Here is a 54965-nt window from a genome sequence, read left to right as displayed (position 1 = left end):
ACCGTGCTGCACACGATCGGGGTGGAGCGCATCGACCATGGCACCAACATCCTCGAGGACCCGGCGCTGGTCGCCGAGGCGAAGCAGCGCGGCATCGGTTTCACCTGCTGCCCCGTCTCGAACTCCTTCGTGACCGACCAGATGAAGGGTGCGGAGATCGCGGCCCTGCTGCGTGAGGGGCTGAAGGTCTCGATCGCTTCCGACGATCCCGCGTACTTCGGTGGCTACGTGAGCGAGAACATCGCGGTGCTCGCCGAGGCGCAGCAGCTCACCCGCGCCGAGGTGGTGCTGCTGGCACGCAACTCGCTCGAGATCAGCTGGGCGAGCGCCGAGAAGAAGGCGCAGTGGCTGCGCCAGCTCGAGGAGATCGCCGGCTGAGGACGCGCTGGGCTGAGCGGGGATGCTCTACCCCGTGGAAAGACGCTCCGCGCGGAGGTCAGGCGTGGTGCTCGTGGCCCTTGAGGACGTCGAGCGCGAGGGTGGAGTGGGCGTAGGCGCCACCGGCCCGCATCTCTGCGGCCACCCAGATCGACTCCATGATCTCCTCGTCCGTGGCACCTGCCCGGGAGGCGAGCTTGGTGTGCCCCTTGATGCAGTACGGGCACTGGGTCACGTGGGCGACGGCCACGGCGATCAGCTGCTTGGTCTTTCCGGGCAGGGCGCCGTCCTCGAAGACGGCCTTGCTGAACTCCGCGAAGGCGCTGTCGATCTTCGGGGCCAGCTCCTTGCGGCGCGCGCTGACGGCAGGGGTGGCCTGGGGATAGAGCGGATCGGTCATGTCGACTCTCCTTCGCAGGGTGCATCTTCGCGGGGCACATCGGGTCCTTCCCTGCTCACGATAGACCTGCTTCCAGGCGGTGGCGCTGGCTCGGAGATCACAGCGATGACGGGGGCCTGAGCGCATACAGTGCGGTCAGGAGCCTGCGTCGGTCAGGAGCCTGCGTCGGTCACGACCGGGCTGGCGCGCTCCGCAGGTTCGGAGAAGGTCGAGGAAGGGACGGTGCCGTGGAGGATCCCGCCGCTGCCGTCCGCGCGGTCGCCCTCACGATCCCGTCGGGCAGCGTGATGACCTACGGGGAGATCGCCTTCGCGACCGGCCTGCACCCGCGCCAGGTGGGCCGGATCGTCGGCCTCATCTCCGAGTCCATCCCCTGGTGGCGGATCCTCCGCGCTGACGGGACTCCCGCGACCTGCCACGGCGGGACCGCCCCGGCCCTGCTCGCGAAGGAGCATGTTCCCTTCCGCGGGAACCGGGTGGATCTGCGCGCGCTGCGCCAGCACCACGCCGCTCCCCCGCAGCCCCCGCAGCCCCCGCAGCACCCATCCTGAGCTTCGCCCGCCCTACAGGAGTCGCCCATGACCTCGATCCAGTCGCTCTGGCCCACCCCCGGCGCGGACCTGACCGACGAGCAGCTGCTCGAGCTCTACGCGCCGCCCGCCGGCCCCTGGCTGCGGATGAACTTCATCTCCAGCCTCGACGGGGCGGTCACCCGCGACGGGCTCTCCGGCGGGCTCGGCGACGAGGCCGATCATCGCGTCTTCGAGCTGCTGCGCCGGTGGGCGGATGTGGTCCTGCTCGGGGCCGGCACGGCGCGCGCGGAGGGCTACGGCGGGATGCGGCTGCCCGAGGAGGCGGAGCGCTGGCGGGTGGAGCAGGGCCTCGCGCCACAGCCCGTCTTCGCGCTGGTGACCCGGCGTCTGGATCTCGATTCGGCCTCACCGATCTTCACCGACGCCCCGGTCACGCCATTGATCTTCACCGTCTCCGAGGCGCCGGCGGAACGGCGGGCGGCCCTGTCCGAGGTGGCGGAGATCGTCGATGTGGGCGAGACGGTGGTGGATCCGGCCGTGGTCCGCGCGCAGCTCGAGGCGCGGGGCCACCGGCGGATCCATTCCGAGGGCGGGCCCACCCTGTTCGGGGCATTCCTCGAGGCAGGCGTCGTGGACGAGCTCTGCCTCACCCTCGCCCCGACCCTCGAGGCGGGCTCTGCCATGCGCATCACGCAGGCGCCGCAGTCGGCGCCCACGGCGATGGAACTGGCCGGCGTGCTGCGCGGCGGCGACGAGCTGCTGCTGCGATACACGAAGAGCGGCGGCGGAGATCCCGGCGCGGGTGGCGTGACGGGCTGACGTTCCTACTCGGGCAGCGGGATCTCGGGCAGGATCTGCTCGGGCTCGGGCAGCTCGAGGCTGACATCGACCGTCCAGCGTTCCTGGCGCCGGTCGTAGCGGCCGGCGATCGTGGCGTGGAGGGTCAGGTGGTGGCCGCGCTCGGCCATGCCGGCCAGCAGCGGCGCGTAACGGCTCGCGTTCTGGCGGGCGAGGAAGCCGACGTGCCGCCCCTCGATCCACACCGAGACCGCGAGGCCCGGATCGTGGGGATCGTGCGGCTCGAGGCTGAGCGCGGCGATGCGCTCGACCTTGGAGTAGGAGCCGTTCTGCGGCACGCCGTCCAGCAGGTGCGCAAAGGCGCCGGACCGAAGATGCTCACCGACCACCTCCGTCATCATCGAAGTGCGGGCCGGCGGCTCGACGCCCGTCCCGGCAGGCGCCAGCGGCACCCGCTCCCCCTCTGCCGTGCCGGCGCTCGGCACGGAGGCCGGTTGCGCGGGTGCGGTCCGGGCTGCGCGGCCGGCGCGTCGCACGTCGACTGCACGCAGCACGATGTCCACCAGCCACCAGATCCCCAGCCCGCCGAGCGTGAGGAGCTTCAGCAGGCCGCGGATCGGGTGCCCGATGTAGAACCGGTCGATGCCGAGAAAGCCGAGCAGGAGGGAGAGCACCAGCGCGGAGGTCGGGTCGTACGGCTCCGGGCGGGGCATCGGGCTCCTGAGTGCGTGGGATCGGCGGCCGACGGGGCGCCGCTGCGCGGGCGCAGCGGGAGGTCGGACAGTACCGAGCTTCCCACAGCGGCGTGGACGGGTGGAGCGCTCGACCTTGCCTCAGATCGTGATGTCGCGGCCGTCCTCGGTGCGCAGCTGGAGCACGAACCGGGAGCCCTGCGCCTCACGGATCTCGGCGACACCGTCGCCGAGGCCGAGGGCGTCGGTGGACTTCTGCTGCGGGCCGGGGTTGACCTCGATGCGCTCGAAGGAGACCAGCTCGATCGAGGGAAGGCCGCTGAGGCCCGGGTGGTCGGTGGTGCCCCAGTCGATCAGGAACGGCACACCGTAGTTGCGCGGGGCTGCGGCCTGGGTGAGCCGCCACTGGAGCTCGGTGCCGTCGGCGGTGGTGCGGGAGAGCTCCTCCACGTCGCCGGGGTCGAAGCCCGCGGCGCGGGCGCGCTCGACGACCTGGTCGATGCCCTCGGGGTGCACGGCGTAGGTGATCAGGGTGGGCTTCTTCAGCCGGTTGATGCTGAAGGTCTTCGGCAGCTCCTCGCCCTCCCGCTCGGGATCGGGGCCGATCAGCTCGATGTAGTGCGGGCGCGGCTCGCCGTTGACGGTGAGGGCCACGAGCGCGTTGGCGGTGCCGGTGGGGTGGGTGCCGCCGGGGGCGGCGGTGATGCCGGTGAGTTCGTGGAACCAGTTCACGATCTCGGCCAGGTCGGGGCCGGCGATGACGATGTGGTCGAGCAGGCGGGGAACGCTCATGAGCTCTCCTTGGGGAGGGTCGGTAGGAAGGGCCAGGATCTCGGGGTCGCCGAGGAGTGCAGGAGGCGGCGGGCTCCGCAGGAGAGGGCGCCACCATTGTTGGTACCGACGTTACCTGTTCCGTACTGCCGATCGCTCTCGCTCAGCACCCTCAAGCCCAGTGGTTGGATCGATCTCATGGTTTCTGGTGCTCGCGGCCTCCCTGCACAGTCCTTCGCAGGCTGACGAGCACTGAGATGCTCGTGCGGCCGCCGGCCGACGTGCGCGCTCACTCGCCGGAGCCGGCGCCTCCGCTCCCACTGTCCCCACCGCTCGAGCCCGCACCGTCGCCCTGCCCCGAGGGTGAGGTCGGCGGGTCGATCGGAGCCTCGTCCAGGCCGCCCGAGGTGCCGCCCTGGTCCGTCGTGGTCCCGTCGTCCTGCTCCCCGCCGGGGCCTTGGCCGGAGTCCTCCGGCACCTCGGTGGCCGGGGCCTGATCGTCGCCCTGCTCGGAGATGTCCTGTTCAGAGTCGTCCTGCTGTTCATGACCGTCGTCCGTCGAGGAGGAGTCCCCTCGCGGTGAGACCGCGTCGGAACCGGTGACCGACCGCTGGATCTGTCCCGTGCCCGGGGACAGCTCGGTGCCGGTGATCCTCTGGATGCCGAAGATCGCGCCGATGCCGATCAGTGCGATCACGGCGGCCAGCAGGGCGATCTTCACGATCCGGCGCCTGGTGGTGGAGGCATCGGAGGGTGCCTCGTCCATGCCGGCGAGCGCGCCGGGAGCGCTCTCCGCATCGTCGGGGCGGTCGCGTCGAGCGCCCGTGCGGGAGGAGTGAACACCGTTCTTCGGCGCGGAATGGGGGCGCTCGCGACCCCGGGCGGCGACTTCCTTGAGCTTTCGCGTGCTCCTGGTGACCGAGTCGGTGTAGAAGGCGAGTGCCGTGGCGGAGACCACCGAGGTGAGCGCGGCGCCGATGACGGTGCCCGCGATGCCCAGCTGGCCGCCGACGACCGTCGCGGTGGCCGCGGCCGCTCCACTGGCGATCAGACCTATCGGGGAGAGCTTCTTGATCTGCAGATCCGGTTCACCGCCCGGGCTCTGCGAGGGAGGATCCTGCGCGTCGGGCCCAGCAGCGGAAGAACGAGCGGAGTGACGCACGGGGGAAGCCATGGGTCTCATCCTGCTCGGCAGTGTCAACGTTCGCCACGGCGGTCCTCACAGTTGCCTGGGAGCAGCACAGATCCGGCCGTGGCCTGCAACGATGCCGCTGATGAAGAGCATCACAGTCGCGATGACGTCACACCTGGCCAGGGTGCGGTCCTGAGACACAATGAGCCGATGACCCACTTCTATCGGCCCTCCGAGGGGCACCGCCTGCCCCACGACCCGTTCAATGCGATCGTCGGGCCGCGTCCGATCGGCTGGATCGGCACGCTGGACGCCGAGGGTCGCCGCAATCTCGCGCCGTATTCGTTCTTCAATGCGCTGAACTACCTCCCGCCGCTCGTCGGGTTCTCCAGCAACGCCTGGAAGGACACGGTCGCCAACTGCCAGGCCACCGGCGAGTTCACCTGGAACCTGGTCACGCGCACCCTGGCCGAGCAGATGAACGCCTCCGCGACGACCGCCGGGATCGACGAGTTCGACGCCGCGGGGCTGGAGGCCGCCGCATCGAGCGAGATCGCCGCGCCACGGGTGGCGGCGTCTCCGGTGAACTTCGAATGCCGCGTCACCCAGATCATCGACCTCCAGACAGCCTCCGGGGAAGCCTCCGGCTCCTGGTTCGTGGTCGGCGAGGTTGTGGGCGTCCATCTCGAGGAGTCGCTGCTGGTCGAGGGCATCTATGACACCGCCGCGGCGCAGCCGGTGCTGCGCGCCGGCGGGCCCAGCGCGTACTTCGGGATCGACGTGGCCCAGAAGTTCGACATGCACCGGCCGGACTGAGGCTTCTTGTCAGCAGGCCTGCTCCGCGATGTTCGACCACCTCGCGCGGCAGCTGACCCTGCGAAATGTCCAGCTCTGTGGCGGAGCTGGCACCGCTCAGAATCCGCGGGCGTTCACCGGCTCGATCTTCGGAGGCGACCGGTCCGTCGGCACCATTCCAGGTAGTGCTCGAGGAGCGGCACAGCGTCCGGATGCGGGAGCCACCTGCCCACGTGATCCTGCCTCGGGGAGAGGGAGAGCCGCGCGATCTGCACCTGCCTGCGGTTCCGGAGGAGCACGAAGAACGCCGAGGACCGTCCGGGGCGCTTGGGCGGCTGCAGCGCCGCCGCCTCCTCCCACGGGATCACCTCCAGGTCGCCGGAGGCGCGATGCGCCACGATCCCCTCCTCGTGGATCACCAGCTCGGACTGCAGCATCGTGACGATCTCGTGCCTCCGCACGGCGAGAGCCATGCCGCCGCACCCCATGCCTGCGGTGCCGAGGAGCGGGAAATACACGCTGTCGATCTGGGAGCCCAGGTACACCGCCAGCACGATCAGGACGGGGGTGCATCGTGACCGCGAAGACGGCATCGGGTCCCTTCAGGGCGGCACCTGCACTCCTGCTCACTGGCGGAGCGGGGACACGGCCACCGGGTCACCGCGCTCACGGCAGCAGCGGTCGCAGGGCCTCCACGAGCGGGCCGACGCCCTGCGCGACGTGCTCCTCGAGAGGGACCGTGGGCCGTTCCTGACTCGCCCACTCCCGGAGGCAGCGCGAGGCAGCGGCGGACAAGGCGGCGCTGACCAGTCCGATCATGGCCGGATCAGCCTCGGGCACCCGCCGGATCACCCCCCGGAGGACGCGCTCGGAGGTGTCCTGGGCGATCAAGGTGGCGTAGGCGCGCAGCTCGTCCTCCCGCTCGGTCAGCCGCATCCGGGCGGCGAGCGCCGCATGCTCCTCGACCCCGTAGTGCGCGTTGACCAGCAGGCCGCGCTGGATCAGTTCCACCACCGGATGGGTGGGCCCGGAGTCCAGGGCGTGGTCGATGTCCGCCGCGCGCAGGTCGTGGTCCGCCCAGATGATGTCGCGCTTGGTGCGGAAGTAGGCGAACAGGGTGGTGCGGCTGACCCCGGCCTCGCGCGCGATGCTCACCAGCGATGTCGCCGCGTAGCCCTGCTCGAGGAAGAGCTCGAGTGCGATGTCGCGGATCTCGGCATGGCTGGTCCCGCGCGGCCGCCCCGGCCCTCGTCCGTTCATGGGGCCATTATCCGTCATCGCAGATCCGTGAACACATTTCCGAACACTGTTAGACTATTCGTGCACGGCGAGGATGCCGTCACGCTCCCGACCTCTCACCGCCGGGACCCACCATCGAAGGGAACGCCATGAAGGCTTGGCAGTACATGGGCGACCGCGCCCCCATCCAGCTCAACGAGGTGCCGGAGCCGACCCCGGGGCCCACGCAGGTGATCATCGACGTGCGCGCGGCCGGGCTGTGCCACTCGGACATCATGTACATGGAGGTGGGCGACGGCGTGATGCCCTTCCTGCCGATGACGCAGGGTCACGAGAACGCGGGCGTGATCACCGCGCTCGGTGCGGAGGTCACTGACTTCGCCGTGGGCGACGTGGTGGGCGTGTGCAGCTCCGGCGTCCAGCTGCCGACGGGCATGTTCACCCCTGGCGGCTTCGCCGATCAGCTCGCCGCCGACCACCGGGATCTGGCGCGGGTCCCGGAGGGCCTGGACCTCTCCCTCGCCGCTCTCGGCACCGACGCGGGGATGACCAGCTATCACGCCATGATCAAGGTGGGCCGGGCAAGCGCCGGCATGAAGGTCGGCGTGATCGGGTACGGGGGTCTGGGCCAGATCGGTGCCCGCGCTGCCGTGCTGGCGGGCGCCGAGGTCCACGTCGCCGAGACGAAGGAGGAGGTCTGGCCGCTCGCTCTCGAGGCCGGTGTCACCGCCTGCGTCGCGGACGCGCAGGAGTGGGTGCCCACCGGCCAGGCGATGGCGGCGGGCGACTTCGACCTGATCGTCGACTACGCCGGTTTCGAGACCACGCAGACGGCGCTGAACGCGGTCAGGCGCGGCGGAAAGGTGGTGCAGGTGGGCCTCGGCAGGCCGACCTTCACGATTGCCACCAACTCCATCCTGGGCAAGACCCTCGAGGGCTCCCTCGGCGGCACGGTCGAGGACATCGAGGAGGTCTATGACCTGATGGTCCGCGGCGAGATCACCCCGCGCTTCGAGGAGATCCCCTTCTCGGGCATCGGCGAGGGCCTCGAGAGGCTGAGGAACAACCAGGTCACCGGACGACTGGTGGCGCGCTTCGGGGACTGAGCACTCCCGCTCCGGCGTCGGCGCGGCACCACCGCGTCGGCCGCCGGAGCGTGAGCGAGGGGGCCCGCAGCCCCTGCCCCGCAGGACTGGGGTCAGGACTGGGGAAGAGTGATCCTGCCGCTGCGCACCCCGGCCACCACGCCGCCGTCGACCAGCAGATCGGTGCCGGTGACGAAGGTGGAGTCCGGGCCCAGCAGGAAGGCGGCCGCGGCGGCGATGTCGGCGGGGGTGCCCACGCGCCCGCTGCCGGAGCCGGCGATCATGGCGCGCATGCCCTCGCCGCTCTCCCCCGCCAGCTCCTCCTGGCCCATCGGAGTGGAGATCACGCCGGGGCTGATGGTGTTCACCCGCGCTCCGCGCTCACCCCAGGTGGTCGCGGCCGCATGCACCCGCAGCTGGTTCGCGCGCTTGGAGATGCTGTAGGCGACGCCGGGGTTCGCCACGGCCCCCTCCTGCAGGAACGGCAGGGACAGCAGCTCCTCCGTAGGGGTGCCCAGCAGGGCCTGCTCCATCTCCGCGGGGAAGCGGCCCACAGTGAAGGTGCCGGCCATCGAGGCGATGACGATCCCGGACCCGCCGGGGGCGACCACCTTCGCGAACTCCTCCAGGCTGACGGCCACGCCGTACAGATCCACCCGCAGGATCGCGGCGGTCGGCGCCTGCATCGGGGAGAGCCCGGCGGTGTGCACCACGCCGGTGACCGGGCCGAGCTCGGCAGCCGCGGCGGCGAGCGCGGCGACCGACTCGCGGGAGGTGACGTCGACCTTCCGGGTGGTCACTGCGAAGCCCTCGCCGCGGAGGGTCTCGGCCACGCGCTCCAGGGTGGTCTCGTCGAAGTCCGCAAGCAGCAGCTGCCTGCCCGTTCCGGACCGCCGGGCGATCGCCTCGCCCATTCCGCCGACACCTATCACTGCCAGGACATCACTCATGATCCAGCTCCTTCGCCGAGTCCGCCACCGGGCGGGAGCCACGGTGCTGGTGCATTATTGAACACTGTTCGGTCGGGAGGATGCTGGGAGGGGGTGTGGGCCTCGGGATCAAGGCGCCGGGGGCGCGCACCCGCACCGCCCGGTCGGGCGCGATGAGGAGTCTCCACACCCAGGACCGTGGCGCTCGCGGGGACATTCCGGCAGCTGTCACGACCGCGGTCGGCCCGGGGTCAGCGATGGATCGCGAGGCCGTGGCGCTGCGCCGCGAGGGCGAGCTCGCGGTCGTAGGTGGCGATCGCGGAGACGTCCGTCCCGTACAGCAGCGCGGTCGACAGGTGCAGCGCGTCCAGTGCGCACAGTCCCGCCTGCAGGGACAGGGCGTGGTCGATGATCTCATCGTCGACCGCGTCGAGCTCGACGCGGCGCAGGATCGCCGCGACGTCCTCCAGCGATCCCCCTCGGCGGTTCACTGTCGCCTGCAGCTCGACCTCTAGCAACCGTGAGGACAGCAGCTCGGCTCCATCGGCGAACAGCGCCTCGACCTCGCTGACCTCGGGCTCCCGGCTGAGCAGCTTGTACGCCGCGGAGGTGTCGAGGTAGATCACGCCCGGTCTCCGCGCATGTCCTCGAGCATCTGTTCGGTGCTCCAACCGTGCAGCGGGGTGCGGATCTCCGGAATGCCTCGCTCCGTGGCGGGGCGCAGCGCTCCGGTGGCGAGTCGGCGCGCCCGGCGATTCGAGGGCACTGGGGTCAGCTGCGCGATCGGCCGGCCGCGATCGGTCACGGTGATCTGCTCGCCGGCTTCGACGCGGGCGAGGACACGTGCGGTCTGCTGATTCAGCTCGGTCCGGGTCACGTCGGCCATGAGATCACCGTACACCCACGTACTAGTTCTAGTACACGGTGGTTGTGGATCGTCTGGTGGGAGCGCAGCCACCGCGCACTAGCCTGGTCGTCGGCCCTGTCCGGGGCCCTGGCACACAGAAGGAGTACGACGAGGCATGCAGACCACCGGAGACATGACCAGTTCCCCTCAGATCGAGGCATGGGCAGCGGCGCTGTCCCGCAGGGAGGAGGTCGCGCTCCACCGGTCGCGGCTCAAGAGCGTCCTCCTGGCACTGGTGATGCTGGTGGTCGGCCTGATCGGGCTCGCCCTCGGCCTCGCCGCCGATCTGGTGCTCGCCCTCACCGGCTGGCTGCTGGTCCTCGTCTCCATCGTCTCCGTGGTGGTGCTCGTGCGCCGGGCACTCTCGCGGCGGCCCGCCGCGGTCGTCACCGCCGAGGGCATCACGGTGGGGCGCGGCACGGCCGGTCCGATCCCGTGGTTGCAGATCACCGACGTCTCCGTGATGCGCTCGGGCGCGAGCTCCTTCGTCATCCTCGCCGTCACCGAGCAGGAGCGCCGCCGCCAGAGCGGAGACTCAGCGGGCGTCGAGCTCGATCTCGCACGAACCGAGGAGGAGTCACAGCCCGTCATGTGGCTCCCCAACGGGCTCGCGGCCGACGAGAACGAGCTGGCCATCTGGCTGACACGGGAGCTCACGGCGCGCCGGGCCTGAGATGGGCGGCCGAGCCGCCGCAGCAGCCACTCAGAGATGCGGCCACCTACAGTGGACGGCGTGATGGCGACGACCTCGACGACGGCTGAGGCTGCTGCCCGCCGCCGCACGGCGCGCCTGGCTGCGGGCGTGATCGTCGTATTCGCGCTCGGGCTGCTCCTCTGGGCCGGTCCGGATGCCGCCGCTTTCGCCGCGGAACTCGGTCTGGGCACCGACATCCCCGCCTCCGGGTGGATCGTCGCCGCTCTCGCAGCAGCCTGCTATGCGGGATACACGCTATGGGCCGTCCCGGAGATCCGTCCGGTGGCTCTCGAGGTGTCCTGGTTCCGGGCTCTCGCCGTCCCGCTGGCGCTCGGCTCCGGCCTGATCGAGGAGATGTTCTTCCGGCATCTCCTCATGTCGTGGTTCGCGGCGGTGGGCCTGGGAACGGTGCTGCAGATCATCGTCTCCGCGCTGCTCTTCGCGGCGACGCACACGATCTGGGTGGTGTTCGGGCGCAGCTGGAAGGCGGTGCTGCCGATCCTGCTGTCGACGTTCGGGCTCGGCGTGCTGATGGCGCTGGTATACCTCGCCTCCGGGAGGATCGTATTGCCCGCCGTCGCCGCTCATATCGCGATCAACCTGCTCATCGAGCCCGGTCTGCTGCTGAGTTCCGCACGCCACGCGGTTCGGCGGTGACATACCTTCGCCACCGGGACCGCGTCCACCGGGTGCTGCATACCGCGCGTGACATCCCCTCGGGGTTCCTCGACGACTGACAGTGACGCGACGTGGCGGTCCGGTCGCCGCAGCACATTGCGTCCGCCGGCGCACTGCAGCGTTCACCCATCGCCGGCGAGCAGCTCCCGCACGTCGTCGGCGGTGAGGGTGCCGTTGAAGGCCTGGTTCCCGTCGGTCAGCGCGTTGAACAGCGCGGCCTTGCGCTCCTGCAGGGCCAGCACCTTCTCCTCGATGGTGTTCTCGGCGACCATGCGGTACACCATGACGCTGCGCGTCTGCCCGATGCGGTGGGCACGGTCGACCGCCTGCGCCTCCGCGGCGGGGTTCCACCAGGGATCCAGCAGGAACACGTAGTCGGCCTCGGTGAGGGTGAGGCCGAACCCGCCGGCCTTCAGACTGATCAGGAACGCGGGCTGGTCGCCGCTGCGGAAGGAGTCGATCACGCCGGCGCGATCGCGGGTGGAGCCGTCGAGGTAGGCGTAGCGCACGCCCCGGTCCTCGAGTGCCTGGCCCACTCGCGCCAGGTGCGAGGTGAACTGGCTGAAGATGATCACCCGGTGCTGCTCGGCCAGGATCTCGTCGAGGTGCTCCAGCAGCGCGTCCAGCTTCGAGGAAGGGACCTTCGCGTGCTCCTCGGCGACGATCGCCGGGTCCAGCGCCAGCATCCGCAGCAGTGTGAGGGAGCGGAACACGACGAACCGGTTCCGGTCCATGTCCTCCAGCAGGCGCAGCATCTTCTGCCGTTCGCGCTGCAGCACGCGATCGTACAGCCGCCGATGGGCGGGCTGCAGGGGGACCCTCACCACCTGCTCCTGCTTCGGGGGCAGGTCCGACGCCACCGCGTCCTTGCCGCGGCGCAGCATGAACGGGCGGATCCGTCGCCGGAGCCGGCCCATGCGTTCCTCGGAAAGCCGGCGTTCCTCCTCATCGGACTCGGCACGCTCGATGGGCGTGAGGTATTCCTGCCGGAAGCGCTGCCAGGATGGGAACAGGCCCTGCGCGGTGAGGGACAGGATCGCCCAGACGTCCGACAGCGAGTTCTCCATCGGGGTGCCGGTGATCGCCAGGCGGAATGGGGCGCGGATGCGGCGGGCAGCCCGGTGCGCCTTGGTCGCGCGGTTCTTGACGAACTGCGCCTCGTCCAGGATCAGGCCGTCCCAGTCCGGAGCGGTGTAGTCCTCCTCGTTGATCCGCAGCAGGGTGTAGCTGGTGACGACGACGTCCGCGCCGGCTGCGGCCTCGGCGACCGTGCTGCCGCGTCGAGCGGTGGTCGAGTCCAGGATGCGCACGTCCAGCTGCGGGGCGAACCGTTCGGCCTCGGACTTCCACACCGACAGCACCGAGGAGGGCGCGATGACCAGGAACGGTGGCGCGTCAGGGCGGAGGGTGCGGGCGCGCATGATCAGGGCGAGGGTCTGCAGGGTCTTGCCCAGTCCCATGTCGTCGGCGAGGATTCCGCCCAGATGGTGGTCGTAGAGGAAGGACAGCCACGCGAAACCCTCGTGCTGGTAGGGGCGCAGCGTCGCCTGCAGTCCTGCCGGCACTTCCGGCACCGGGATCTGCTCGAGGGCTCTGAGGGCGCCGACGCTCTCGCGCCACGCCGTGGTGTCGAGTGTTTCGTCGGCAAGATCCTCGAGCTCGTCCCACAGGCTCACCTGGTACCGGCTGATGCGCTGGGAGTCGGGCTCCCAGTCGTCCATCGTCCCGGCCTCCTGGATCAGCGTCCGGAGCCGGTCGAAGGTGGGATGGTCCAGCTGGAAGTAGGTGCCGTCGGGAAGCAGCACGGAGGGCTCCTCCCGGGTCAGGGCGGTGAAGACAGCGGTGAAGGGCACCGGGTGGCCGCCGATGGTGACCTCGAACCCGAGGTCGAACCAGTCGTTGTCCTGCGGGTCCGTGGATTCGGTCTGGGAGATGCGCAGCGACGGATCTCCCCGCAGCTCGGCGTAGCGCGGTCGGGTTCCGATTTCGCGGACGTCGACGTGCTCGAGCGTCTGCAGCGCGGGCAGCACCTGGTCGACGAAGGCAGCGGCATCGACACCGGCGAGCTGCTGCTGGGCCCGGGTGGCCGCGTCCTCCCAGTGCTCGCGCACGGACTCCAGCACCGCGCCCTCATGGACGGCGTCGCGCGGCCCGCTCAGCTCGCGGCTGAGGGGGGCTCTTCGGCGGGGAGCATCGTAGGCCCATGCCCAGTGCAGCTCGGCCCGGTCCTCGGACAGGTGCCGCACCTCCAGCTCGAGACGCGCCGGGGCCGGCTCTGGGAACTCGACCGAGGCGTCCGTGCTGGTCACCTCGATGACGGAGCGGAGCTGCGGGGCGACGTCGCGAAGGAATTCCTCGGCATCGGGTGCCGGGATCCGCAGCGTGTCCTCGTGCTCCAGCAGCCGGCGCACGGTCTCGGGTATGGGCTTCGCGGCGGGATGGAGCACCACCTGCACGCTGGTGGCGCGGGGAGCCGTCCTGACGTCGATGAACCCGCCGGGGCCGGCGGGGCGCAGATCGGTGCGGGGCACGCCGTCGATCTCGGCCATCGCGGAGACGAGGAGATCACCGCCGTCGGCCTGGACCTCGAGGTGCACGTGGGCCGGGTCCTGCCAGGTGACGTCCGCGATGATTCCCATGCCGACCAGCGGAACCCCTGCGCGGACTGCCTGACCGAGCAGCTCCCAGCCGTCGCGGGAGCGCAGATCGTCCAGGAGCAGCCGCTCGTCGGAGTAGCCGCCGTACGGCTGGTCGAGGGCTGCTGCCCGCGCGAGCCGGCCCAGCAGCTCGGCGTGTTCCGCGGGGTACTCGGAGTGGGCGGTCGGGTACTGGGAGGTCGAGTACTGGAAGGCGCTCCAGGACAGGCCGCCTTTGATCCATGGCTTCGCGGTCCCCGCGCGCAGGGGCAGCAGCCCGACGCTGAGCAGTGCCCCCTTCTCCACACTCGCGGTCGTCGCGGGGACCGAGGAGTACCGCGAGACGGCGTGCCCGCGCGCGCCGGCCCGGAGCTCGACCCCGAGCGCCAACGCCGTGGTCTCACGGCTCGTGGCGACATCGATCAGCGGTGCCAGGGTGCGGCGCCACGGTGCAGGGGATGGTGGCGGCGAGATCTCGCGGGATCGCGGTGCGCGCGGTGCGTGATCGAGAGCGTCGTCGAGAGCGTCGCCGAGACCGTCGTCGGAAGCGCGCAGCAGCCCACTGCGCATCGCCTCGGTGGTCACGGTGTACATGAGAGCCGCGGCGTGCTTGCAGGCCGTGCCCACCGGGCAGTTGCACCACGAGTCGACCGGCTCTCGGGCCGTCAGCCCCAGCGACATCGAGGGGCCCGCCGTTGCGGTCCGAGCGCGGTTCTCCCGCAGGGTGACCTGGGTGCGGTACGGCTGAGCGCGGGTCCCGCGCACCTCGCCCTCCAGGGTGAGCGTGCCTGCCCGGGTGGAGGTGGCGGACTCCTCCCAGGCCACCCTCCCGACGGCGCCCGAGCGGCTGTAGCGCTTGCCCCGCTGGGCGGCGGTCGTTCCGGTGAAGCGGATGATGTCCTGCTCGCTCACATACGGCAGGGAGGAATCAGCGCTCATAGCAGCATGGTGGCACGGAGGGCGGGCATCGGGGCAGCCAGTCGGATCGGACTGTCACCTGATCGTGCGGCAGTCCCGATCGTGCTGGACAAGCTGGAGAAGACTCGGGTGAAGTATCCCGCCTCACCGGGCTGACACGAGATTCTGCGAGTCAGGGCGGCCCACGCGCCATCCCGAGACGCACCCCGTGCACGCCGAAGCGGGGGCACCCATCGGTCAGTGGATGCCCCCGCTTTCACGCTGCCGATCTAGCAGTGATACCTCCAGGTCAGAACGGCACCCCGCACCGCACGATCACGTTCGCGTACGGGGTGGTCTCCCCCGTGCGCACCACGAACCGTGCCTGACCGGTCAGCTGCTTGAACTCCTCATGCGGCACCGTCTCGGCGCCCGGGAGGCGGGCATCGAACAGCGCACCGGCCGGCGAGCCCGCTGCCTCGGTGGCGATGACCGCGCCTTCCACCTCGATCTCGGCGAGGATCGCATCCAGCACCTCGGCGAAGCCGGGCACGCCGAGGGTCACCGCGAGGTCCACGCGCGCCACCCCGGGCGGCACGGGCAGGCCCGCGTCACCGATCACGAAGGTGTCGGTATGGCCCAGGCGGGCCAGGTGCGCGGACAGCTCGGGGTGGAGGATCCCGCCGCGCTTCATGCGTTCACCTCCGCGAGCGGGGGCAGCTCGTCGCCGGTGCTGGGGTAGCTGGGCTGGGCGCCGTTGCCGGTCGCCGCGTACGCCCCCACCTGGGAGGCGAGGCGGGCAGCGGCCAGGAGGGACTCGCCCCGGGCGAGGCCCACGGCGAGCGCACCGATGAACGCGTCGCCGGCGCCGGTGGTATCCACCGCGGTGACCGGGGCAGCGGGGATGCGGTGGAGTCCGTCGGCGTCAGCCACCAGGGAGCCCTGTGCCCCCAGGGTGAGGACCATCGAGGCGATCCCTGCGTCGCGGAGTGCGGCGACGATCTGCTCCGGGTCCCCCGTCCCGTCGGCACCAGGAGTGAGCTGCGCGAGGACCAGGGCGGCCTCGTGCTCGTTGACCACCAGTGGGTTCGAGGCGCGAAGCACCGCGGGGTCGAGCTCCATGACCGGGGCGGGGTTGTGCAGGAACCGTCCGGTGACCAGGGCCGGCAGGGCCTCGATCCCGTCGCGCGGGATCTCGCCCTGGCACACCACGATCGCGGAGGCCTCGAGCACCTTCTTCGCCGACGCCACCTGGGCGGCGTCCACCGACGCATTGGCGCCGGCGATCACCACGATGGAGTTCTCACCGTCTTCCGCCACGGTGACGATGGCCAGGCCCGTCGGCCCCTCGACCTTGCGCACGCCGGTCAGGTCCACCCCGGCGGCGCGCAGACCGGTCAGACCCACCTGGGCCTGGGCGTCGGTGCCGACCGCGCCGATCATCCGCACGTCCCCGCCCAGCTTGGCGGCGGCGACGGCCTGGTTCGCGCCCTTGCCGCCGGGCAGCATCTGCCCGCCGGTGCCGTGGAGGGTCTCCCCCGGCAGCGGGTGCCTGCGCACCTGGGCGATGAGGTCGACGTTGATCGAGCCGACCACCGTGATCACGCCGGCCGGGCTCACTCGTCGTCGTGAGGGCGACCGTGCGGGTCGGGCTCGGACCGCAGCTGGTCCGCGACCTCCTCCTCCGGGCGGGGCGCCATCGACTGGTCCTCCTCGAGGGTGGGGATCGGCGGCTCGCCGGTCTCAGGGACGGGCTCTTCGGCGGGCTGCTGGGTTCGATCGGTCATGACGAGGCCTTTCATGCTGTGGTCGAGCCAGGATACGCATGGCCGTTCATCGGTCGGCCCCGTCTGGGATGATCAGGGGGACGTCCGATGGACTGCACGGAAGGGGTGGCTGTGGGGCTGCGTGATCGTCTTCGCCAGCGCTCGTCGTCGCAGCTCGGTGCCGACTCCCCGTCCCTTGCCTCCGCGGCGCGTTTCGCCGTGCTCGATGTGGAGACCACCGGGCTGGACCCCTCGCGGGAGAGGATCCTCGAGATCGCGATCGTGCACACCGATGTGCACGGACGGGAGCTTCACCGCTGGAGCACGCGGATCAACCCCGGCATTCCCGTGCGTGCCACCCACATCCATGGGATCACCGACGCGGATGTCGCCGGCGCACCCCGCTTCGCGGATCTCGCGGTCACGATCGGGATCGCTCTGCAGGGCTTCGTGGTCGTCGCGCACAATGCCGAGTTCGACGTGGAGTTCCTGCGCGCGGAGTTCGCCCGTGCCGGGATGCCGATGCCGCGCTTCTCCACCTACTGCACCCTGCAGGGCAGCACGCTGTACCTGCCTCAGCTGCGGCGACGCACTCTCGCCGAGTGCTGCGCGGCGCTGGGCGTGCCCCATCAGCAGGCGCATTCGGCGCTCGGGGATGCGGCGGCGACGGCAGGGCTGCTCGAGCGATTTCTGGCGCTGGATGCGCAGACCGGCTACGACGCCCCGCTCACGGCGACGCGGGCACTGCGTGCGGCAGCCCCCGCAGAGCAGCGCGACAGCCGGCTGACGAACCAGAATCCGCCCGGAACGGGTCGTCAGCTGGCTGTCGACGTGCCAGCGTCCGCGGCAAGTGGTGCGCCGTCCCCCGCTGCGGCGGTGGCACCCGTTCCGGTGCCGGCGGGCGACGCTCGCCCCGTTGACCTCTCCCCCACCGCGATCAGGGCCTGGGCCCGCTCACAGGGCATCGCCGTCGGTGATCGCGGGCGGATCAAGGCCGAGCTGGCCGCGCAGTACCGTGCCGCGATGGGCGTGAGCGGCGCCGCCCCCGCGGCGGTGGGCCCGGCGGCGGCTTCGGCGGCTGCGGCTCCGGCGGCGGCCCCGGCGGAGCAGCGCAACAGCCCGCTGGCGAACCAAGAATCGCAGAAATTGGGTCGTCAGCTGGCTGTTGACGTGCCGGCGTCCGCGGCAGTTGACACGCCGGGCCCCGCTGCGGCGCCGGCACCGCCCGCTGCCGCCGCGCCGCTCACCATCACCGAGGACTTCCGGGCGGCGCTGGACCACCTGCACGCCGGCCATCACCTGTTCCTCACCGGCAAGGCGGGCACGGGCAAGTCCACGCTGATCCGCCACTATCTCGAGCACACCGAGCGGTCCACGATCACGGTCGCCCCCACGGGGATCGCGGCGCTGAACGTGGACGGGTACACGATCCATCGCCTGTTCTCGTTCCCGCTCGGCGTCACCGAGGAGACGGTGCGCGGTCCCGGCTACTACCCGGGCCGCTTCGCGAAGGCGCTGAAGAACCTGGACACGCTGATCATCGATGAGGCGTCGATGGTGAGGGCGGATCTGTTCGACGCGCTCACCGCCGCGCTGGAGCTCTACGGGCCCCGGCCCGGCACACCCTTCGGCGGGGTGCAGCTGGTGCTGGTGGGGGACCTGTACCAGCTGCCGCCGGTGGTCACCGATCAGGAGGCGGGCTGGATCGAGGAGCGCTTCGGCACCCCGTTCTTCTTCTCCGCCCGCTCCTTCGACACCGAGACGTTCCCGGTGGTGGAGCTGTCCACGGTGTTCCGTCAGCAGGGCGATGACGCGCTCGTGCACCTGCTGAACGCGGTGCGGGAGGGGACGCTGCTGGAGGATGCGCGGGCGGAGCTGAACCTGCGCACCGACGCCGAGTTCGAGCCTGCGCTGGATGAGTTCTGGCTGACACTCGCGACCACCAACCGGATCGTCGGCGCGCGGAACAGGCAGATGCTGGAGCGGCTGCCGGATCCGGCACTCACGTTCACCGCCCGCCTCACCGGCAGCACCGACGGGTTCGAGCATCCCACCGAGGAGACGCTGCGGATCGCGGTGGGCGCGCAGGTCATGCTGCTGAACAATGACCCGTCGGACCGCTGGGTCAACGGCACCCTGGGCCGCATCACGGCGATCGGTGCTGATGAGGACGGGCCCGTGGTCACGGTGCTGCTGCGCGACGGCCGCACCGAGCACGTGCGCGAGCACACCTGGGAGATCACCCGGCCGAGCGTCGAGGGCGGCTCGCTGGTGCACGAGATCGTGGGCACGTTCACGCAGCTGCCGATGAAGCTGGCGTGGGCGATCACGATCCACAAGTCCCAGGGGCAGACCCTGGACCGGGTGGTCGTGGACCTCACCGGAGGCACCTTCGCGAACGGTCAGCTGTATGTGGCGCTGTCGCGCTGCACGAGCCTCGAGGGGCTGGTGCTGAAGCGCGAGGTGCTTCCGCGGGATCTGAAGACGGATCAGCGGGTTCGCCGCTATCTCGCCACCGGCGCCGCGGCGACGGACACGCTCGGCGAGGCGTACCTGTCGGTGCTGACGGTGGGCACCGTCGGAGATCGGTGGCGGCCCCGGCCGGTGGAGATCGCGGTGGTCACCGACGACGGCGACGAGATCTCCACCGTCATCAACCCCACCTCGGATCTGTTCTCCGCGCGGGACGAGTTCGGGCTCACCACGCGGGACGTGCAGCTTGCGCCGCTGCTGGCCGAGGCGTGGCCGGCGCTGTCGGCGCTGCTGGCCGGCCGGGTGCCCGTGGGTGTCGGGGTGGATCGTCAGCTCGCGCACGTCGATTTCGAGCTGAAGCGCAACGGGATCGTGGAGCCGGTGCCGCTGGGGATCGAGGTGCCGGAGCGTCTGCTGACTGCCGAGGAGCGTCGGCGGCTCGCGGCGCCGACGGCGCTCGAACGGGCCCGCGCGATCCGGGATGCGGCCCGCCGGGTGCGGGCCGACGGCGGCGAGCTGCCGGGCACCGGGATGGCATTCCGACAGGTCGCGAGCGGGCACGGGTACCTGCTCGCCCGCACGTCCGGGACCTCCGGCACGACGGCGCCGACGGCCTTCGTGGTGGGCGGCAACCTGGGCGCGGAGGACGATTCCGCCGCGATGCTCGCGCGTCTTCTCGAGCTGACCTGGCAGCGGGTGCTCTCCCCCGACGCCGAGGTGGTGGAGCGTCTGCGCGCGGTCGAGCAGCACTTCGGGGTGAGTGTGCTGCCGGAGGGCTTCGAGGCCGACGGGCCCGTGCTCGCGGCCGACGTGCTGGTGCCGGGCGCGAAGGTGTGCTTCTCCGGCACCGTCCACTCCCCGCGGCACGGCTGGCTCGAGAAGGAGGAGCTGCACGCCATGGCCGAGGCGCGCGGGCTCGTGGCCGTCCCGAACCTGACGAAGGTGCGCACCGATGTGCTGGTGGTGGCCGAGGCAGGGTCGCAGTCCACGAAAGCGAAGAACGCGGCGCGGTGGGGCAAGCCGATGCTGACGGCGGAGGAGTTCCTGGAGTGGGTGGGGTAGGTGCGATCAGCACAAAGAAGTACGCCCTGAGGCACCGCCTGCGCTTCGGGGCGACTACTCGAGCTCTGCGGCGATGAGGGCTTCGTAGTCGCTCCCGCCGTAGTAGACGCCAAGCACCTCGACGGCTTCCTCTGTCACCGCGAAGGCGATCACGACTCGACGACGGAATCCGATTGTGCGCAGACCGGGCCGGAGATCATCGCGCGCAACGCCGATGTACGGGAAGACGACCAATCCGTCGCAGTAATCGAGAATCGCGGCCAGATAGCCAGCAGCGCGTTCCGGATATCCGGACTCATCTGCAATCCATGTATAGAGGTCGGTCAGTTGCTCTCGTGCTCGCGGAGCGTAGACGACACGACGGTTCATGCCCCGCTCGACGCAGTGCGCTCCTCGTGGACCATCGCAAGATGCGCGCGCATGTCGTCGGCGCTGATCGCCTGCGACGGATCGGCGCGCAGCTCGTCGTACGCTGCGACGACGTCAGAGCGCAGCCAAGCTTCCACAGCCTCATCGCGCGCGAACAGGGCGCGCAGTCCATCGCGGAGCACTTCGCTCTCACTCGCATACGCGCCCGATGCAACGCGCTCCTTCACCGCATCAGCCATGCCCGTAGGAAGGGTGATGCTGAGCTGTTTCGTAGTGCGCATGGCGCCTCCTGCCACATGAGTAGGATTCAATCCTACTCCTGGGCGTCCGCTGTGCACAGTGGTCATCTCACGCCCGACGCGGCGGATCCGCGCACGAGCCGCAGCTCCCGCCAGCGGTTCACGGCCGCGTGCAGCTCGAGCGATCGCGGCCGGGCGAGGTGTCCGGGGACTTCTCCCCATGGGCAACCCCCTCATCTCTCACTACATTCGTGGACCATCAGGAACGGTGACGAGGGGGCAGCGGTGTTTCACGGGGCGGATGTGGAGGCGCTGCGGGGGTGCGCGGCGCGGGTCGGGTCTGGGGCGGAACGGCTCGGCGCGATGGTCGGGACGCTGCAGACCGCAGCCAGGAGCATGCAGTGGCAGGGAGAGGACGCCCACGAGTTCCGCGAGCGTCTGGAGCAGGCGGTCACCGACGCCGAGCAGGTGTCCGACCAGCTGCGTGGGCGCGGTGACGAGCTGCGCAGTCATGCCGACGAGCAGGAGCAGGCCTCGAGCACCGAGGCGGCGGGCGGCGGGCAGGCCGGGGCCGCCGAGTACGACGACACCGGCGAGGCGTTCATCTGGTGGTGGGAGGACGGCGGCAAGTGGCCCCTTCAGGATCGCACCGACATCCGCGATGACATCCCGATCGATGACCCGTCCGAGTTCGGCATTGCGGCGATGAATCAGCGCGGCATCCCGAACTGCGTCACGATCGCCCTGCTCGGCGGGCTGTCCGAGCAGGATGCCGAGTTCTTCATGAACAACCTCGAGCAGGTCTCACCGGGGGTGTACGAGGTGACGCTCTTCGAGAACGGTCGTCCCGTGGTCCACACCGTCGAGGGCGACGTGCTGCCCGAGGGGGCGAGGGGTTCCGATGGCCGCCAGAACTGGATGACGCTGTTCGAGGCGGCGCTCATCCGGCACGGGGTCCTCCAGGAGGACGGCACGTACTCGGGCTACTCGGAAGCGATGATCGAGGCGATCACCGGAGTCCCGGCACCGACCATGATGGTGCCGCTCAGTGCCGAGACCGACGTCGAGAACGGCATCGGCGGCTTCTACGATTACTCCGACGGGGTCGAGCTGAACCAGTTCGCCGCGCAATACCTCCACGATCAGGGCTACACCGTGATCTTCGGGACCGAAGGCAGGACGGCGACCGATCCGCCTCTGGTCGAGAACCACGCATATGTGATGACCGGAGTCGACGCCGAGGGGAACGTGGTGCTCGAGAACCCGTGGGGCGCCGGGGATCACTATGGAGGCAAAAACGGCGACCGCCGCCTGCATCTGAGCGATGAGCAGCTCGGCCAGAACATGGACGCGACGCACGTCGTGCCACCCTCCTCCGAGTGGGCCCGCGGGCCCTGGAAGGCACTGCGATGACCAGCACCATGACCACGGATGACGGCACCACGCGCGCCAGGATCCTCCAATCCACCCGGGCGATGCTCGCAGCGGTGGAGGTGGGAGTCCTTTCCGCACGCGTCGGGGAACTCCCCGATGGTGGCGAAGGGCTGCGGGCGCAGCTGGAGATCACGGTCCCGGAAGGCCGCGAGATCGTGCTGCTGGAGATCGGGGATGAGGTCGCTCTGGGCGTTCACGGCGTGCTGCAGCTCGCGCACATCGACCCGGCGACACCGGGAGCTGGCGGGGCGGAGATCGCTGCCGCGGACCGCGCTGTCGTGTATCTGGAGCTGCGTCCGGCAGGGACGTCGACGACGCGCTGATCGGCATGGCCGCCGGGCTCGTCAGATGAGCCGCAGCCCCCGCCAGCGGTTCACGGCCGCGTGCAGCTCGAGCGGGCGGGGCCGGGCGAGGTGGCCGGGGTGGCCGCGGTGGGGTGAGAGCACGTCGAGTCCCTCGGCGTCGATCCGCTCGCACAGCGTCGTGATCGCCTGTTCGAGCGTGAGCGGAGCAGCGCCTGGTCCGGGCTGGTCGAGCAGCTCGGCGAGGCGGTCCAGGGCGTGGGCGATGGCCTGGGTCTGGGCGGCGTCGACCAGCTGGGAGACGGCGGCGAGGTCGAGGTGCTCGTGGCCGATCCGGATCGTGTCCCGGCCCCGTGCGGTGGCGGGTTTCTTCGTGCCCGGCGGGCGCAGCGTGCCCGGCGCCGGGATGCGGGGGCGCGCAGCAGCGAACACGTCGGCCGTCGGCGCCGGTGCACGCTCCTCGGCGAGCGCGCGGGCCTGGGCGGTGACGTCGCGGGGGATGTACTCGTCGAGCACGATGACGTGATCGGCCACGTCGAGGAAGGCGGCCGAGCCGCCGGCCACCAGCACGGTGGAGACGCCGCGCTCGCTCAGCAGCGGGCGCACCCGGTCCACGAGCGGGGTGATGGGTTCGCGCTCGGCCGGGACCAGGGCGCGCATCCGCTCGTCGCGGAACATCATGTTGGTGGCGGCGGTGTCCTCGTCGATCAGCAGCGCGGAGGCGCCAGCGTCGACCGCTTCGACGAGGGAGGCGGCCTGGGAGGTGGAGCCCGAGGCGTTGGTGGTGGAGAAGGCGCGGGTGTCGGTGCCGGACGGCAGGCCGGTGAGGAAGGGCGAGATGTCCACGCCGGTCACGGCGCGGCCGTCCTCGGCGCGGATCGCGGCGGCATCGTTCCGGGTGATCACCCATTCGCGGCCATCACCCGACCGGTGCGGGTAGACGCCCTTGGCGAGCGCGCGCAGCAGCGTGGACTTGCCGTGGTAGCCGCCGCCCACGATCACCGTGACGCCGTCCGGCACGCCCATCCCGCTCACGCTCCGGCCGCTGGGCAGGTCGAAGGAGACTCGCAGCGAGTCGGGGCTCTGGAAGGGGACGGCGCCGCCGGTGAGCGGCAGGTCCGAGTCACCGGCGCGGCGGGGCAGGATCGCGCCGTCGCCGACGAAGGCCACCAGGCCCCGCGCGGCGAGCTGGTCGCGCAGCGCCTCCTGGTCGCGGTGGAGGGCGACGTGGTCCCGGAGCGCTTCGGCATCCAGGCTCGTGTGGAGCAGGGCCGCACGGGCGAGGTGCGGCAGGTGCTCGGTGAGCAGACGGGCGGCCTGGCGGCCGCGGATCCGTCGCCCGGCTGCGGGCAGCGGGACCGCGAGCCGCGCCTCAACACCCTCCAAGGCAAGTGCGACGCTGGTGCGCTCGAGCACCTCCTGCCCCGGGGCGCCCGTGCTCACCCCCTCCCCCAGTGTCGCGGCGGCGTCGGCGATCGCGCGGGCCAGGAAGTCAGTGACCGCGACACGGCCGCGGTGATCGGAGAGCAGGTCCTCCGGCAGGTCCGCGTCGGCGCGATCGACGATCAGGCGCATCAGGGACGGCGGGGCGTAGGGGTCGACCTGCACGTGGTCGACCACGAGTCGGCACACGCCCAGGTCGTAGCTGCCCTTCAGCTGCTTGTAGGTGCCGTAGCCGCGGGAGTCGATCGTGGTGAGGGTGCGGGTGAGCGCAGTGGCGTCGGCGGTCATGGGTCCATCACACACGACGTCGCTGCCCCTTGCATACGCGCCGGGCGCGTCCGTGTGCAGTTCACCCCTGCGCGAGCGCCTCCCGTGCGAGCGCCCTGGCCACATCGGACCAGCTGCCGCGTACGGCGCGCCTTCCCTGCTCCGGGGTGATGTTCCGCAGCACGATCGCGGCGGGCAGGTCGCGCACCATCCACTGGTCGACGGCTCCGCCCTCGCGGGTGCGCCAGCCGAGCCGGTCAAGAGCAGCCGGTGTCGCGCGCGGATCCACGGCGGCCCCGCTCGGGGTGGAGCCGATGTGGGCGAGCAGCAGCACCGTGGCATCGTGGGCGAAGGAGCCCGGCGCCGGGATCAGGGACTCGGCGAGCAGGGACCACAGGGTGTCGGGGTCATCCACCGCCGGACGCGCCCGACGGGTGGGCAGCAGCTGCCCTTTGAACGTGCGCAGGATCTTCAAGTGCTTCAGCGCCTCGCGGAAGTGGAGCAGCGGGATCGCGTTGATCTCGCGGTTGTTCTTCCCGATCCAGTCGATCATCTCCGGCACCACCTGGCTCGCCGCCTCGACGAGCTGGGGTGCGAGGTAGCCAGCAGAGGTCAGATCCAGGCCGCCCGCAGCCGCACGGTCCACGAACCAGGAGACGGCGCGCAGCGCGGTGCGACGTTCATCCAGCTCCGGGGTCCGGCTGGCTGTAGTCATCAGCAGCGTCCGGGCGAGCAGGTCCTCCCGCAGCGGGGAGGGTGGGATACGCCCGAGCACCGCGGTCAGCACGGGAGGGGCGCCGAACGTCTCGGGGTCGACATCGGCGAGTTCGAGGGAGCACTGGAGCTCGGCGAGGTCGAAGTGCGCCGGATCCGAGAGCACCTCGGCGAGCTCCTCGGCGCGGGTGAGCCCGCCGCAGTCCTCGGGCGGCGCGGCACGCCGCCCGCTGAGGGCGCGGACGGGCGGAGAGCCGTCCCCTGCCGGGCGCACGGACTCCAGCCGCAGCCGCAGCTGCCAGTCATCGCCGTAGTCGTAGACGTACGCCAGACGGTCTCCGCTGGTGCTGAGCACCTCGTCCAACCGCACCTGGGAGGCGGGCAGCCCCTCCTCCTCCCCCTCCTCGACATCGAACGGGCACAGGAACAGCTGCGAGTCGAGGTCGAAGGGGTGCCCGCCGGCGGCGAAGCGCCATAGGTGCGCATCGAACCAGCCGAAAGCGGTCTGGAGCATCCCGTGCACCTCCTCGAGCGTGAGATCCGAGCGCAGCTCGAGCCGGCGCCAGATCGGCGGGACCGCATGCTCGAGGTCCACGCGGAGCGTGAGCAGAGCGGGCTCCTCGAGCGGCGGGCGGCGCAGGTCCGGCCGTTTCGGGCGGCGCATCGTTCTGCCCGACGGGTCGAGCAATCCGTTGAGGCCCCCGTGGATCTCTTCAGAGCTCATCTCGCTGAGCTGCGCGCGGAACTGGCGCAGGTGTTCGTGGTCGGGGGAATCGGGCGAGGGCATGGGGTCACGGTACCGGTGCGGGCTCGCTGCAGAAGTGTCGTGCGACGGCGAGGCGTGAGGTCACGGCGGGACGTGAGAAGGGTCCGCTGCGGCCGATGAGTCAGACGATCCCCTCCTCGAGCAGCACGCAGCCGCTCTGGGTGATGACGTGGGCCGACGGGCCCCGTCACTCGCGGGCGAACACCCCGATCGCGTCCCAGGCCACCCAGCCTCCGGCGGCCAGGTGGAACTCGATCTCGCACTCCCCCACGGGCAGCATCCTCTGCGGGATCTCCAGCTCGTGATACGAAGGCATCAGCGCGGTGCCGGGCACGTTCGCATCGCCCTCCCGCGAGCCCCGTGTCGCCCCCAGGGGGAGCTCCACGTCGGCCATGTGCTCGCCATCCACGCTGATCCGCAGCGTCCCGCCGAGCCGGGTGGTGTCCACGAGCCAGAGCGCGAGATCGTGCGGAATCTGCGGATCCTCGATGGCGAGGGTCCAGCGGGCCCGGTAGTCACGGGAGCCGGCCCAGGTATCGCCCGGTCCGGGCAGCAGGTACGGCCAGGCCTCGCCCGGAGTGTCGGCCCCCTGGACGTACTCGATGACCGCCTCGGGATGCTCTCCGGGGATGCGGGTGTAGCCGGCAGGGGCGTGACGGTGCTCGAGGGTGCGGCCGTCGAAGTCGCCGATCGTGGCGACGGCGCGGCCGGTCGAGGTCACCGAGGCGAGCGAGCTGGCGGTGACCGTCTCGCCGGGCTCGCTGCGCAGGCCCGCGTCGGAGACGGCGAGCACCCGGTAGGTCCACGTCTCCCCGGCGGGGTCCTGGCCGTCATGCACGAAGCGTGGGTAGACGGTCTTGCCCAGCAGGTCCTCCTCGTCCGGCTCGGGAGGCGCGCTCTCGCCGGCGACGGCGTAGATGCGGAAGTGGTCGATCAGCGGATCCCATCCCAGGGGGTCCCAGGTCAGGGTCGTCGAGGCAACGGCAGGTGCGGCGTGCAGCGAGGTGATGGTTCCGGGCTGAGGGCTCATGGCTGTCTCCTTCGTCAGTCGGCTCAGGCCGGGATCAGCTGCGGGTCGCCGGCGGGCGTGGCGAAGCGTGCCGCGAGCTGCTTCGGGGCGGTGTCGTCGGCCTCGACCCAGTCCACGACGAAGAAGCTGGAGATCATCTCCTGCGGCGTCAGGCGCACGTGCACGTAGCCGCGGCGGCCGTCGTAGAGCTTGACATGCTCGTGGCCCAGCCAGAGGCCCGGGTTGCCCGCGTCGGCGGAGCCGTCCCCATCGGAGGCGACCGAGGTGCACACCAGCTCCACGCCGATCGTGCCGGAGCCGGGGTCGGTGAAGTCGGCGAGCAGCTCGGCGGCCACATGCTTATGGATGTCCCCGGTGAGCATCACAGGGTTCGAGGACTCGGCCATCGCGTCCAAGAGGCGCTGCCTCGCAGCCGGATAGCCATCCCACTGGCCGTAAGTCTGTTCCCGGATCGCGGCGAGCACCACCCCGTTGGCCAGCACGTTCCAGGTGGCCGGGGTGTCGGTGAGGCGACCGGTCACCCACTCCTCCTGCGCGGTGCCCAGCATGGTGCGCTCGGACGCGTACTGCTCCTCGCGGTCCGCGGGCTCGGGATCGCGGAACTGGCGAGAATCCAGCAGGGAGAAGCGGGCGAGGGCGCCGACGTCGAAGCCGGTGGTGATATCGGTGTCCGGGCCGTCCGGCAGCGCGGTCACATCCAGCGGCATGTTCTCGTAGAAGGCGCGGTAGGCCACGGCGATGCGATGGGCGAAGAGGTCCTCCGGGATACCGGTGTCAGACAGGGTGCCCCAGTAGTCGTTCTGCACCTCGTGGTCGTCCCACACGGCGATCGCCGGTACGCGCGCATGCACCGCCTGCAGGTGCGGATCGGATTTGAACAGGGCGTAGCGCAGGCGGTACTGCTCGAGCGTCTCGATCTCCACCTCGTGCGCGGGGCCTACCGCCGCGCCCTGCCGCCACAGGTTGGTTTCGGTGATGCCGTACTCGTAGATGTAGTCGCCGACGAACACCACCAGATCGAGGTCCTCCTCCTCGGCGAGGTGGCGGTAGGCGGTGAAGTGGCCGTGGTACCAGGCCTGGCAGGAGACCAGGCCGAAGGAGAAGGACTCGGCCTCCGCGCCGGCGGCCGGCAGGGTGCGGAAGCGGCCGACGGGACTCTTCTGCCGGCCCACCGTGAACTGGTAGTAGTAGTCGGTCCCGGGCTCCAGTCCCTCCACGCGAGGGTGGACGGCGTGGGCGAGCTGCGGCAGGGCGAGGGCCCGGCCACGGGCCGCGATGTCGCGCAGCTCCGGGTCACGGGCCACGTGCCAGCGCACGGGCACATCGGTGAGGTCCATACCGCCGTGGCCGTCCTCGGCGAGGGGTTCGGGGGCCAGCCGCGTCCACAGCACCGCACCGTCCGGGCGGGGCGCACCGCTGGCGACCCCGAGCCCGAACAGGCCCTCCTTGACCGGGGGCGTCTCCGCCTGCGCCTGCGGGGCATCGATCCCCAGCGCGATCGCGGCGGCGGAGGCGCCGCTCAGCTGGAGCAGCCGACGACGGCTGACGGACATGGGGACGGCAGGGGACAGCATGGTGGCTCCGGAGTTCGACGGCATGTCTTCGTCGACGCTATACGGCCGTGATGGCGTCCCCGTGAACGGGACGAGACGGTCCGGCGACGGGTTGGCGGGGCTGTGGATGACGCTCCCCGCGGAAAGGGCGCGCCGTGCGATGGAACGACTTCTCCACCGACGACGAGGTGCGGTTGATCGGGCGCTTAGAGACATGTCGGCCCCTGGAGTTATCCACCGGGCAGCACCGGTGTGATGCCGAACGTCGTACCCCTGTGGAACGCTCGACGCGACCACACCAGGACCCCATGATCGGGGCCGGACGAGAGGATCACCGATGTTCCCCACCCGCGACATCACGGACGCCGCCACCCTGTTCTACGACCTCGAGCGGATCCGCGGCTGGATCCTCGAGGAGCTCCCTGGCCTCGAGGATCGTCTCCATCACGGGGACACTGACCCGTACCTCACGCTTGACCTCGCCGAGCGCGGCCGCATCGTGATCGGGAAGATGTCCACGGGAATGCTCACCCGGTGGGTGGTGGTTGTGCCCGGAGATCCGGAACCCACGGTCCACGAGATCGAGAGCAAGGTCGACTACGCGCGGATCATCCGTGAAGCGCTGGCTGGGAGTGACGGTTAGTCCTTCTCGACGATTCAGCATCCCGACCGTGCTCGGTCAGCAACGCATCCGTTCTGCGCAGTATCGGACTGACCCACTCAGATCGATGTCAGCCGTCGCCGGGCAGGGAAGCTATCCGGTGTGCGAGTGAGAGCACCTGTCCGAGCAATCTGGACGGCGGTTGCTCCAGATCCACGGTATGGCAATGGATCGCGACGTCCGTGCCAAGGAGCTCGTGCACCAGCTCAGGCTCGTTCCCTTTGGCGTACACCAGGTGACCTTCGCGCAGGCCCAGCACCGAGCAGTAGGCGAGCAGCTGGTAGAGATCGGCCTGTGGGTAGCCGGCAGGTTTCTCCGCCTTGTACTTCGCATCGACGACGGCCTGCTGGCCAGTGTGGGAGGTCCAGACGAAGTCGGGCCGCAGGTCGACGCGCCGGGCTCGGTCCAGGTACATCCGATGCTGCAACGACGCAGATCCGTGCGACGCCAGAGCTTCCTGCAGTGCGACGCCGATGAAGTCCTCGAAGATCTTCCACATATCGAAGATGAAGCCGTCCACGTGGAGGGGGCCTCGTCGTTGCTCGAAGGATTCGCCAGCGAGAACGCGTTCGGCGAGGCGGAGCGACGGCTGGTATCGCGTATTCAGCCGCGACGGATTCCACCGTGGGAGGACGTCCCCTCGACGGACAGCGGAGACCCCGGTCAGTTGGAGCCGGAGGCGTTGCATTCCTCGCCGGGTTCGAGTTGCCAATCCAGGTATTCGCAGCAGCCGCGTGGCCGCAGCGAGCAGGATCTGGTTCTCAGCGATGTCGACGGTGAAATCGTCATACGAGACCTCCAGCGGGAGCCCGGTCCCGAATCGGCGAGAGATCTGGTCAGTCACCCGGATCCGCCCACGCAGCACCGGCAGGCTGGCGTCGACACTCCGGTAGCCCTGCAGAAGGCCCTGTTCGGTCGCTTTCGTGGCCAGCCGGGCGAAGGTGCGTGCGAGGGCTTGGGGCAGCTCTTCCTCGACGTCGAGATGCACCGAGTGGGCCCGCCAGAACTTCGGTGCCGAGGCATATCCCATGAGGAAGACGAGCCGGTCCACCGGGATCTTGGGCCGCACACTGACCTGCATGTCGCCCGCGTGTACGACGCCGACCTTCCTGCCCGCGGCGACCGACCAGAGGACCTCACCCGGAGCGCGGCTCACGACGGCGAGGCCCGCACCGGCCAGCGCCTGTGCTTCGTCGTCAGAGAGCTCGACTGTGCGCGCGGGGTCGCCCTCAGTCAGCTCGAGGCGACGCACCAGTGGGCTCAGACCTGTCGACCACAGTCGAGAGCGCGTCGAGGCCGTATCGGCTCCTGACGGCCCTCGCGTCGAGCTCCCCGAAGTGGTGCTCCTCGAGCAACGGCAGGATCGAAGTCCTCCAGGTGCGTTCGAGACCGCCTCCGCGGTGCACCGTGGAGCGCATGAAGTAGGACGGCCCGATCTTGGAGTCCGGGCGCTGGAGCGGGCCCGCGCTGTCCGCGACGGCGCCCAGCGGGTGCGCCGCGCCGGGAACGAGCTGCCCGGGACCGGGACCGCGTTCCGACAGCTCGTCCACGGGCACGGCTACCTGCTCTCCCGCACCACCGGAGCCGAGGGGATGACGGCGCCGACGGGCTTCGTGGTGGGCGGGAACCTCACCGCAGAGGACGACGCCGCCGAGGTGCTCGCGCGCCTGCTCACCGGCACCTGGCAGCGGGTGCTCTCCCCCGACCAGGACGTGGTGGACCGCCTGCGCAGGGTCGAGCAGCACTACGGCGTGAGCGTGCTGCCCGACGGCTTCGAAGCCGACGGGCCGGTGGACGTCGCAACAGTGCTGATCGCCGGAGCGCGGGTCTGCTTCTCGGGAACGGTGCACTCCCCCGCGCACGGACCGCTCGACAAGGACGACCTGCACCGCATGGCCGAGTCCCGCGGACTCGTCACGGTGCCGACGCTCACGAAGACGAAGACCGACGTGCTCGTGGTCGCCGAAGCCGGGTCGCAGTCCAGCAAGGCGAAGAACGCGGCGAAGTGGGGGAAGCCGGTGGCCGTGGCGGAGGAGTTTCTGGGGTGGGTCGGCCAGTAACCACGTGATTCCGCGAGCGGATGAGCACGCCACAGCTCGCGCGCCACCCCCGCGATGGTTCAGCACACCGCGGGCCTGCGATCAGCCGAGCCTACGGACCATTTGGTGGGATCCTCGAGCGCAGGACCTTCGCTCCCCTCCACCGTCGATGGGCAGGGGCACGCATGCGCTCGGAGGCCATATGACCCGGCACGCATCGGCGCACTCGCCACGCGGCTCGGCTGCACCATGTTCATCACCGGTCGAGTGTTACGGAATCGTGATGTGCCGCAATGAAGGACGCATCTCCGGCTGCAAGCCGCTTGCGGGGCCGGATGCCGCGAGACAGCGACGCCACCCTTGTCCGGATCCCACGCAACTGCTCCGTTAGCTTCGATCTTCGAATATTTCGCCTTCGCAGCCGGCACTTGCAGCTCGAATGAAGCTCGCTCTAGTCTCCAGATGTTCGGTTGATGAACGAAAGTGAGAGGCGGGTGACGCCCCGCCACGTTGCAAGGAGGCAACCATGGGTGCAGTGAGCAGGCGCAGTTTCGTCGCGGGTGCGGCATCGGTGATCGGCGCTGGAGCCCTGGTCGCTTGCGGCGACGGCAGCAGTGGCAGTGCGGGAGGATCGAGCATCGTCGTCGCCTCGGTCAACAACGGGCCATTCATGCGCCTCAAAGAATACGTGCCGGAGTTCACGGAGAAGACCGGCATCTCGGTCGAGTTCGTCATGCTCACCGAGAATGACATCCGTTCAAAGATCCAGCAGGACGCCTCTGTGGGAGGTGGCCAATTCGACGTGGTGACACTCGGCAGCACAGATGCGGGCCCCTATCTCGACAACGGCTGGACGCAGCCCCTCCAGCCGCTGCTGGACAGCATGGATGAGGATGCCGCCGCCGAGTACGACGCCGAGGACCTCATCGCCGCGAACATCGCTGCTTACTCCTCGCAGGAGAAAGGCTTGGCCGCGATGCCCTTCTACGGCGAGTCGACGATGCTGATGTATCGCACAGACCTGTTCGAGGAGGCAGGGCTGAAGATGCCTGAGGAGCCCACCTGGGAGGACGTCCAGGAGTTCGCCGCCGCTCTGCACGGCCCGGGGGCAGGGACCGTGGGCATGGCGATCCGCGGCAAGGCCGGATACGGCGAGAACATGTACCTGTTCAACACGATCATGAACGCCTACGGGGGGCAGATCGCCGATATGAACTGGACTCCCGGGTACGAGTCACCAGAGATGGCCGAGGCCCTCGAGTTCTATAAGCGGCTGCAACGCGAAACCGGGGCTGCGGAGGCTACCTCGAACGGGTTCACCGAGACTCTCAACCTCATGTCCAGCGGCGGTGCGGCGATCTATTACGACGCCACAGTGGCCGCCGACGTCTTCGAGAGCGACGACTCGGCAATCAAGGGCAAAGTCGGATATGCGGCTCTTCCCGGTTCGTGGTGATGGGGAGCGTCGCGTCGTTGGCGTAGAACGGCTCGTGGTCCTGCTGTGATGGGTGTTGTCAAGACATCCACATTCCAGAGGACCACGAGCCTGTGCACGAGAATACTGGTTCGCAGCGGGATGCTGCGAGCACGATCTTCAACTTGCCCAATTACCGCGTCATCGATGCCGTCGACCTGCCCGATGGTGGCCGGCGGGTGGTGATCGCCTCGACCGTCCCGCCGGGCTGTCCGTCCTGCGGGGTGCTCGCAACGAAGGTCCACTCCCGACGGTCACAGCAAGTCAGGGACGTTCCCGTCGCCGGCGCGGCGGTGGTGGTGTGGGCCAAGCGGCGCTGGTTCTGCCTGGAGCCGGCCTGTGCTCGGGGCACGTTCGCTGAGGCCACCGAGCAGATCCCCCGTTACGCCCGCTCGACGACCAGGCTGCGGGACCAGGTCGTCTCGGCCGTGATCACCTCGGGCCGTGCAGCTTCCGAGGTGGCCCGGGCCCACGGGGTCTCGTGGTGGCTGGTCCAGGCCGCCCTCAGCGCCGCTGCGGTGGTCCTGCCTGACGTCGACGACGTGCGGGTGAGGCGTCTGGGGGTCGATGAGCACCGGTACCGGTCGGTGCGCTGGTTCCGCACGGATCAGGGGGCCTGGAGACGGTTCGAGCCGTGGATGACGACGCTGGTGGACCTGGGCACCGGGCAGGTCCTCGGCATCGTCGACGGCCGCGACTCCAGGGCCGTCGGGGACTGGCTTGCCCAGCGCTCCGAGGCCTGGCGGGAGCGGATCGAGATCGTCGCGATCGATCCCTCGGCCGCGTTCCGCAAGGCGCTGCGGACCTACCTGCCCCGGGCTGCGGTCTCGGTCGACAAGTTCCACCTCGTCAAGCTCGGAAACGACATGGTCACCACCGTCAGGCAGCGCCTGGCCCGCGCCCATCGCGGCCGTCGAGGTCGCAAGGAGGATCCGGCCTGGGCGCACCGAATGCTGCTACTACGCGGCGGCGACACCCTGACCCCGAGGGCCTGGGAGCGGCTCGAGGACGTGTTCCGCACCGATGACCCCACCGACGAGCTCTCCGCTGCCTGGGGCATCAAAGAGCAGCTCCGCCGCCTCCTGTCCACCGACACCCTCGCCCAGGCCTGGCAGGAGCGAATGCGGATGGGCTACTTCGCCCAGATCGCGAACATGCCCGAGACGACGAAGCTCTATGACACCGTCGTGACCTGGTGGGACGCGATCGAGGTCCTCATCGTCACCGGCGCGACCACCGCGAAGGTCGAAGCGGGCAACACCGGCATCAAGAACATCAAACGCACCGGCCGCGGATTCCGAAACCCGGAGAACTACCGGATGCGTATCCTGCTGACCAGCGCCGCGAGAACCGTAGCGTGAACACCCGTCCCAGCAGGGTCATTCACCACGAACCGCGAAGAGCCGGATATGCCATGTCCCCCTCCGGTCCGGGGAAGGGTGCGACGCAGGCCGTCGGCGGCTGGGGCATCGCCGTCACCGCGGGCTCCAAGGCGCCCGAGGCCGCCTTCGACTTCATCACCTGGGCGACCTCCAAGGAATATGTGGCACTGGTCGCAGAAAAGGAGGGGTGGCTTGCCGTTCCCTCAGGATCGCGCACCTCGACCTACGCGACGCCGGAGTATAAGTCCGTCGCGGTGTATGCAGACCTTGTCCTGAAGTCGCTCGAGAACGTCGAGTTCGAGGAACCTGCGGTGGAGGACGCGCCGTACGTCGGCAACTCTCTTCCGAACATCCCGGAGTGGTCGGGGCTCGGCGAGAGGCTCGGTCAGCTCCTGGCCGAGTACGTCTCCGCCGACGGTGACACCGCCGCGCTCCAGTCGGCCGCCCAGAGAGCCGCCCAACAGGCCTTCGACGACGGAGGACGCTGATGAGCGCGGCGGCCTCCGCCACAAAGGAGGCGCCGCGCAGAACCCGGGTGAACCTCGTCGGCACACCGGCGCTGATGGTCGTCCTGGTCCTCACCCAGGTCCCGTTCGCGGTGACCGCCGTGATCTCGCTGCTCAACTGGAATCTTCGGATGCCCAGCGCACCGATCAGCTTCGCCGGAGCAGACAACTATCTCTTCCTGCTGGGCGACCCGGACTTCTACCGCGTCATCCTGAACACGGTGATCCTCACGGGCGCCTCATTGGTGATCGCGATGGTCCTCGCCTTCGTCCTGGCGAACCTGTTCAACAACTCGTTCCCCGGGGCCGTGATCGCGCGATCGATCCTGATCATTCCGTACTTCGTGATGGAGCCGGTGATCGGCATCATCTGGAAGACGCTGATCCTCAGCCCGACGCAGGGCCTCAACGGCGCCTTCTCCGCTCTGCTCGGCATCGAGCCGATCTCCTTCTTCAGCGCGCAGAACTCCTTGGCGACCATCGTCATGCTGTGCGTCTGGCAATGGACCCCGTTCCTATTCCTCATCATCATCTCGGGCCTGCAGAGCCTGCCCGAGGAGGTCATGGAGGCTGCTCAGGTCGACGGCGCAGGCTGGTTGCGGCGGATCCTCTCCTTCAAGATCCCGCTGCTGCGCCCCTACTTCCTCGTCGCCGCCACCTTCGGCCTCATCAACCTGCTGAAGGTCTTCGGAATCATCTTTGTGACGACGCAGGGCGGCCCCGGCGTCTCTTCCGCGAACCTCCCGTACTACATCTATCGAACCGCGTTCTACGACTGGCAGGCCGGCCGGGCGTCGGCGATCTCTGTCGTCACGGTGATCCTGACGCTAGCCGTCCTCGCGACCATGTTCCGCCGACAAGGGAACGTGCTGGAACGATGAGCAGAACGGTGGAAACGACAATGCATACGCCTCCTTCGCAGCAGGCGCCCGCCCCGGCCCAGCCATCCACTTCGATCAACAGTTCTTCGTCGATCCCGAAGCCCTCAGCGCGCAAGAAGATCCTCGGCCTGCTCGGCGGCGGTCTCCTCATGGCGATCGCGCTGATCTACTCGTTCCCGATCCTCTACATGGTCCTCTCGTCCTTCAAGCGGGAGGTCGATGTCGCGCCGCCCAGCTTGAGCTTCACGCCGACGCTCGAGAACTATCGGGCCGTGATCGGCCCCGAGCTGGTCGCGCATCTGGGGAACTCGGTCGGGATCACGCTGACGACCGTCGTCCTGACCGTCGTGCTGGGCGTTCCGGCGGCCTATTCGATCGTCTTCGGGCGGCTCCGCAATCCCATCGGGCGCTACAACTGGTATATCACCACGACCCTGCTGCCCGCAGTGGCAGTAATCCTGCCGATCTACGTCATCCTGAGCCGCCTCGGGATGCTGGACTCGCCGATCATGATGGTGCTGCTGTACACCTCGATCGGCATCCCACTCATGGTGTGGATGGCCGTGACCTACATGGCCGACATCCCCCAGTCGATCATCGAGGCCGCACAGCTCGACGGCTGCACGCGCGTCCAGGCATTCAGGACCGTCATCCTCCCCATCGTGCGTGGAGGCATCCTGTCGACAGCGATGCTGGTGTTCATCGTGACGTGGAACGAGTTCCTCGTCGCGATCTCGTTCACCTTCACGCAGTCGCCCACCATCCCGGTGTACATGAACCAGTACATGACCCAGCAGGGTCTGTTCTGGGGAAAGATGTCCGCGGTCGCGACGATCGCCGTCCTCGTCCCCGTTCTGCTCGGGTTCGTCGCCCAGCGCAGCCTCATCAAGGGGCTCCTCAGCGGAGCCGTGAAGGAGTGACATGACCGTCAAGACCACCATGCGCGCAGGGGTCCTCGTCGCTCCGGGAAGGATCTCGCTCGAGGAACGGGAGATCCCGGAGATCGGCCCGGAGGACGTGCTGGTCCGTGTCGCCTATGTGGGCCTCTGCGGGTCCGACGTGGCCCTGTTCAGCGACGGCGGCATCGGGTCCAGCAGGGTCGAGGAGACGATGGTGCTCGGGCATGAGGCGTCCGGCGTCGTCGCCGCGGTAGGCGAGACCGTCTGCGATCTCGCCGTGGGCGATCGGGTCGCGCTCGAGCCGGGTGTCCCCTGCGGCATCTGCGAGCAGTGCATGACCGGGCACTACAACCTCTGCCCCGACGTCTACTTCTGGGCCTCCCTCCCGATCACCGAGGGAACGCTGCAGGAGTACGTGCGACACCCCGCGCGCTTCTGCTTCGCGCTACCCGATGAGGTGACACTGCCCGAGGGTGCGCTCATCGAGCCGCTCGCCGTGGCGCTGCACGCACTGCGCACCTCCGGGGCCGGCCTCGGGAGCCGCGCCCTCGTGCTCGGCGGAGGCTCCGTCGGACTCCTGATGACGGCGCTCCTGCGACGGGCCGGGGCCGCCGAGGTCGTCGTCAGCGACATGGCGGACAACCGTCTGGACTTCGCGCAGGAGTTCGGGGCGGAGCCGATCCGTGCTGATGTACTCGCTGCAGAGGCGACCGTGGCCGACCGCCGGTTCGACGTCGTGTTCGAGACCGCCGGGTCCGAGGCGACGATGAATGAGGCGATCCGCTGTGTGCGTCGTGGCGGAACGATCACGTTCGTCGGCTACACGAAATCCGGGATCGCGGCATTGCATGTGAACGACCTGATCGATAAGGAGCTCACTCTCCGCAGCGTGTTCCGCTACCGGAACCTCTACCCCACTGCCATCGCGCTCCTCGCCTCCGGAGAGCTTCCCGTCGCACGCATCATCACAGACGTGCTCCCCCTCGAGAGGAGCACCGAGGCGTTCACGGCGGCGAGCACCCGGAAGCACGAGGTCGTCAAGGTCATGATCAAGGTCGACGCAGGAGCCGGCGATGGCCGCGGATGACCTCGTCGCGGGGATCGACTTCGGCTCCGACTCCGTGCGCGTGGTGCTGCTGGACGTCATGGAGGCCCGCACCGACGCCGTCGCGCAGGCTGAATATGAGCGCTGGGCGCAGCGCCGGTACTGCGATGCGGAGCGGTCGGTGCATCGACAGCATCCGCTGGACCACATCGAGGCACTCGAGGCGTGCTTCGCACAGCTCGCACGCTCCTCCGACCTCTCCCGGGTCCGCGCTCTCGCGGTGGACAGCACCGGCTCCACCCCCGCCCCTGTGGACGCCGAAGGACGGGTCCTCGCACTCCGACCCGAGTTCGCCGAGGATCCCGGCGCGATGTTCTGGCTCTGGAAAGACCAGAGCGCGGAGGCCGAGGCGGCGGAGATCAACGATCTCCTCGACTCGGGACGTTTCGACGTGTCCCGCACGCAGGGCGAGTACAGCTCCGAATGGTGGTGGGCGAAGATCCTCCGCGCCGAACGCCTCGGAGGCGCCGTCTCCCGCGCCGCTGTGAGCTGGATCGAGCACGCCGACTGGGTGGCCCACCTGCTCTCGGGCGGGACGGATGCCGCAATTATCCCCCGCAGCGCCTGCGCCTATGGCCACAAGGTCCTCTACAGCGCGGCGCACGGCGGGCTGCCTCCGCGCGCCCTGCTCACGGAGCTCAGCCCGGGGCTCGCCCGCGTCCTCGACACCTTGCCTGCGAAACCTGTTGCAGCGGGCTCACCGCTGGGCACGGTCTGCGCGGAGTGGTCCGGTCGACTGGGGCTGACCGACGGCGTCGTGATCGGGGCCGGTTCGCTCGATGCTCATGCGGCAGCGGTCGGCGCCGGCATCCGCCCGGGCGAGATGGTAAAGGTCATCGGGACCTCGACTGTCGATCTGTTCCTGCCCCGCGCCCTGCCCGAGGAGATCGAGCCGCTGCGCTCTCTCTGCAACATCGCAGAGGACACCATCGTCCCGGGCCACCTCGGCGGGGAGACGAGCCAAGCTGCGTTCGGCGACCTCTTCTCCTGGTATGCGGGGATCCTACGCTGGCCGCTTCGCGCGGTCCTCGAGACGGAGCTCGCCGACTCGGGCGGAGCGCCCCTGATCGACCGGCTCGAGGAGCGCTTTCTCGGTGCCGTGCTACCCGCTCTCGAGAGGACGATCCGTGAGCGGACGGAACGTTCGACACCGATCGCACTGGACTGGGTCAACGGGCGGAGGTATCCGTTCCCGGACTCGTCCGCGCGCGGAGCGATCGCCGGCATCGGCGTCGGCACCGACGCCGCAGACATCTATCTCGCCCTGCTCGATGCCGCGGTGCTAGGCAGCAGGTCCATCCAGGATCAACTCCTGGCCGCCGGGATTCCTGTCCATGCGGTCACCCTCGTCGGCGGGATCGCACAGCGCTCGGAGCTGATCTGCCAGATGCTCGCCGACGCACTCGGCGTCGAGGTCGCCGTAGCGGAGGAGTCACAGGCCTCGGCCCGGGGCGCGGCGATCCATGCCGCGATCGCGGCTGGGACGTTCGGCACGCCCGAGGAGGTTCGCTCCTCCCTCGCCGCCCGCGTCTCACGGACCTTTGCCCCGACTCCGGAGGGTCGCGCGAGGATGAATGCGAGAATCGGCGAATATCTCCGGCTCGGCGTGGGGACCGGTCAGCTCCCCCTGTCCGTGCTCGGTTCCCCGGCACCGGAGGCAGACGCATGAGCGCGCGACGAACCATCCACCCCGACGACGTCCTGCGTGCAATCTACGAGTTCGGACCGATCTCCCGCTCCGATCTCGCCCGCGAGCTCGGTGTCTCCCGTCCTTCCGTGACCAGCATCGTCCAGGAGATCACTGGGCTCGGCATCCTCGCTGCGGAGATCCCGACAAGGTCGCGTCAGGGGCGCCGGTCGCGCGGTCTCACGCTGGATCTGGGCGAACTGCGAACCGTCGCAGTTCGCATCAACCGGTACCGGACCGAGGCCGGCGTGTTCGACGGCAACGGAGAGCCGCTCGCAAGAAGCGAGCGGAGCTACGACAGCTCCGTCGACATCCACGGCGTACTCGCCGCGATCAGTGCGGCCGTGGACGAGGTTCGTCCCGCCTTCGATGCGCAAACCCTCGTCGGCGTGGGCGTCGCTGCACTCGGCTGGCTGTTCCGCGACGAGAACGGCACCCGGCTCTACACCGACGGCTTCACCGAGCTGAGAAAGGTCGACTTCGTCAAAGAGATCGGCGCTCTCCTCCCGGGAGTGCCCATCGTCCTCGAGCACGATGCGAAGACCAGTGCGCTCGCCGAGTACGCGCTGCTCTCCAAGATCCGCGAAACTCCGCCGAGGTGCCTGCTCAACGTGGTCGGTGGGATCGGCTACGGCGGAGGGATCGTCGTGAACGGCCGGATCTTCTCCGGCGCCCACGGGATCGCCGGAGAGATCGGGCATCTGGGAATCAATTTCAATGCCCGCCTGCACGAGCGCTATGTCGACCGTCCCGGCTTCGACGGGCTGTTCGAGGACTACGCCTCGCCACGTGCCCTGCGCAGCGCGGTGGCGGAGCGCCTGGTCGAGTTCCCAGACTCGCCGCTCACGGAGAACCCGTCCATCGATGACATCGTCGCCGCCTTCGACGACGGTGACGAACTGGCGACCTGGGCGGTGAAGCGCATGTGTCGTCTCATCGCCTACGGCCTTGCCTCGCTGGTGTACGTCCTCGACCCGGACTGCATCGTGCTCGGCGACCTCTTTCCCGGGTCGACGAACGTGCGCGACCTCATCCAGGACGAGCTCGGGATGCTGCTGCCGCCCATCATCGTGGAGCACCTCGAACTGCGGGTCTCCGAGCTCGGCGAGACCGGGATCCTACAGGGATGCCATCTGATGGCGATGCAGGAAGTCGTCGCCCACCACAGCCTGCACAGCATCGCGCTGTCCCGCGCAGGACTTTCCGACGCAAAGGACCCGACCTCATGAACCCCCTTGACACCGATGCCGTCTGCATCGTTACTGGAGCCGCCGGAGGGATCGGCCGCGCCGTCGTCGCTGCCGTCGCCGCGCAGGGCGTAAGCGTCGCCGGTTGGGAGCGGCCGGGGGCAGATTTCTCCCGCGTGGAAAAGGTCTGCGACGAAGCAGGGGTCCGCTTCCGTGCGGTCGAGGTCGACGTGACCGACGCCGCAGACTGTGCTCGGGCGACTGAGGAGTCCTCGGAGCTGGGGCAGGTCCGGTACGCCGTCAACTGCGCGGGGGTCGACAGCCTCGGCCCGTCCACGGAGGTGGAGCAGAGCGACTGGGACCGTGTGATCGGCGTGAACCTCAGCGGGCTGTTCCACAGCTGCGTTGCCCAGCGTCGGGCCTTCGGCTCGGGCCCCGGAGCGATCGTCAATATTGCCTCGATGTCCGGTCTGATCGTCAACCGTGACATCGACCCGCACGCGGCGTACTCGGCGTCGAAAGCGGGAGTCATCCATCTGTCCAAGAGCCTCGCCGTCGAATGGCGCCAGGAAGGCATCCGCGTCAACGCCGTCAGCCCCGGGTACACCCGGACGGAGATGACGGCGAGCAATCCTCCCGCTCTCATCGCAGCCATGGAGGAACAGGTGCCTCTCGGACGCTTCGCGGAACCCGAAGAGATCGCGCAGCCGTGCGCGTTCTTGCTCAGCGGGGCGGCGTCCTATGTCACCGGGACGAATCTCGTGGTCGACGGGGGGACGACGGCCTGGTGAGCGTGGGGACCTGATCGCACGCCGTCCGGCAACTGGTCCACGGGCACGGCTACCTGCTCTCCCGCACCACCGGAGCCGAGGGGATGACGGCGCCGACGGGCTTCGTGGTGGGCGGGAACCTCACCGCAGAGGACGACGCCGCCGAGGTGCTCGCGCGCCTGCTCACCGGCGCCTGGCAGCGGGTGCTCTCCCCCGACCAGGACGTGGTGGACCGCCTGCGCAGGGTCGAGCAGCACTACGGCGTGAGCGTGCTGCCCGACGGCTTCGAAGCCGACGGGCCGGTGGACGTCGCAACAGTGCTGATCGCCGGAGCGCGGGTCTGCTTCTCGGGAACGGTGCACTCCCCCGCGCACGGACCGCTCGACAAGGACGACCTGCACCGCATGGCCGAGTCCCGCGGACTCGTCGCCGTCCCGACGCTCACGAAGACGAAGACCGACGTGCTCGTGGTCGCCGAGGCCGGTTCGCAGTCCAGCAAGGCGAAGAACGCGGCGAAGTGGGGGAAGCCGGTGGTGGTGGCAGAGGAGTTCTTGGGGTGGATGGGCAGCCGGTGAAAGGTCTATTCAGGGCGAACTCGAGCTGAAGGAGGCTCTCGAGCGGAACCCGGGTACTGATGCGGCACGTCCTTCAGGCGGTGTGGCGCCGTCATCCAGTGGTAGAAGTTGTCGCCCCGGCGTAGGAGGCGGGCACTCTGCCGCGCGCTCGCACGGAGCTCGCGGCACAGCTCGTCGACGTGCCGGCGGACGCCGCCACGTTCCCGGTCGTCCGCTCAGGTCGGCGGCTGCGGACCGCCCACCACCTGGCCGTCCTCGAGGTGGATCACGTGGTCCGCCCCGCGCAGCGCCTCGGGGCGGTGGGCGATGACCACCGTGGAGGCTCCCGCGCTCTGCACGCCGGCGACCACGCGCTCCTGAGTGAGGGGGTCCTGATGGCTGGTGGCCTCATCGAGCACGAGCACGGAGCCAGCGATGCCACCGGGGGCCCGGGAGGCCCGCAGCAGGGTCCGGGCGAGAGCCAGTCTCTGCCTCTCGCCACCGCTGAGCGCATTCCCTCGAGGTCCGATGCGCCGCTCGAGCGGCAGGGGGGAGCACGCCATGTGCAGCACCTCATGCAATGCAGCATCCGTGGCCGACGGTGCAGCCAGGCGCAGGTTCTCCGCCACGGTCGCATCCAGCAGAAACGGTTCCTGGTCCACGACGGCGACGGTCCTGCGCACCTGGGCTGAGCCGAGCCGCAGTACATTCACGCCGCGGAGCGAGACCGAGCCGGTCTCGGGGTCACGGTGGCGCTGCAGGAGACGGGCGATCGTCGACTTGCCGGAGCCGGTGGGTCCGGTGACGCCGACGACCCTCCCGGGGGCGAGGTGCAGGGAGACGACGTCGAGCACGGGCGCCGGACGGCCCGGATAGCGGAACGTGACGTCGGCGAGCTCGGCCGCGGGCGTTCGAGGATCGCCTGCCGGCGCGGTGCCGTGGGGCGAAGGGGCCGGCAGGACCGTCGGGGAGGTGGGCTCCGCGACGAGCGGTGCGGCGCCGGCGAGTTCCCGCACGCGGCGGGTCGCCTCGAGACCGCCGGGCAAGGACACGGCGAGTCTCTCAAGGGTGTCCAGTCCGGTCGCGATGCCAGGTACCAGCGCCGCCGCCATGAGCACGGCGGGCAGGGCCGAGGGCGCCGCAGAGAGGCCGACGACGAGCACCAGCAGCGCTCCGCCCCAGATCCACAGAGCGGTCGCGCCATGGCGCACGCCGGCGCGGCGCGAGCGTGCGCGCAGGGCGGCCCCGAGCCGGTCGTCCAGCTCCCGCAGGCCCGCCAGCCGCTCCGCGACGGTGCCGGCGCCCAGGATCACCTCGCGCACCCGCAAGGAATCCGCGACGTGCTGGGTGATATCGCCACGGGTGCGGCCCAGGGCGCGGGCGGTCTCGCGATCCCGGCGGCGGCCCAGGAACGGGATGACCCAGCCCGCAGCGAGCACGACGGCCAGGGCCAGCGCCGTGGGGACGCCGGCGGTCGCGGTGGTGAGTCCGATCGCAGCGATCGGGAGGAGAACGGCGCTGATTGCGGGCGCGATGGTGTGCGCGAAGAACACCTCGATCCGGTCCACGTCCCGCACCGCCACGTCGAGCACGCGTGCCGCCCCGCCCGCGTCGGTCACGGCCGGCGCCTGCGGGAGCACTCGCTCCATCACCCAGATGCGCAGCTCGCCCAGCAGGCGGAACGCCGCCAGGTGCCCGGTGAGCTGTTCGAGATAGCGCAGCACCCCGGATGCCACGGCGAGCACCACGAGCACGGCGACGACGCCGGTCACGGGCAGCACCGCGGAGCCGACGAGGCTCGCACCGATCGCACCGGCAGGCAGCGCGAGCGTCGCGGCTGAGGCGGCGTGCCCGAGGATCCGGGCGAGCGCGGAGACGGCGAGCACCGCTCGTGCGGGGGCGGCGAAGGCGAGCAGCCAGCGCAGGTCCGTCATCGTGCTGCTCCTTCACAGAGACCGGGAGCGGAGAAGGCGAGACCAGGAGGAGCGGCATCGGGTGGGTCGGAGCCGAGGTCGCCGGTGGCGGGGTCGCCCGCCTCCGCGGCGAGCGCCTCGGCGTAGTAGCCGGGGCGGGACCGCACCTGCTCGGGCGGGCCGGCGTCCACCACGGCGCCTCCTTCGAGCACCACCACGAGGTCGGCACCGAGGGTGGTGTGCACGCGATGGGAGATCTCCAGGACGGTGCGGCCGTGCAGCCGCTCCCCGAGTCGCTCGCGCACCAGCTGTTCGGTGGCGCGGTCGAGATCCGCAGTGGGTTCGTCGAGCAGCACGAGGCCGCGGTCCTGGATCAGCAGGCGGGCCAGCCCCAGGCGTCGGCGCTGCCCGCCGGACAGCAGCGCCCCTCCCTCACCGATGACGGTGCTCTCCCCCTCCGGCATGGTGCGCAGGTCCGGGGCGAGCGCGGCCGCATCGAGAGCTTCGGCGAGCCGGGGCTCGTCGGCCTCGGGGGCGACCAGGCGCAGGTTGTCGCTGATGGTGCTGGAAAGCAGGTCGACGTGCTGACCGAGCGTCGCGCAGCGCTGACGGCGCGCGGCGCCGTCGACCGTGGCGCCGTCCAGGCGGATCGTGCCGCGAGCAGGTTCCTCGAGTCCTGCGAGCACGCGCAGCAACGTGCTCTTCCCGGCACCGGAGGGGCCGACGAGAGCGAGGCGCGAGCCCGCCGGGACGGTGAGATCCACTCCGTCGAGCACCGGGCGGCCCTCTCGATCGACGCCGAGCCCTCGCAGCTCGATCGACGGGGAGGCGGTGCCGTCGGCCCTCGTCGGGGACGTGCCCTCACCCTCCCTCGGTGCTCGCTCCATGCTCTCGCCGGTGCCTGCCGTGAGCTCCTCGAGCTGGTCGCGGCGGGCGCGGCCGCCGAGGGCGACGTAGAAAGTGCGGCCGATCCTGCCCATCGGCTCCTGGAGGAGCACCGTGAGCAGGAGCCCCGTGAACGCCTGGCCGGCGCCGAGCCGGCCGCTGTCGAGACCTGCCAGCACCATCGCCACGGCGACGCACCCCATGAGCACCCCGAACACAGCGTCGTGCACCACGATCACCACCTGGTTGCGGGCGAGCAGCCGCGTGAGCTCGCGCATCGCCCCGCGAGCCGAGTGCGCATAGTCCTCGAGCACCCTGGCGCCGGCGCCGAGCACGCTCACCGTGCCGAGTCCCTCCACCAGCTCGAGGTAGCGGGCGGCGGCCTGGCTCTGGGCGCGCCGGAACTGGCCGTTCGAGCGGCGCAGCACCCGGTCGCCGAGCACGATCAACGGCGGCACGAAAGCGATCGCGAGCAGCAGCACCAGCGCACCGCGCACATCGATCACCGCCGCCCAGACGGCGAGGACCAGCAGCGGGGCGGTGAAGGCCGCGAGGGTGGGGGTCAGGAACCCGGCGCGGTATGCGGCGACCTTCTCGACCCCTCCGGTGGCGGCATCCAGCGTCGCGCCCTCCGCGCCGCCCCGGCCCGGGGCGAGCGCGGAGCGCATCACCCGCTGCCGCCAGGTGGTCTCGGTCTCCTGCGCCATCCGCCCCACCCGCGCCTCGGCGCCGGCACCGGCCGCGGCGGCGAGCACCACGAGACCGAGCGCCCACAGTGCCGGGGCGGTGAGGGACGTGCCGGCGAGCGCGGCGTCGACGACGGCGCCGAGGGCGACGGCCGCCGCGGCGAGGCCGAGGGTGCGGGCCCAGGTCAGCAGCAGCGCCGCGCGAGATCCCGGCGGAGGATCGACCAGGGCCTCACGAATCCACACCGACGCTCACTGCTCCTGGTCGATGAGGTCGGGATGGAGCACGGAGGCGATCTGGCTCAGGCCCTCGCCCAGCCGCGACCCGGCGGTGCCCGAGGTGGCCAGGGCATCGATCAGGTGCACCCGGCCTTCGGCGATCGCGGGGATCTCGGCGAGCGCCGGGCTCTCCAGCAAGGCGGAGAAGGGCCCCAGGCCCGCGCCGTGGAAGTCCTGGACCAGGATCACGTCAGGGGCGGCATCGAGGAGCATCTCCGGGTCGGCCGCCGGGGAGGAATGCCATCCGGACTCGGTCGCGATCGACGTTCCGCCGGCAAGCTCGATGAGGGTGCTGGTCGAGGAGGAGGCGGCGAACATCATGGTCGACGGGCCGCGGGCGAACAGCCCCAGGGTGCGCGGGGCGGCCTGGGCAGCCTCGACTGCGGCGGCGACCTCCTCGATCTGCTGCTCGATGGTGGTGGTGATCTGCGCGGCCGCCGCTTCTACTCCGAGCAGTTCGCCGAGGGCGGTGATCACCGAGGTCACGGACTCCGGGGACTCGAAGTCGGAGGAGTCGAAGACCGCGCAGGGCACGCCGCTGGAGGTGAGGGACTCCCCCACGGTCTCCTCGCCGTCGTGGCGTGCGGTGAGCAGAACAAGGTCCGGTTCCAGCGCGAGGATCTGCTCGGGATCCGGGGAGGGGGCACCGACCACGGTGTTCGCGACCTGCTGGGCGAGTTCGGACTGGTTGGTGTTCGAGGGGTCCTGCGCCCCCTCGACCACGCCGACCACGCGCTTAGGCCCCACGAGCTCGAGCGCGAGGTCGCCGGTCTCGGTGGAGACCGCGACGATCCGCTGCGGCGCGGCCTCAAGGGTGACCTCAGTGTCGCCGATCGTGACGGTGCGCGGCCAGTCGCCCGTGGGCGCGCCGGCATCGGCGGCGGTACCGGCGGAGGAGTCGCTGCCATCGGCGGTGGAGCAGGCGGCCAGGGCCGTGAGGGCGCCGAGGGTGAGAAGGGAGGTGCGGGCCAGGCCGCGGCGGGTGAGGGCGTGCATGAAGGGGTCCTTGTCCAGAGAGGGTGGGTCGGTGTCGGGAAGATGACCGCCAGGGCGGGCGGCGGGTCAGGGGCTGGGTGGGATGCGTCCGCGCGGGGTGACACGGGGTCGGCCGGTGAGCGGATCGAGATCCACGTCGGCCCGGATCCGATAGGCCGTCGCCAGCAGATCGGGGCGCAGCACCTCGTGCGGCGTACCTGCGGCGAGCACTCTGCCGTCCGCCAGCAGGGTGAGGTCATCGCAGGCGCGGGCGGCGAGGTTCAGGTCATGCAGCACCACCCCGATCGCCCGCCCTTCTGCAGCGAGGTCACGGAGCAGCTCGACCACATCGGCCTGGAAGCCGAGGTCGAGAGCGGAGACGGGCTCGTCCAACAGCATCACCTCGGAGGCCTGCGCGAGCTGCTTGGCGATGAGGACGAGCTGGCGCTGGCCACCGGAGAGGCGGTCGATCCGCCGCTCCCGCAGATGCTCCGCGCCCACTCGGGCGAGGGACGCATCGACCACGTCACGGTCCTCGGCGCTGAGGTCGCCCTGCATGCGGGTGAGCACCCCGTGGTGGGCGTAGCGGCCCAGACCCACCACGGTGTCCACGCGCAGACCGGCTTCGACGTGGGTGTCCTGCGGAAGGAACGCGATACGTCGGGCGCGCTCGCGGCTCTGGAGGGAGCAGACGTCCTCTCCCTCGGAGCGCACCGTGCCGTCGCGCAGCGGGATCATGCCGGACATGGCGCGCAGCAGAGTGGATTTGCCGGCGCCGTTGGGCCCGACGAGGCCGTGCACCCGCCCGCGGTCGAGGGTGAGATCGACGCCGTGCAGGACGCGGCGGCGGCGATAGGCCACGTGCACGCCCTCGACGCGCACCGCGGTGGCGGGGGGTGTCTCGGTGGGCGTCGGCTCCGCAGGCGTCGCGGCGGCGGGTGTCACCTCGGGGAGCGTCGCGTCAGCGGCCTGCGCGGCGGTGCGGGCCGGGCTCCGGAGCGCATGCTGAGGGCTCATCGGCCGCTCCGGCTGCAGACCAGGGCGAGCAGCACGGGAGCGCCCACGAGGGCGGTGACGGTGCCGGTCTGGAGGCTGACGGGGGTGAAGAGATTGCGGGCCACCACATCGGCGAGCACGAGGAACACCCCGCCCACCAGCACCGAGACCGGCAGGAGCACGCGGTGGTCGGGGCCGAGCAGCAACCGCGCCAGGTGTGGGACCACGAGCCCCACGAAGCCGATCACCCCGGTCACGCACACGCCCGCGGCGATCACCACGGCGCAGATCGCGAGCAGGATCTGGCGGGTGCGGGCGGTGCGCATCCCGGTCGAGACCGCCTGGTCCTCGCCCAGCAGGAACAGGTTCAGCTCCCCGGCGGTGCCGAGCAGGACCGCGATCCCCAGGATTCCGGGCAGGGCCGCGACGGCGACGTCGGACCAGGTGGCACCGGTCAGGTCGCCGTTGAGCCAGAACATCGCGGCCTGGGCGTCGTCGCTGGCGGGCGCATTGGCGATGGCTGCGGCGATCACCGCGCCCAGCAGGGAGTTCATCGCGATGCCGACCAGCAGCAGGGTGCCCCCTCCCCCACCGCGCAGACCAGCGACGAGCTGGACCACGAGCACCGCCCCCAGCGCTCCGAGGAAGGCGCCGAGCGGGAGCGTGACCGGGGTGGCGAGGCCGGTGACCATGAGGATCACCGCGACCACGGCCGCGCCCGACGAGACGCCTGTGACTCCCGGATCGGCGAGGGGATTGCGGAACACGGCCTGCATCACCAGGCCCGCCGCGCCGAGCCCTCCTCCGACGATGAGGGCCAGCAGCACCCTCGGCAGGCGGATCGACCAGACCAGGCTGACGGTGGCGGCCGACGGTGCTGGCTGGTCGAGGCCCAGCGCCTCGAGCACGGGCCGTGCGGGCTCCAGCAGGATCACGAGGGTGTCGGCCGGGCCGGTGTCCGAGGGCCCCAGAGAGGTGGCCGTGAGCACGGCCCCGAGGACCAGTGCTGTCAGTGCGAGAGGCAGGAGCACGCGACCGCGCGGCGCCCGGCGGCGCGGCGCCGCGATGGAGCGCTGCTGGGGAACGATGTCACTGACCACAAAGGGGGACGATAACCGTTATCATTAAGCAGTTCAAATCCGTCCGGACGACGGCTCCCGAGGATGGCAGCCGCTCCCCCGCCGACGACGGGCAGCATGCGGCTGACGCCCGCGAGATCGAGCGTATGGGAGAGGGCGATGCCTTGCCCTATTCACGGAGCAGTCACCCTGGATCTATCTCGGCGTGGTCTGGTGAACGAATGCCCTATGACCCCGCACCGACGAAGAGCGAGACTCGAATGATCACGACACGCAGGACGATGCTCACCGCGATCGCACTGGGGGTCGGCTCACCGCTGGCGCTCGGCGCTACCGGATCGGTAGAGGGTGCGGAGGCGGCGGGAGTTCCGACGGAGGTTCTCGCGGCGAACGGTCCCGACCAGAACAACGGGCTCCCCCTGCAGATCACCGGCGGATCCTGGCCATCCCCGCACGTGCAGGGCATCGCCGTAGACCGTGAGCGCGGGCTCGCGTACTTCTCTTTCACCGATCGCCTGGTCAAGACGGATCTCGCCGGCACGGTGCTCGGCTCGGTGACGGGCCTTCCCGCCCATCTCGGCGACATCACTCTGAACCCGAAGAACGGCAAGGTGTACGGCTCCATCTTCTGGGGCGACGAGAACCCGTACTACGCCCCGTACATCGCGATCTTCGACCCCGAGCAGATCCACGAGATCGACGAGAGCCCGGAGAGGAATCCCGCGCTCTCGCTGGTCCACCTCAAGCAGCTCCTCGCGGACCGCTTCGTGGACCTCGACGGCGACGGGACGGACGACGGCCTCTACGCCACCGCCGGGGTGGACGGTGTGGGCTTCGGGCCGCGGTTCGGGAGCACCACTGGGGACTGGCTGCTCACCGTCACCCACTCGCAGTGGCCGGACGCGGACCGCGAGGACAACAACCACCAGATCCTCGTGCAGTACGACCCCGACGTGTTCGACACCTACGCCGAGCCGTACGACACCTCGAAGCCGGACCCCACCAGCGGCCCCACCGAGATCGACGGCCAGTACTTCGTCTACACCGGGGCCACGCGCTGGGGCATCCAGAACCTCACCTACGACCCCACCCTCGAGCGCTGGTTCTTGGGTGTCTACGCCGGGAGCAAGCCCGAGTTCCCGAACTACACGATGTTCGCGGTCGAGGCCGCCTCGCAGCCGGTGCGGCAGGAGCTGCCCGGAGTCGGGGTCGAAGGCGACACCCTGCCCCTGGCCGAGGACGGCCTCGAGGACGCAGCCACCGGGATCCGCGGCTGGTTCCAGAAGGCCGACGTCGGCTTCCAGGCCATGGGCGACGGGCTGTACTACCTCTGCGAGAACACCGTCGTGGACGGTCTGCAGAGCGCGACGCTGACGCTGAGCGTCTGGACAGATGATCCTCATGCACCGTTCGCCCCGGCCGAGGCGTCCGAGCCCTTCGAGAGCGCCCCGCAGCCGAGAATCACCTCCAAGGATTCTCATGGCCGAATCAAGCCAGGTGCCCTGCTCGTCGCGGAGACCGGGACCTGGCGGCCAACGCCGACGCTGACCTGCCGCTGGCTCGCCGACGGCACTGCCATTGAGGGCGCAACCTCCGAGCAGTTCCGTCTCACCGGCCGGTGGAAGGGCTCGGAGATCACCGTCGAGGTGACGGCAGAGCTCGAGGGCTACGACCGCACGACGATGAGGTCCGCCCCCGTCCGCGCCAGCTGAGCAGGCACGGTGCGGACACACCGTCTGCCGCTGTTGCGGGTCGAGTTAGAACGGCACTCCGCAGCGCACGATCACGTTCGCGTACGGGGTCGTCTCCCCCGTGCGCACCACGAACCGTGCCTGACGCATCAGCTGCTTCAGCTCCTCGTGCGGCACCGTCTCAGCGCCCGGGAACCGCTGGGCGAGCATCTCGCCCGCCGGCGAGCCCGTCGCCTCGGAGGCGATCACTGCCGCCTCCACCTCGACCTCGGCGAGGAGGGCGTCGGCCACCTCGGTGAAGCGGGGCACGCCCATCACCACCGCGAGGTCCACGCGCTCCACGCCCGGCGGCACGGGCAGGCCGCAGTCGCCGATCACGAAGGTGTCGGTGTGGCCGAGCCGGGCCAGGTGCGCGCTCAGTGCCGGGTGGAGGATCCCGCCGCGCCTCATGCGCCCTCGCCATCGAGCGGCGGCAGGGCGTCGCCCGTGCCCGGGTAGCTGGGTTGGGCGCCGTGTCCGGTGGCGGCGTAGGCCCCGACCTGCGAGGCGAGCCGTGCGGCTGCCGGGAGGCTCTCCCCCTGGGCGAGGCCCACGGCGAGCGCGCCGATGAAGGCGTCGCCCGCGCCGGTGGTGTCCACGGCGGTCACAGACGCGGCGGGGATGCGGTGATTCCCGTCGGCGTCGGCCACCAGCGAGCCCTGCGCCCCGAGCGTGAGGACCACGGAGGCGATACCGGCTGCGCGGAGGGCGCCGACGATCTGCTGCGGCTCCTCCGGTCCGTCAGTCGCGGGCATCAGCTGGGCGAGGACCAGGGCGGCCTCGTGCTCGTTGACCACCAGCGGGTCCGACGCCAGCAGCACGGCAGGGTCCAGCTCCATGACGGGGGCGGGATTGTGCAGGAACCTGCCGCGGACCAGTGACGGCAGGGCCTCGATCCCGTCGCGCGGGATCTCGCCCTGGCACACGACGATCGCGGCCTGTCCGATGGTCTCGCGGGCGGCTGCCACCTGGGCGGCGTCCACGGAGTCGTTCGCGCCGGCGATCACCACGATGGAGTTCTCGCCATCCTCAGCGACGGTCACGATGGCCAGGCCCGTCGGCCCGCCGACCTCGCGCACCCCGGAAAGTCCCACCCCGGCCGCCCGGAGACCGGAGAGGCCCACAGCGGCCTGGGGGTCGCTGCCGACGGCGCCGACCATCTCGACGCTGCCGCCGAGCCTGGCCGCCGCGACGGCCTGATTGGCACCCTTGCCGCCGGGCAGCATCTGCCCGCCCCGGCCGTGGAGGGTCTCCCCCGGCTGCGGGTGCCTGCGCACCTGTGCGATCAGGTCGACGTTGATCGACCCGACCACCGCGATCACATCAGCCACACCAGCACTGCTCACTCGAACTCGCCTGCGTTCTCCTCGGTGACGGTGACGACCTCGACGGAGACCTCGTCCTCGGTGTCCTCATCGGCGAGGACCTTGACCGCCTCGGCGACGGCCTGGCGGCCCAGCTCCTCAGGCTGCTGAGCGATGGTGGCGTGGAGGGTGCCGGAGGCGACGGCGGCGATGCCTTCGTCGGTCCCATCGAAGCCGACCACCGTCACCTCGGTGCCGGCGCGGTCGCCGAGCGCCTCGATCGCGCCGAGCGCCATCTCGTCGTTCTCGCAGAAGATCCCCACCACGCCGGAGTTGGCCTGCAGCAGGTTCGTGGCCACGTTCAAGCCTTCGGCGCGATCGAAGTTCGCGGTCTGCTGGGCGACCACGGTGATGCCGTCGAACTGGGCGATGCCCTCGGTGAAGCCCTGGCCGCGGTCGCGGGAGGCGGAGGAGCCGGGGACGCCCTGCAGCACGATCACCTCGCCCTCCTCACCGATCGCGGCGGCGAGCGCCTCGGCGGCCTGGGTGCCGCCGGCGACGTTGTCCGAGGCGACGTAGCTGGCGAGCTCCCCGGAGCTGGCGTCGCGGTCCACGGCGATAACCGGGATGTCGGCGTCGTTGAGCGACTCGACCGAGGCGGAGACGGCGTCGGAGTCGGTGGGGTTGACGATCACCAGGCTGACGCCCTGGGTGATGGCGTTGGCGAGCTGGTTGGCCTGGGTGGCCGAGTCGTCGGAGGCGTCCTGGATTTCGAGCGTGAGGCCCTGGGACTCGGCCTCGGCCTGCGCGCCCTCGACGAGCTGGACGAAGAAGGGGTTGGTCTGGGTGGAGACGGCGAGCATGACCCGGTCCCCGCTCCCGCCGTCCTCGCCGCCGCCGCGGTTACAGGCGCTCAGGGTGAGCCCGGCGGCGGCTGCGGCGGTGAGGGCGAACAGGCCGCGGCGGCTGGTCATGGACTTGGTGATGGTGATCATGGTGATCTCCTTTGCTCGGGGGAGGTCGTTCTCCCCAGGGGGTGAGGTGCGGTTCAGCGGGAGGTCTTGCGGCGCAGCACGTCGAAGCCGACGGCCAGGGCGATCACGAGGCCGATCACGACCTGCTGCCAGAAGGAGGAGACGTTGAGGATGTTCAGGCCGTTGCGGATGACGGCCAGCAGGATTGCGCCGACCAGGGTGCCGGTGGCTCGGCCTGAGCCGCCGGAGAGGGAGGCACCGCCGATGACGACGGCCGCGATCGCGTCCAGCTCATAACCAACACCTGCTTGGGGGCCGGCCGAAGACAGTCGCCCGGCCAGCACCATTCCGGCGAGGCCCGCGAACAGGCCGGAGAGGGCGTAGACGATGACGAGGATCCGCTTGACGGGCAGGCCGGAGAGGCGGGCGGCCTCTTCGTTGCCGCCGATGGCGTACATGGAGCGACCCAGCACCGTGCGGGTGAGGATGAACCAGCACACGAGCCCTGCGACCACCATGGCGAGGATCGGCACCGGGAAGCCGCCCAGGCTGCCGCCCATGAAGGAGACGGATTCCGAGGTGGGGATGGGGGTGCCGTTGGAGATGACCAGGGTCAGGCCGCGGGCCACACTCATCATCGCGAGCGTCGCGATGAAGGCGGGCAGCTTGCCGTAGGCGATCGAGAGGCCGGAGATGGCGCCGGCGGCAGCGCCGACGAGCAGTCCGATCACGAGGGTGAGGACGCCGGGCAGGTTCAGCGACGCGAAGGAGTAGGCGGAGACCACGGCGCCGAGCGCGGCGACGGAGCCGACGGAAAGGTCGATCCCGGCGGTGACGATCACGAACGTCATGCCGAAGGCCAGGATCGCGACCACAGACGCTTGGATCCCGATGTTGATGAGGTTGGGGACGGTGAGGAACGCCGGAGTGGCGATGAACAGGCCCAGGCACAGCAGGATCAGGCCCACGAGGGCGCCGTTGTTCATCGCCCAGTGGCCGAGGCGGCCGAGCGTGGTGGGTCCCTTGCGGGTGGCGAGGGGAGCAGTGGTGGTCGCGGTCATGTCCGCGGCTCCTTTCGGAGGTGGGGCGGTCGGGTCGGGGCGGGCGGTGCCCGTCAGGACGCCTCGGCGGTGGGCAAGTCGGTGGAGACGGCAGAGGAGACGGCGGAGACCGCCAGGTTCATCACGGAGTCCTCGGTGGCGCCGTCGGCGTCGAGGATCCCGGCGACCTGGCCGTTGCTCATCACGAGGATGCGGTCGCTCATGCCGAGCACCTCGGGCAGTTCGCTGGAGACCATCACGACGGCGCCTCCGGCCTCGGTGATCTCGTTGATCAGTTCGTAGATCTCGACCTTGGCGCCGACGTCCACGCCGCGGGTCGGCTCGTCCAGCAGCAGCACGGTGGAGCCGGCCATCACCCAGCGGGCGAAGACGACCTTCTGCTGGTTGCCGCCGGAGAGGTTGCGGATCGGCTGATCCAGGCCTGCCATCCGCACCGCGAGCTGCTCGGTGACCTTCGCGGCTCGGCGGCGCTGTCCGCGGCGGTCGGCGAGCCCGTGCTTGGCGGTGGTGCGCAGGGTGGCGTAGCCGGCGTTCTCGTCGACGCTGGCGTCCAGCACGAGGCCCTGGGACTTGCGGTCCTCGGGGACGAGGCCCAGGCCCCGGTTGATGGAGCGGCCGACGTCATGGGCGCGCAAGGGCTTGCCCTGCAGGGTGACGGCGCCGGTGTCGTAGGGGTCGGCGCCGAACACGGCGCGCAGCACCTCGGTGCGGCCGGCGCCGACGAGGCCGGCGATGCCGAGCACCTCCCCGGCGTGGACGTTGAAGCTGACGCCCCGGAAGCTGCCCTCGCTGGTCAGGGCATCGACCTCCAGCAGCACCTCGCCCTGGGTCTCGCCGCGCCGACGGGGGAACTGGTCGGCGATGTCGCGGCCCACCATGAGGGAGACCAGCTGCTCCTGGCCGGTGTCGGCGGGGACCTGGGCGATGAACTTCCCGTCGCGCAGCACGGAGACGGTGTCGCCGATGCGGGGGATCTCGTCGAGGTGGTGGGAGATGAAGACCATCCCCACCCCCTTCGCCTTGAGGTCCGCGACCACGGCGAACAGGGCGTCGATCTCGCGGCCGGTCAGCGCCGCGGTGGGTTCGTCGAGGATCAGCAGGCGGGCGTTCTGGGAGAGGGCCTTGGCGATCTCGACCAGCTGCTGGCGGGCGATGCCCAGCTCGCCGACGGGCTGATCGAGCGGCACGTCCAGCCCGATCTGCTCGAGTGCGTGACGGGCGATGCGGTGCATCTCGCGGCGGTCCACCATGCCGAGCCGCTGCGGGGTGCGTCCCAGGGTGATGTTCTCGGCGACGCTGAGCTGGGGCACCAGGTTCAGCTCCTGATGGATGGTGGCGATGCCGAGCTTCTCGGCGGCTTTGACGTCTGGGAGGCGCACGGGCTTGCCCTCGACCAGGATGCGGCCGGCGTCGGGCTGATAGATGCCGGACATCATCTTGATCAGGGTGGACTTGCCGGCACCGTTCTCGCCGAGGAGGACCTCGACCTCGCCGGCCCGCACGTGCACGGTGACGTCGTCGATGACGGTGACGGGTCCGAAGGATTTGCTCACCGCCTCGAGGGTGAGCAGGGCAGTGCGCTCGTCAGTCATGGGCGGGGTCCTCGGCTTCCGGGATGGTCGGGGCGGTCTGGGCCGTATGGACTGTGAGGGCTGCGGGGATGCGCAGCTGGGCGGGGAGGCGGTGCTCTGTGTGGGGCGATTCGCCGCGGAGCTGCGCTTGGATCAGCTGGACGGCGGTGGTGGCCATGCCCTCGAGGTCCTGGCAGATCAGCGGCAGCGGGGGCTGCAGGAGCGCGAACGGCGAGATGTCGTCGAAGCCGATGAACGGCAGGTCGCGCACGGGGACGATCCCGGTCTCCAGGCACTCCCGCACCGCGCCGAGCGTCATCCGGGAATCGGCGGTGAGCACTGAGTCGACGCCGGCCTCGAGCAGGTCCCGCATGCCGCGGCGCCCG

The 54965-nt window shown here is 70.2% G+C and carries 54 protein-coding genes and 1 pseudogene (2 of these 55 only partly in view); 23 read left to right on the top strand and 32 right to left on the bottom strand.

The annotated features are described in order from the left end of the window. Positions 1–378 carry the 3' portion of an adenosine deaminase gene (gene add / locus ACT3UF_RS10595; RefSeq protein ID WP_441443772.1) on the top strand. The gene continues 630 nt to the left of window position 1, outside the view, so 378 of the gene's 1008 nt are visible here — the last part of the coding sequence; its start codon lies beyond the left edge, outside the window; the stop codon is at positions 376–378. A 58-nt stretch (positions 379–436) separates the two neighbouring features. Here add and ACT3UF_RS10590 read toward each other — a convergent pair whose 3' ends face one another. Continuing rightward, on the bottom strand, positions 437–778 hold the full coding sequence (locus ACT3UF_RS10590; RefSeq protein WP_441443771.1) for a carboxymuconolactone decarboxylase family protein: 342 nt from the start codon (positions 776–778) through the stop codon (positions 437–439). Between the two features lie 227 nt (positions 779–1005). On the opposite strand from ACT3UF_RS10590, the gene ACT3UF_RS10585 reads away from it, so the two are divergent. Both ACT3UF_RS10585 and ACT3UF_RS10580 read left to right on the top strand, forming a co-directional pair. Continuing rightward, a complete protein-coding gene (locus tag ACT3UF_RS10585; RefSeq protein ID WP_441443770.1) occupies positions 1006–1329 on the top strand; it encodes an MGMT family protein in 324 nt (107 codons plus the stop codon). A 27-nt stretch (positions 1330–1356) separates the two neighbouring features. Further along, positions 1357–2130 (top strand): pyrimidine reductase family protein, encoded by a 774-nt coding sequence (locus ACT3UF_RS10580; RefSeq protein WP_442332236.1) that lies wholly within the window; start codon positions 1357–1359, stop codon positions 2128–2130. 5 nt (positions 2131–2135) lie between these two features. On the opposite strand, the gene ACT3UF_RS10575 is transcribed toward ACT3UF_RS10580, so the two are convergent. The 3 genes from ACT3UF_RS10575 to ACT3UF_RS10565 form a co-directional block, all read right to left on the bottom strand. After that, a complete protein-coding gene (locus ACT3UF_RS10575; RefSeq protein WP_441443768.1) occupies positions 2136–2822 on the bottom strand; it encodes an NINE protein in 687 nt (228 codons plus the stop codon). Positions 2823–2942: 120 nt separating this feature from the next. After that, complete coding sequence (locus ACT3UF_RS10570) at positions 2943–3593, bottom strand: VOC family protein (RefSeq protein ID WP_442332238.1); 651 nt, start codon at positions 3591–3593, stop codon at positions 2943–2945. A gap of 268 nt (positions 3594–3861) precedes the next feature. Then, complete coding sequence (locus ACT3UF_RS10565; protein WP_442332239.1) at positions 3862–4746, bottom strand: hypothetical protein; 885 nt, start codon at positions 4744–4746, stop codon at positions 3862–3864. 168 nt (positions 4747–4914) lie between these two features. On the opposite strand from ACT3UF_RS10565, the gene ACT3UF_RS10560 reads away from it, so the two are divergent. Continuing rightward, entirely contained in the window at positions 4915–5520 is a 606-nt protein-coding gene (locus tag ACT3UF_RS10560) for a flavin reductase family protein (protein WP_442332240.1), read from the top strand. A gap of 113 nt (positions 5521–5633) precedes the next feature. Here ACT3UF_RS10560 and ACT3UF_RS10555 read toward each other — a convergent pair whose 3' ends face one another. Both ACT3UF_RS10555 and ACT3UF_RS10550 read right to left on the bottom strand, forming a co-directional pair. Then, positions 5634–6092: a hypothetical protein gene (locus ACT3UF_RS10555; RefSeq protein ID WP_442332241.1), complete on the bottom strand. Its 459-nt coding sequence runs from the start codon at positions 6090–6092 to the stop codon at positions 5634–5636. Between the two features lie 73 nt (positions 6093–6165). Next, on the bottom strand, positions 6166–6759 hold the full coding sequence (locus tag ACT3UF_RS10550; protein WP_441443763.1) for a TetR/AcrR family transcriptional regulator: 594 nt from the start codon (positions 6757–6759) through the stop codon (positions 6166–6168). 128 nt (positions 6760–6887) lie between these two features. Between ACT3UF_RS10550 and ACT3UF_RS10545 the strand changes: the two genes are divergently transcribed. Next, positions 6888–7844, top strand: a complete 957-nt coding sequence (locus ACT3UF_RS10545; RefSeq protein WP_444608320.1) for a zinc-binding dehydrogenase — start codon at positions 6888–6890, stop codon at positions 7842–7844. Between the two features lie 92 nt (positions 7845–7936). Here ACT3UF_RS10545 and ACT3UF_RS10540 read toward each other — a convergent pair whose 3' ends face one another. From ACT3UF_RS10540 to ACT3UF_RS10530, 3 genes are all read right to left on the bottom strand, one after another. Then, complete coding sequence (locus ACT3UF_RS10540) at positions 7937–8773, bottom strand: SDR family oxidoreductase (RefSeq protein ID WP_441443761.1); 837 nt, start codon at positions 8771–8773, stop codon at positions 7937–7939. A gap of 230 nt (positions 8774–9003) precedes the next feature. Further along, positions 9004–9378, bottom strand: a complete 375-nt coding sequence (locus ACT3UF_RS10535) for a type II toxin-antitoxin system VapC family toxin (RefSeq protein WP_444601251.1) — start codon at positions 9376–9378, stop codon at positions 9004–9006. Continuing rightward, positions 9375–9638 carry a type II toxin-antitoxin system Phd/YefM family antitoxin gene (locus ACT3UF_RS10530; protein WP_441443759.1) on the bottom strand — a complete coding sequence of 88 codons (264 nt, stop codon included), beginning with the start codon at positions 9636–9638 and terminating at the stop codon, positions 9375–9377. The genes ACT3UF_RS10535 and ACT3UF_RS10530 overlap by 4 nt, the downstream gene beginning before the upstream one ends. Positions 9639–9774: 136 nt before the next feature. On the opposite strand from ACT3UF_RS10530, the gene ACT3UF_RS10525 reads away from it, so the two are divergent. Both ACT3UF_RS10525 and ACT3UF_RS10520 read left to right on the top strand, forming a co-directional pair. Next, positions 9775–10332, top strand: a complete 558-nt coding sequence (locus tag ACT3UF_RS10525; protein ID WP_444601252.1) for an STM3941 family protein — start codon at positions 9775–9777, stop codon at positions 10330–10332. A 63-nt stretch (positions 10333–10395) separates the two neighbouring features. Next, positions 10396–11010, top strand: coding sequence for a CPBP family intramembrane glutamic endopeptidase (locus tag ACT3UF_RS10520; protein ID WP_441443821.1), 615 nt, complete (start codon positions 10396–10398; stop codon positions 11008–11010). Between the two features lie 143 nt (positions 11011–11153). Here the strand turns inward: ACT3UF_RS10520 and ACT3UF_RS10515 are convergent, their stop codons facing one another. The 4 genes from ACT3UF_RS10515 to ACT3UF_RS10500 form a co-directional block, all read right to left on the bottom strand. Continuing rightward, complete coding sequence (locus ACT3UF_RS10515; RefSeq protein ID WP_444608319.1) at positions 11154–14606, bottom strand: DEAD/DEAH box helicase; 3453 nt, start codon at positions 14604–14606, stop codon at positions 11154–11156. 268 nt (positions 14607–14874) lie between these two features. After that, positions 14875–15258 carry a D-ribose pyranase gene (gene rbsD / locus ACT3UF_RS10510; protein ID WP_444608318.1) on the bottom strand — a complete coding sequence of 128 codons (384 nt, stop codon included), beginning with the start codon at positions 15256–15258 and terminating at the stop codon, positions 14875–14877. Further along, complete coding sequence (locus tag ACT3UF_RS10505; protein WP_444502431.1) at positions 15255–16184, bottom strand: ribokinase; 930 nt, start codon at positions 16182–16184, stop codon at positions 15255–15257. The genes rbsD (ACT3UF_RS10510) and ACT3UF_RS10505 overlap by 4 nt, the downstream gene beginning before the upstream one ends. Continuing rightward, positions 16181–16351 carry a hypothetical protein gene (locus tag ACT3UF_RS10500; protein ID WP_444502430.1) on the bottom strand — a complete coding sequence of 57 codons (171 nt, stop codon included), beginning with the start codon at positions 16349–16351 and terminating at the stop codon, positions 16181–16183. Before ACT3UF_RS10500 ends, ACT3UF_RS10505 begins: the two co-directional genes overlap by 4 nt. Before the next feature lie 87 nt (positions 16352–16438). Between ACT3UF_RS10500 and ACT3UF_RS10495 the strand changes: the two genes are divergently transcribed. Continuing rightward, on the top strand, positions 16439–19864 hold the full coding sequence (locus ACT3UF_RS10495) for an exonuclease domain-containing protein (protein ID WP_444608317.1): 3426 nt from the start codon (positions 16439–16441) through the stop codon (positions 19862–19864). 54 nt (positions 19865–19918) lie between these two features. Here the strand turns inward: ACT3UF_RS10495 and ACT3UF_RS10490 are convergent, their stop codons facing one another. The 3 genes and pseudogenes from ACT3UF_RS10490 to ACT3UF_RS10480 form a co-directional block, all read right to left on the bottom strand. Further along, positions 19919–20233 carry a type II toxin-antitoxin system RelE/ParE family toxin gene (locus ACT3UF_RS10490; RefSeq protein WP_444608316.1) on the bottom strand — a complete coding sequence of 105 codons (315 nt, stop codon included), beginning with the start codon at positions 20231–20233 and terminating at the stop codon, positions 19919–19921. Beyond that, on the bottom strand, positions 20230–20514 hold the full coding sequence (locus ACT3UF_RS10485) for a ribbon-helix-helix domain-containing protein (protein ID WP_087484810.1): 285 nt from the start codon (positions 20512–20514) through the stop codon (positions 20230–20232). The genes ACT3UF_RS10490 and ACT3UF_RS10485 overlap by 4 nt, the downstream gene beginning before the upstream one ends. A gap of 62 nt (positions 20515–20576) precedes the next feature. Next, positions 20577–20675: pseudogene (locus ACT3UF_RS10480) on the bottom strand (hypothetical protein); the annotation flags it as partial. A 193-nt stretch (positions 20676–20868) separates the two neighbouring features. Here ACT3UF_RS10480 and ACT3UF_RS10475 point away from each other — a divergent pair. Next, positions 20869–21885, top strand: a complete 1017-nt coding sequence (locus tag ACT3UF_RS10475) for a hypothetical protein (RefSeq protein WP_444502426.1) — start codon at positions 20869–20871, stop codon at positions 21883–21885. Next, positions 21882–22229, top strand: a complete 348-nt coding sequence (locus tag ACT3UF_RS10470) for a hypothetical protein (RefSeq protein WP_444502425.1) — start codon at positions 21882–21884, stop codon at positions 22227–22229. The genes ACT3UF_RS10475 and ACT3UF_RS10470 overlap by 4 nt, the downstream gene beginning before the upstream one ends. A 21-nt stretch (positions 22230–22250) precedes the next feature. Here the strand turns inward: ACT3UF_RS10470 and ACT3UF_RS10465 are convergent, their stop codons facing one another. From ACT3UF_RS10465 to ACT3UF_RS10450, 4 genes are all read right to left on the bottom strand, one after another. Then, positions 22251–23939, bottom strand: a complete 1689-nt coding sequence (locus ACT3UF_RS10465) for an ABC-ATPase domain-containing protein (protein WP_444502424.1) — start codon at positions 23937–23939, stop codon at positions 22251–22253. Positions 23940–24000: 61 nt separating this feature from the next. Next, complete coding sequence (locus tag ACT3UF_RS10460; RefSeq protein WP_444502423.1) at positions 24001–25419, bottom strand: plasmid pRiA4b ORF-3 family protein; 1419 nt, start codon at positions 25417–25419, stop codon at positions 24001–24003. 166 nt (positions 25420–25585) lie between these two features. Next, the gene (locus ACT3UF_RS10455; protein ID WP_444502422.1) at positions 25586–26428 is read right to left on the bottom strand and encodes a polysaccharide lyase family protein; all 843 of its coding nucleotides are present in this window, start codon (positions 26426–26428) and stop codon (positions 25586–25588) included. Positions 26429–26451: 23 nt separating this feature from the next. Then, positions 26452–28026: an alkaline phosphatase D family protein gene (locus tag ACT3UF_RS10450; RefSeq protein ID WP_444502421.1), complete on the bottom strand. Its 1575-nt coding sequence runs from the start codon at positions 28024–28026 to the stop codon at positions 26452–26454. Positions 28027–28318: 292 nt separating this feature from the next. On the opposite strand from ACT3UF_RS10450, the gene ACT3UF_RS10445 reads away from it, so the two are divergent. Then, positions 28319–28624, top strand: coding sequence for a hypothetical protein (locus ACT3UF_RS10445; RefSeq protein WP_444502420.1), 306 nt, complete (start codon positions 28319–28321; stop codon positions 28622–28624). An 88-nt stretch (positions 28625–28712) separates the two neighbouring features. On the opposite strand, the gene ACT3UF_RS10440 is transcribed toward ACT3UF_RS10445, so the two are convergent. Beyond that, positions 28713–29894 carry an McrC family protein gene (locus ACT3UF_RS10440; RefSeq protein WP_444502419.1) on the bottom strand — a complete coding sequence of 394 codons (1182 nt, stop codon included), beginning with the start codon at positions 29892–29894 and terminating at the stop codon, positions 28713–28715. A 148-nt stretch (positions 29895–30042) separates the two neighbouring features. Here ACT3UF_RS10440 and ACT3UF_RS10435 point away from each other — a divergent pair, with 148 nt between their 5' ends. The 11 genes from ACT3UF_RS10435 (at position 30043) to ACT3UF_RS10385 (ending at position 41147) form a co-directional block, all read left to right on the top strand. Further along, positions 30043–30702, top strand: a complete 660-nt coding sequence (locus ACT3UF_RS10435) for a hypothetical protein (protein WP_444608315.1) — start codon at positions 30043–30045, stop codon at positions 30700–30702. A gap of 514 nt (positions 30703–31216) precedes the next feature. Further along, complete coding sequence (locus ACT3UF_RS10430; protein WP_444608314.1) at positions 31217–32137, top strand: extracellular solute-binding protein; 921 nt, start codon at positions 31217–31219, stop codon at positions 32135–32137. A gap of 92 nt (positions 32138–32229) precedes the next feature. After that, a complete protein-coding gene (locus ACT3UF_RS10425) occupies positions 32230–33516 on the top strand; it encodes an ISL3 family transposase (RefSeq protein ID WP_006822416.1) in 1287 nt (428 codons plus the stop codon). Between the two features lie 53 nt (positions 33517–33569). Next, positions 33570–34025, top strand: coding sequence for an extracellular solute-binding protein (locus ACT3UF_RS10420; RefSeq protein WP_444608313.1), 456 nt, complete (start codon positions 33570–33572; stop codon positions 34023–34025). Then, entirely contained in the window at positions 34025–34924 is a 900-nt protein-coding gene (locus ACT3UF_RS10415) for a carbohydrate ABC transporter permease (RefSeq protein ID WP_444502416.1), read from the top strand. The genes ACT3UF_RS10420 and ACT3UF_RS10415 overlap by 1 nt, the downstream gene beginning before the upstream one ends. 20 nt (positions 34925–34944) lie before the next feature. Then, the gene (locus ACT3UF_RS10410; protein WP_444608312.1) at positions 34945–35844 is read left to right on the top strand and encodes a carbohydrate ABC transporter permease; all 900 of its coding nucleotides are present in this window, start codon (positions 34945–34947) and stop codon (positions 35842–35844) included. Between the two features lies 1 nt (position 35845). Then, on the top strand, positions 35846–36910 hold the full coding sequence (locus ACT3UF_RS10405; RefSeq protein WP_444502651.1) for an NAD(P)-dependent alcohol dehydrogenase: 1065 nt from the start codon (positions 35846–35848) through the stop codon (positions 36908–36910). Further along, on the top strand, positions 36897–38597 hold the full coding sequence (locus ACT3UF_RS10400; RefSeq protein ID WP_444608311.1) for a ribulokinase: 1701 nt from the start codon (positions 36897–36899) through the stop codon (positions 38595–38597). The genes ACT3UF_RS10405 and ACT3UF_RS10400 overlap by 14 nt, the downstream gene beginning before the upstream one ends. Next, positions 38594–39844, top strand: coding sequence for an ROK family protein (locus ACT3UF_RS10395; protein WP_444502653.1), 1251 nt, complete (start codon positions 38594–38596; stop codon positions 39842–39844). The genes ACT3UF_RS10400 and ACT3UF_RS10395 overlap by 4 nt, the downstream gene beginning before the upstream one ends. Further along, on the top strand, positions 39841–40593 hold the full coding sequence (locus ACT3UF_RS10390) for an SDR family NAD(P)-dependent oxidoreductase (RefSeq protein WP_444502654.1): 753 nt from the start codon (positions 39841–39843) through the stop codon (positions 40591–40593). Before ACT3UF_RS10395 ends, ACT3UF_RS10390 begins: the two co-directional genes overlap by 4 nt. An 83-nt stretch (positions 40594–40676) precedes the next feature. Next, positions 40677–41147 carry a hypothetical protein gene (locus ACT3UF_RS10385; protein ID WP_444502655.1) on the top strand — a complete coding sequence of 157 codons (471 nt, stop codon included), beginning with the start codon at positions 40677–40679 and terminating at the stop codon, positions 41145–41147. A gap of 215 nt (positions 41148–41362) precedes the next feature. Here the strand turns inward: ACT3UF_RS10385 and ACT3UF_RS10380 are convergent, their stop codons facing one another. The 5 genes from ACT3UF_RS10380 to ACT3UF_RS10360 all read right to left on the bottom strand — a co-directional run bounded on the left by ACT3UF_RS10380 (position 41363) and on the right by ACT3UF_RS10360 (position 47960). Continuing rightward, positions 41363–43060 carry an amino acid ABC transporter ATP-binding/permease protein gene (locus ACT3UF_RS10380; RefSeq protein ID WP_444608310.1) on the bottom strand — a complete coding sequence of 566 codons (1698 nt, stop codon included), beginning with the start codon at positions 43058–43060 and terminating at the stop codon, positions 41363–41365. Next, on the bottom strand, positions 43057–44856 hold the full coding sequence (locus ACT3UF_RS10375; RefSeq protein WP_444502657.1) for an ATP-binding cassette domain-containing protein: 1800 nt from the start codon (positions 44854–44856) through the stop codon (positions 43057–43059). Before ACT3UF_RS10375 ends, ACT3UF_RS10380 begins: the two co-directional genes overlap by 4 nt. Positions 44857–44862: 6 nt before the next feature. Continuing rightward, positions 44863–45885, bottom strand: a complete 1023-nt coding sequence (locus ACT3UF_RS10370; RefSeq protein WP_444502658.1) for an ABC transporter substrate-binding protein — start codon at positions 45883–45885, stop codon at positions 44863–44865. Positions 45886–45951: 66 nt separating this feature from the next. After that, a complete protein-coding gene (locus ACT3UF_RS10365; RefSeq protein ID WP_444502659.1) occupies positions 45952–46881 on the bottom strand; it encodes an ABC transporter ATP-binding protein in 930 nt (309 codons plus the stop codon). Continuing rightward, complete coding sequence (locus ACT3UF_RS10360) at positions 46878–47960, bottom strand: FecCD family ABC transporter permease (protein WP_444502660.1); 1083 nt, start codon at positions 47958–47960, stop codon at positions 46878–46880. The genes ACT3UF_RS10365 and ACT3UF_RS10360 overlap by 4 nt, the downstream gene beginning before the upstream one ends. A gap of 239 nt (positions 47961–48199) precedes the next feature. Between ACT3UF_RS10360 and ACT3UF_RS10355 the strand changes: the two genes are divergently transcribed. Continuing rightward, positions 48200–49651, top strand: a complete 1452-nt coding sequence (locus tag ACT3UF_RS10355) for a hypothetical protein (protein ID WP_444502661.1) — start codon at positions 48200–48202, stop codon at positions 49649–49651. Positions 49652–49696: 45 nt separating this feature from the next. On the opposite strand, the gene rbsD (ACT3UF_RS10350) is transcribed toward ACT3UF_RS10355, so the two are convergent. The 6 genes in view from rbsD (ACT3UF_RS10350) to ACT3UF_RS10325 are tightly spaced (at most 53 nt apart) and all read right to left on the bottom strand, a layout consistent with a single transcriptional unit that may run on beyond the window. After that, positions 49697–50080 (bottom strand): D-ribose pyranase, encoded by a 384-nt coding sequence (gene rbsD, locus ACT3UF_RS10350; RefSeq protein ID WP_444502662.1) that lies wholly within the window; start codon positions 50078–50080, stop codon positions 49697–49699. Then, on the bottom strand, positions 50077–51000 hold the full coding sequence (locus ACT3UF_RS10345; RefSeq protein ID WP_444502663.1) for a ribokinase: 924 nt from the start codon (positions 50998–51000) through the stop codon (positions 50077–50079). The genes rbsD (ACT3UF_RS10350) and ACT3UF_RS10345 overlap by 4 nt, the downstream gene beginning before the upstream one ends. Before the next feature lie 11 nt (positions 51001–51011). Continuing rightward, positions 51012–51968, bottom strand: a complete 957-nt coding sequence (locus ACT3UF_RS10340) for a substrate-binding domain-containing protein (RefSeq protein ID WP_444608309.1) — start codon at positions 51966–51968, stop codon at positions 51012–51014. 53 nt (positions 51969–52021) lie between these two features. Beyond that, positions 52022–53008, bottom strand: a complete 987-nt coding sequence (locus ACT3UF_RS10335) for an ABC transporter permease (RefSeq protein WP_444502665.1) — start codon at positions 53006–53008, stop codon at positions 52022–52024. A 53-nt stretch (positions 53009–53061) separates the two neighbouring features. Next, positions 53062–54600 carry a sugar ABC transporter ATP-binding protein gene (locus ACT3UF_RS10330; protein WP_444502666.1) on the bottom strand — a complete coding sequence of 513 codons (1539 nt, stop codon included), beginning with the start codon at positions 54598–54600 and terminating at the stop codon, positions 53062–53064. Further along, positions 54593–54965 carry the 3' end of a LacI family DNA-binding transcriptional regulator gene (locus ACT3UF_RS10325; RefSeq protein WP_444502667.1) on the bottom strand. 665 nt of this gene lie beyond the right edge of the window, so 373 of the gene's 1038 nt are visible here — the last part of the coding sequence; its start codon lies off the right edge, out of view; the stop codon is at positions 54593–54595. The genes ACT3UF_RS10330 and ACT3UF_RS10325 overlap by 8 nt, the downstream gene beginning before the upstream one ends.

The organism is Brachybacterium sp. AOP24-D1-21, from assembly GCF_052378665.1.
Classification (GTDB): domain Bacteria; phylum Actinomycetota; class Actinomycetes; order Actinomycetales; family Dermabacteraceae; genus Brachybacterium.
This window is presented reverse-complemented; position numbering and strand designations above follow the sequence as displayed.

What these genes read in the sequence shown, in the direction of transcription:
- ACT3UF_RS10590 (WP_441443771.1), bottom strand. Translation starts at nt 778, where the DNA reads ATGACCGATCCGCTCTATCCCCAGGCCACCCCTGCCGTCAGCGCGCGC.
- ACT3UF_RS10580 (WP_442332236.1), top strand. Translation starts at nt 1,357, where the DNA reads ATGACCTCGATCCAGTCGCTCTGGCCCACCCCCGGCGCGGACCTGACC.
- ACT3UF_RS10575 (WP_441443768.1), bottom strand. Translation starts at nt 2,822, where the DNA reads ATGCCCCGCCCGGAGCCGTACGACCCGACCTCCGCGCTGGTGCTCTCC.
- ACT3UF_RS10570 (WP_442332238.1), bottom strand. Translation starts at nt 3,593, where the DNA reads ATGAGCGTTCCCCGCCTGCTCGACCACATCGTCATCGCCGGCCCCGAC.
- ACT3UF_RS10565 (WP_442332239.1), bottom strand. Translation starts at nt 4,746, where the DNA reads ATGGCTTCCCCCGTGCGTCACTCCGCTCGTTCTTCCGCTGCTGGGCCC.
- ACT3UF_RS10560 (WP_442332240.1), top strand. Translation starts at nt 4,915, where the DNA reads ATGACCCACTTCTATCGGCCCTCCGAGGGGCACCGCCTGCCCCACGAC.
- ACT3UF_RS10555 (WP_442332241.1), bottom strand. Translation starts at nt 6,092, where the DNA reads ATGCCGTCTTCGCGGTCACGATGCACCCCCGTCCTGATCGTGCTGGCG.
- ACT3UF_RS10550 (WP_441443763.1), bottom strand. Translation starts at nt 6,759, where the DNA reads ATGAACGGACGAGGGCCGGGGCGGCCGCGCGGGACCAGCCATGCCGAG.
- ACT3UF_RS10545 (WP_444608320.1), top strand. Translation starts at nt 6,888, where the DNA reads ATGAAGGCTTGGCAGTACATGGGCGACCGCGCCCCCATCCAGCTCAAC.
- ACT3UF_RS10540 (WP_441443761.1), bottom strand. Translation starts at nt 8,773, where the DNA reads ATGAGTGATGTCCTGGCAGTGATAGGTGTCGGCGGAATGGGCGAGGCG.
- ACT3UF_RS10530 (WP_441443759.1), bottom strand. Translation starts at nt 9,638, where the DNA reads ATGGCCGACGTGACCCGGACCGAGCTGAATCAGCAGACCGCACGTGTC.
- ACT3UF_RS10525 (WP_444601252.1), top strand. Translation starts at nt 9,775, where the DNA reads ATGCAGACCACCGGAGACATGACCAGTTCCCCTCAGATCGAGGCATGG.
- ACT3UF_RS10520 (WP_441443821.1), top strand. Translation starts at nt 10,396, where the DNA reads ATGGCGACGACCTCGACGACGGCTGAGGCTGCTGCCCGCCGCCGCACG.
- ACT3UF_RS10515 (WP_444608319.1), bottom strand. Translation starts at nt 14,606, where the DNA reads ATGAGCGCTGATTCCTCCCTGCCGTATGTGAGCGAGCAGGACATCATC.
- rbsD (WP_444608318.1), bottom strand. Translation starts at nt 15,258, where the DNA reads ATGAAGCGCGGCGGGATCCTCCACCCCGAGCTGTCCGCGCACCTGGCC.
- ACT3UF_RS10500 (WP_444502430.1), bottom strand. Translation starts at nt 16,351, where the DNA reads ATGACCGATCGAACCCAGCAGCCCGCCGAAGAGCCCGTCCCTGAGACC.
- ACT3UF_RS10495 (WP_444608317.1), top strand. Translation starts at nt 16,439, where the DNA reads ATGGACTGCACGGAAGGGGTGGCTGTGGGGCTGCGTGATCGTCTTCGC.
- ACT3UF_RS10490 (WP_444608316.1), bottom strand. Translation starts at nt 20,233, where the DNA reads ATGAACCGTCGTGTCGTCTACGCTCCGCGAGCACGAGAGCAACTGACC.
- ACT3UF_RS10485 (WP_087484810.1), bottom strand. Translation starts at nt 20,514, where the DNA reads ATGCGCACTACGAAACAGCTCAGCATCACCCTTCCTACGGGCATGGCT.
- ACT3UF_RS10475 (WP_444502426.1), top strand. Translation starts at nt 20,869, where the DNA reads ATGCAGTGGCAGGGAGAGGACGCCCACGAGTTCCGCGAGCGTCTGGAG.
- ACT3UF_RS10470 (WP_444502425.1), top strand. Translation starts at nt 21,882, where the DNA reads ATGACCAGCACCATGACCACGGATGACGGCACCACGCGCGCCAGGATC.
- ACT3UF_RS10465 (WP_444502424.1), bottom strand. Translation starts at nt 23,939, where the DNA reads ATGACCGCCGACGCCACTGCGCTCACCCGCACCCTCACCACGATCGAC.
- ACT3UF_RS10460 (WP_444502423.1), bottom strand. Translation starts at nt 25,419, where the DNA reads ATGCCCTCGCCCGATTCCCCCGACCACGAACACCTGCGCCAGTTCCGC.
- ACT3UF_RS10455 (WP_444502422.1), bottom strand. Translation starts at nt 26,428, where the DNA reads ATGAGCCCTCAGCCCGGAACCATCACCTCGCTGCACGCCGCACCTGCC.
- ACT3UF_RS10450 (WP_444502421.1), bottom strand. Translation starts at nt 28,026, where the DNA reads ATGCCGTCGAACTCCGGAGCCACCATGCTGTCCCCTGCCGTCCCCATG.
- ACT3UF_RS10445 (WP_444502420.1), top strand. Translation starts at nt 28,319, where the DNA reads ATGTTCCCCACCCGCGACATCACGGACGCCGCCACCCTGTTCTACGAC.
- ACT3UF_RS10420 (WP_444608313.1), top strand. Translation starts at nt 33,570, where the DNA reads ATGTCCCCCTCCGGTCCGGGGAAGGGTGCGACGCAGGCCGTCGGCGGC.
- ACT3UF_RS10415 (WP_444502416.1), top strand. Translation starts at nt 34,025, where the DNA reads ATGAGCGCGGCGGCCTCCGCCACAAAGGAGGCGCCGCGCAGAACCCGG.
- ACT3UF_RS10410 (WP_444608312.1), top strand. Translation starts at nt 34,945, where the DNA reads ATGCATACGCCTCCTTCGCAGCAGGCGCCCGCCCCGGCCCAGCCATCC.
- ACT3UF_RS10405 (WP_444502651.1), top strand. Translation starts at nt 35,846, where the DNA reads ATGACCGTCAAGACCACCATGCGCGCAGGGGTCCTCGTCGCTCCGGGA.
- ACT3UF_RS10400 (WP_444608311.1), top strand. Translation starts at nt 36,897, where the DNA reads ATGGCCGCGGATGACCTCGTCGCGGGGATCGACTTCGGCTCCGACTCC.
- ACT3UF_RS10395 (WP_444502653.1), top strand. Translation starts at nt 38,594, where the DNA reads ATGAGCGCGCGACGAACCATCCACCCCGACGACGTCCTGCGTGCAATC.
- ACT3UF_RS10390 (WP_444502654.1), top strand. Translation starts at nt 39,841, where the DNA reads ATGAACCCCCTTGACACCGATGCCGTCTGCATCGTTACTGGAGCCGCC.
- ACT3UF_RS10385 (WP_444502655.1), top strand. Translation starts at nt 40,677, where the DNA reads ATGACGGCGCCGACGGGCTTCGTGGTGGGCGGGAACCTCACCGCAGAG.
- ACT3UF_RS10380 (WP_444608310.1), bottom strand. Translation starts at nt 43,060, where the DNA reads ATGACGGACCTGCGCTGGCTGCTCGCCTTCGCCGCCCCCGCACGAGCG.
- ACT3UF_RS10370 (WP_444502658.1), bottom strand. Translation starts at nt 45,885, where the DNA reads ATGCACGCCCTCACCCGCCGCGGCCTGGCCCGCACCTCCCTTCTCACC.
- ACT3UF_RS10365 (WP_444502659.1), bottom strand. Translation starts at nt 46,881, where the DNA reads ATGAGCCCTCAGCATGCGCTCCGGAGCCCGGCCCGCACCGCCGCGCAG.
- ACT3UF_RS10355 (WP_444502661.1), top strand. Translation starts at nt 48,200, where the DNA reads ATGATCACGACACGCAGGACGATGCTCACCGCGATCGCACTGGGGGTC.
- rbsD (WP_444502662.1), bottom strand. Translation starts at nt 50,080, where the DNA reads ATGAGGCGCGGCGGGATCCTCCACCCGGCACTGAGCGCGCACCTGGCC.
- ACT3UF_RS10340 (WP_444608309.1), bottom strand. Translation starts at nt 51,968, where the DNA reads ATGATCACCATCACCAAGTCCATGACCAGCCGCCGCGGCCTGTTCGCC.
- ACT3UF_RS10335 (WP_444502665.1), bottom strand. Translation starts at nt 53,008, where the DNA reads ATGACCGCGACCACCACTGCTCCCCTCGCCACCCGCAAGGGACCCACC.
- ACT3UF_RS10330 (WP_444502666.1), bottom strand. Translation starts at nt 54,600, where the DNA reads ATGACTGACGAGCGCACTGCCCTGCTCACCCTCGAGGCGGTGAGCAAA.